This window comes from Arcobacter thermotolerans, assembly GCF_983172305.1.
In genome coordinates, this window is the sequence record NZ_CFAFZJ010000008.1 from 57,672 (window position 1) to 115,086 (window position 57,415).

At 27.7% G+C, this 57,415-nt stretch carries 52 protein-coding genes and 1 pseudogene (1 of these 53 running past the window's edge); 33 read left to right on the forward strand and 20 right to left on the reverse strand.

The genetic code is table 11. The features are described 5' to 3' along the window. Window positions 1–344, forward strand: partial view of an alpha/beta hydrolase gene (locus tag AC5LG6_RS07485; RefSeq protein ID WP_498586123.1) — the end only. It extends 427 nt beyond the left edge of the window; 344 of the gene's 771 nt are visible here — the last part of the coding sequence; its start codon lies off the left edge, out of view; the stop codon is at window positions 342–344. A gap of 5 nt (window positions 345–349) precedes the next feature. Here the strand turns inward: AC5LG6_RS07485 and AC5LG6_RS07490 are convergent, their stop codons facing one another. Further along, on the reverse strand, window positions 350–1,273 hold the full coding sequence (locus tag AC5LG6_RS07490; RefSeq protein ID WP_260890171.1) for an MBL fold metallo-hydrolase: 924 nt from the start codon (window positions 1,271–1,273) through the stop codon (window positions 350–352). A 77-nt stretch (window positions 1,274–1,350) separates the two neighbouring features. On the opposite strand from AC5LG6_RS07490, the gene AC5LG6_RS07495 reads away from it, so the two are divergent. Next, on the forward strand, window positions 1,351–2,358 hold the full coding sequence (locus tag AC5LG6_RS07495; protein WP_498586124.1) for an HD-GYP domain-containing protein: 1,008 nt from the start codon (window positions 1,351–1,353) through the stop codon (window positions 2,356–2,358). Between the two features lie 45 nt (window positions 2,359–2,403). Here AC5LG6_RS07495 and AC5LG6_RS07500 read toward each other — a convergent pair whose 3' ends face one another. The 4 genes and pseudogenes from AC5LG6_RS07500 to hemL form a co-directional block, all read right to left on the reverse strand. Beyond that, window positions 2,404–3,003 (reverse strand): hypothetical protein, encoded by a 600-nt coding sequence (locus tag AC5LG6_RS07500; RefSeq protein WP_498586125.1) that lies wholly within the window; start codon window positions 3,001–3,003, stop codon window positions 2,404–2,406. Further along, complete coding sequence (locus tag AC5LG6_RS07505; protein ID WP_066166948.1) at window positions 2,936–3,253, reverse strand: AtpZ/AtpI family protein; 318 nt, start codon at window positions 3,251–3,253, stop codon at window positions 2,936–2,938. Before AC5LG6_RS07505 ends, AC5LG6_RS07500 begins: the two co-directional genes overlap by 68 nt. Window positions 3,254–3,264: 11 nt before the next feature. Next, window positions 3,265–3,578 (reverse strand): annotated as a pseudogene (gene ppnP / locus AC5LG6_RS07510) (pyrimidine/purine nucleoside phosphorylase). After that, window positions 3,578–4,861 (reverse strand): glutamate-1-semialdehyde 2,1-aminomutase, encoded by a 1,284-nt coding sequence (gene hemL / locus AC5LG6_RS07515; RefSeq protein ID WP_498586126.1) that lies wholly within the window; start codon window positions 4,859–4,861, stop codon window positions 3,578–3,580. The pseudogene ppnP and the gene hemL overlap by 1 nt, the downstream one beginning before the upstream one ends. A gap of 125 nt (window positions 4,862–4,986) precedes the next feature. Here hemL and AC5LG6_RS07520 point away from each other — a divergent pair, with 125 nt between their 5' ends. Beyond that, window positions 4,987–5,754, forward strand: coding sequence for an energy transducer TonB (locus AC5LG6_RS07520; RefSeq protein WP_498586127.1), 768 nt, complete (start codon window positions 4,987–4,989; stop codon window positions 5,752–5,754). Between the two features lie 6 nt (window positions 5,755–5,760). Here AC5LG6_RS07520 and AC5LG6_RS07525 read toward each other — a convergent pair whose 3' ends face one another. Further along, window positions 5,761–6,870: an FtsW/RodA/SpoVE family cell cycle protein gene (locus tag AC5LG6_RS07525; RefSeq protein WP_066166936.1), complete on the reverse strand. Its 1,110-nt coding sequence runs from the start codon at window positions 6,868–6,870 to the stop codon at window positions 5,761–5,763. A 19-nt stretch (window positions 6,871–6,889) separates the two neighbouring features. Here AC5LG6_RS07525 and AC5LG6_RS07530 point away from each other — a divergent pair, with 19 nt between their 5' ends. The 17 genes from AC5LG6_RS07530 to AC5LG6_RS07610 all read left to right on the forward strand — a co-directional run bounded on the left by AC5LG6_RS07530 (window position 6,890) and on the right by AC5LG6_RS07610 (window position 25,682). Then, complete coding sequence (locus tag AC5LG6_RS07530) at window positions 6,890–7,876, forward strand: RluA family pseudouridine synthase (protein WP_434225292.1); 987 nt, start codon at window positions 6,890–6,892, stop codon at window positions 7,874–7,876. Then, window positions 7,824–9,107 (forward strand): hypothetical protein, encoded by a 1,284-nt coding sequence (locus AC5LG6_RS07535; protein ID WP_141051595.1) that lies wholly within the window; start codon window positions 7,824–7,826, stop codon window positions 9,105–9,107. Before AC5LG6_RS07530 ends, AC5LG6_RS07535 begins: the two co-directional genes overlap by 53 nt. 2 nt (window positions 9,108–9,109) lie before the next feature. Beyond that, complete coding sequence (trmB, locus tag AC5LG6_RS07540) at window positions 9,110–10,303, forward strand: tRNA (guanosine(46)-N7)-methyltransferase TrmB (protein ID WP_260953432.1); 1,194 nt, start codon at window positions 9,110–9,112, stop codon at window positions 10,301–10,303. Then, complete coding sequence (locus tag AC5LG6_RS07545) at window positions 10,300–10,962, forward strand: cell division ATP-binding protein FtsE (protein WP_260935273.1); 663 nt, start codon at window positions 10,300–10,302, stop codon at window positions 10,960–10,962. The genes trmB and AC5LG6_RS07545 overlap by 4 nt, the downstream gene beginning before the upstream one ends. After that, complete coding sequence (locus tag AC5LG6_RS07550; RefSeq protein WP_260890184.1) at window positions 10,949–11,767, forward strand: FtsX-like permease family protein; 819 nt, start codon at window positions 10,949–10,951, stop codon at window positions 11,765–11,767. The genes AC5LG6_RS07545 and AC5LG6_RS07550 overlap by 14 nt, the downstream gene beginning before the upstream one ends. Then, window positions 11,760–12,998 (forward strand): murein hydrolase activator EnvC family protein, encoded by a 1,239-nt coding sequence (locus AC5LG6_RS07555; protein WP_434227952.1) that lies wholly within the window; start codon window positions 11,760–11,762, stop codon window positions 12,996–12,998. The genes AC5LG6_RS07550 and AC5LG6_RS07555 overlap by 8 nt, the downstream gene beginning before the upstream one ends. 8 nt (window positions 12,999–13,006) lie before the next feature. Next, the gene (locus tag AC5LG6_RS07560) at window positions 13,007–13,435 is read left to right on the forward strand and encodes a hypothetical protein (RefSeq protein WP_066155726.1); all 429 of its coding nucleotides are present in this window, start codon (window positions 13,007–13,009) and stop codon (window positions 13,433–13,435) included. Then, the gene (mrdA, locus tag AC5LG6_RS07565) at window positions 13,432–15,210 is read left to right on the forward strand and encodes a penicillin-binding protein 2 (protein WP_148571324.1); all 1,779 of its coding nucleotides are present in this window, start codon (window positions 13,432–13,434) and stop codon (window positions 15,208–15,210) included. The genes AC5LG6_RS07560 and mrdA overlap by 4 nt, the downstream gene beginning before the upstream one ends. A 52-nt stretch (window positions 15,211–15,262) precedes the next feature. Then, the gene (fliP, locus tag AC5LG6_RS07570) at window positions 15,263–15,994 is read left to right on the forward strand and encodes a flagellar type III secretion system pore protein FliP (protein WP_066155722.1); all 732 of its coding nucleotides are present in this window, start codon (window positions 15,263–15,265) and stop codon (window positions 15,992–15,994) included. Between the two features lie 24 nt (window positions 15,995–16,018). Next, window positions 16,019–17,965, forward strand: coding sequence for an HD domain-containing phosphohydrolase (locus AC5LG6_RS07575; protein ID WP_498586128.1), 1,947 nt, complete (start codon window positions 16,019–16,021; stop codon window positions 17,963–17,965). A 111-nt stretch (window positions 17,966–18,076) separates the two neighbouring features. Continuing rightward, window positions 18,077–19,438 carry a TolC family protein gene (locus AC5LG6_RS07580; protein ID WP_498586129.1) on the forward strand — a complete coding sequence of 454 codons (1,362 nt, stop codon included), beginning with the start codon at window positions 18,077–18,079 and terminating at the stop codon, window positions 19,436–19,438. Beyond that, window positions 19,435–20,151: an efflux RND transporter periplasmic adaptor subunit gene (locus AC5LG6_RS07585; protein ID WP_498586130.1), complete on the forward strand. Its 717-nt coding sequence runs from the start codon at window positions 19,435–19,437 to the stop codon at window positions 20,149–20,151. Before AC5LG6_RS07580 ends, AC5LG6_RS07585 begins: the two co-directional genes overlap by 4 nt. Beyond that, a complete protein-coding gene (locus AC5LG6_RS07590; protein WP_498586131.1) occupies window positions 20,148–21,707 on the forward strand; it encodes an efflux RND transporter permease subunit in 1,560 nt (519 codons plus the stop codon). The genes AC5LG6_RS07585 and AC5LG6_RS07590 overlap by 4 nt, the downstream gene beginning before the upstream one ends. After that, complete coding sequence (locus AC5LG6_RS07595) at window positions 21,704–23,362, forward strand: efflux RND transporter permease subunit (protein WP_498586132.1); 1,659 nt, start codon at window positions 21,704–21,706, stop codon at window positions 23,360–23,362. Before AC5LG6_RS07590 ends, AC5LG6_RS07595 begins: the two co-directional genes overlap by 4 nt. A 21-nt stretch (window positions 23,363–23,383) precedes the next feature. Beyond that, window positions 23,384–23,881, forward strand: a complete 498-nt coding sequence (locus AC5LG6_RS07600) for a redoxin domain-containing protein (protein ID WP_105911258.1) — start codon at window positions 23,384–23,386, stop codon at window positions 23,879–23,881. A gap of 62 nt (window positions 23,882–23,943) precedes the next feature. Beyond that, complete coding sequence (locus AC5LG6_RS07605; protein ID WP_081560671.1) at window positions 23,944–25,026, forward strand: PAS domain-containing sensor histidine kinase; 1,083 nt, start codon at window positions 23,944–23,946, stop codon at window positions 25,024–25,026. Next, the gene (locus AC5LG6_RS07610; RefSeq protein WP_066405531.1) at window positions 25,023–25,682 is read left to right on the forward strand and encodes a response regulator transcription factor; all 660 of its coding nucleotides are present in this window, start codon (window positions 25,023–25,025) and stop codon (window positions 25,680–25,682) included. Before AC5LG6_RS07605 ends, AC5LG6_RS07610 begins: the two co-directional genes overlap by 4 nt. 12 nt (window positions 25,683–25,694) lie before the next feature. On the opposite strand, the gene AC5LG6_RS07615 is transcribed toward AC5LG6_RS07610, so the two are convergent. Continuing rightward, window positions 25,695–26,177 carry a MarR family winged helix-turn-helix transcriptional regulator gene (locus AC5LG6_RS07615; protein WP_066221421.1) on the reverse strand — a complete coding sequence of 161 codons (483 nt, stop codon included), beginning with the start codon at window positions 26,175–26,177 and terminating at the stop codon, window positions 25,695–25,697. A 101-nt stretch (window positions 26,178–26,278) separates the two neighbouring features. Here AC5LG6_RS07615 and AC5LG6_RS07620 point away from each other — a divergent pair, with 101 nt between their 5' ends. Genes AC5LG6_RS07620 through AC5LG6_RS07630 form a run of 3 tightly spaced genes read left to right on the forward strand, consistent with a single transcriptional unit; the run spans window position 26,279 to window position 31,700 of the window. Continuing rightward, window positions 26,279–27,511 (forward strand): TolC family protein, encoded by a 1,233-nt coding sequence (locus tag AC5LG6_RS07620; RefSeq protein WP_187473341.1) that lies wholly within the window; start codon window positions 26,279–26,281, stop codon window positions 27,509–27,511. Further along, window positions 27,508–28,545, forward strand: coding sequence for an efflux RND transporter periplasmic adaptor subunit (locus AC5LG6_RS07625; protein WP_066359357.1), 1,038 nt, complete (start codon window positions 27,508–27,510; stop codon window positions 28,543–28,545). Before AC5LG6_RS07620 ends, AC5LG6_RS07625 begins: the two co-directional genes overlap by 4 nt. 2 nt (window positions 28,546–28,547) lie before the next feature. Next, window positions 28,548–31,700: an efflux RND transporter permease subunit gene (locus tag AC5LG6_RS07630; protein ID WP_498586133.1), complete on the forward strand. Its 3,153-nt coding sequence runs from the start codon at window positions 28,548–28,550 to the stop codon at window positions 31,698–31,700. A 49-nt stretch (window positions 31,701–31,749) separates the two neighbouring features. On the opposite strand, the gene AC5LG6_RS07635 is transcribed toward AC5LG6_RS07630, so the two are convergent. Continuing rightward, window positions 31,750–31,941, reverse strand: a complete 192-nt coding sequence (locus AC5LG6_RS07635; RefSeq protein WP_141052280.1) for a hypothetical protein — start codon at window positions 31,939–31,941, stop codon at window positions 31,750–31,752. Between the two features lie 100 nt (window positions 31,942–32,041). Between AC5LG6_RS07635 and uvrC the strand changes: the two genes are divergently transcribed. Then, window positions 32,042–33,883 (forward strand): excinuclease ABC subunit UvrC, encoded by a 1,842-nt coding sequence (gene uvrC / locus AC5LG6_RS07640; RefSeq protein ID WP_498586134.1) that lies wholly within the window; start codon window positions 32,042–32,044, stop codon window positions 33,881–33,883. After that, window positions 33,876–34,907 carry an alanine racemase gene (locus AC5LG6_RS07645; protein WP_498586135.1) on the forward strand — a complete coding sequence of 344 codons (1,032 nt, stop codon included), beginning with the start codon at window positions 33,876–33,878 and terminating at the stop codon, window positions 34,905–34,907. Before uvrC ends, AC5LG6_RS07645 begins: the two co-directional genes overlap by 8 nt. A gap of 34 nt (window positions 34,908–34,941) precedes the next feature. On the opposite strand, the gene AC5LG6_RS07650 is transcribed toward AC5LG6_RS07645, so the two are convergent. Continuing rightward, a complete protein-coding gene (locus AC5LG6_RS07650; protein ID WP_498586136.1) occupies window positions 34,942–36,069 on the reverse strand; it encodes an iron-containing alcohol dehydrogenase in 1,128 nt (375 codons plus the stop codon). Window positions 36,070–36,192: 123 nt separating this feature from the next. Here AC5LG6_RS07650 and AC5LG6_RS07655 point away from each other — a divergent pair, with 123 nt between their 5' ends. Beyond that, window positions 36,193–37,356, forward strand: a complete 1,164-nt coding sequence (locus tag AC5LG6_RS07655) for a MalY/PatB family protein (protein ID WP_498586137.1) — start codon at window positions 36,193–36,195, stop codon at window positions 37,354–37,356. Between the two features lie 5 nt (window positions 37,357–37,361). Here AC5LG6_RS07655 and AC5LG6_RS07660 read toward each other — a convergent pair whose 3' ends face one another. Genes AC5LG6_RS07660 through AC5LG6_RS07670 form a run of 3 tightly spaced genes read right to left on the reverse strand, consistent with a single transcriptional unit; the run spans window position 37,362 to window position 39,342 of the window. Then, window positions 37,362–38,003, reverse strand: a complete 642-nt coding sequence (locus AC5LG6_RS07660; RefSeq protein WP_434273013.1) for a virulence RhuM family protein — start codon at window positions 38,001–38,003, stop codon at window positions 37,362–37,364. After that, a complete protein-coding gene (locus AC5LG6_RS07665; RefSeq protein ID WP_434273014.1) occupies window positions 37,996–38,754 on the reverse strand; it encodes a competence/damage-inducible protein A in 759 nt (252 codons plus the stop codon). The genes AC5LG6_RS07660 and AC5LG6_RS07665 overlap by 8 nt, the downstream gene beginning before the upstream one ends. A gap of 15 nt (window positions 38,755–38,769) precedes the next feature. Further along, window positions 38,770–39,342 (reverse strand): adenylate kinase, encoded by a 573-nt coding sequence (locus tag AC5LG6_RS07670; RefSeq protein WP_498586138.1) that lies wholly within the window; start codon window positions 39,340–39,342, stop codon window positions 38,770–38,772. Window positions 39,343–39,470: 128 nt separating this feature from the next. Between AC5LG6_RS07670 and AC5LG6_RS07675 the strand changes: the two genes are divergently transcribed. From AC5LG6_RS07675 to kcuS, 3 genes are all read left to right on the forward strand, one after another. Next, the gene (locus tag AC5LG6_RS07675; protein WP_066218638.1) at window positions 39,471–40,112 is read left to right on the forward strand and encodes an adenylate kinase; all 642 of its coding nucleotides are present in this window, start codon (window positions 39,471–39,473) and stop codon (window positions 40,110–40,112) included. A gap of 205 nt (window positions 40,113–40,317) precedes the next feature. Further along, on the forward strand, window positions 40,318–42,417 hold the full coding sequence (locus tag AC5LG6_RS07680; RefSeq protein ID WP_260875277.1) for a carbon starvation CstA family protein: 2,100 nt from the start codon (window positions 40,318–40,320) through the stop codon (window positions 42,415–42,417). 2 nt (window positions 42,418–42,419) lie between these two features. Next, window positions 42,420–42,617, forward strand: a complete 198-nt coding sequence (gene kcuS, locus AC5LG6_RS07685) for a KCU-star family selenoprotein (RefSeq protein ID WP_066153041.1) — start codon at window positions 42,420–42,422, stop codon at window positions 42,615–42,617. A gap of 102 nt (window positions 42,618–42,719) precedes the next feature. On the opposite strand, the gene AC5LG6_RS07690 is transcribed toward kcuS, so the two are convergent. The 8 genes from AC5LG6_RS07690 to ispG all read right to left on the reverse strand — a co-directional run bounded on the left by AC5LG6_RS07690 (window position 42,720) and on the right by ispG (window position 52,183). Then, entirely contained in the window at window positions 42,720–43,940 is a 1,221-nt protein-coding gene (locus AC5LG6_RS07690; RefSeq protein ID WP_498586139.1) for a PepSY-associated TM helix domain-containing protein, read from the reverse strand. A 20-nt stretch (window positions 43,941–43,960) separates the two neighbouring features. Next, a complete protein-coding gene (locus AC5LG6_RS07695) occupies window positions 43,961–44,620 on the reverse strand; it encodes a hypothetical protein (RefSeq protein ID WP_498586140.1) in 660 nt (219 codons plus the stop codon). 149 nt (window positions 44,621–44,769) lie between these two features. Beyond that, on the reverse strand, window positions 44,770–46,872 hold the full coding sequence (locus AC5LG6_RS07700) for a TonB-dependent receptor domain-containing protein (protein ID WP_498586141.1): 2,103 nt from the start codon (window positions 46,870–46,872) through the stop codon (window positions 44,770–44,772). A gap of 191 nt (window positions 46,873–47,063) precedes the next feature. Then, window positions 47,064–48,053 carry a Gfo/Idh/MocA family protein gene (locus AC5LG6_RS07705; RefSeq protein WP_498586142.1) on the reverse strand — a complete coding sequence of 330 codons (990 nt, stop codon included), beginning with the start codon at window positions 48,051–48,053 and terminating at the stop codon, window positions 47,064–47,066. Then, window positions 48,047–49,150 carry a DegT/DnrJ/EryC1/StrS family aminotransferase gene (locus AC5LG6_RS07710; RefSeq protein ID WP_498586143.1) on the reverse strand — a complete coding sequence of 368 codons (1,104 nt, stop codon included), beginning with the start codon at window positions 49,148–49,150 and terminating at the stop codon, window positions 48,047–48,049. Before AC5LG6_RS07710 ends, AC5LG6_RS07705 begins: the two co-directional genes overlap by 7 nt. Before the next feature lie 63 nt (window positions 49,151–49,213). After that, window positions 49,214–49,609 (reverse strand): type II secretion system protein, encoded by a 396-nt coding sequence (locus AC5LG6_RS07715; protein WP_066152147.1) that lies wholly within the window; start codon window positions 49,607–49,609, stop codon window positions 49,214–49,216. A 64-nt stretch (window positions 49,610–49,673) separates the two neighbouring features. Next, window positions 49,674–51,122, reverse strand: a complete 1,449-nt coding sequence (locus AC5LG6_RS07720; RefSeq protein ID WP_066357963.1) for a replicative DNA helicase — start codon at window positions 51,120–51,122, stop codon at window positions 49,674–49,676. After that, window positions 51,122–52,183 (reverse strand): flavodoxin-dependent (E)-4-hydroxy-3-methylbut-2-enyl-diphosphate synthase, encoded by a 1,062-nt coding sequence (gene ispG / locus AC5LG6_RS07725; protein WP_066164057.1) that lies wholly within the window; start codon window positions 52,181–52,183, stop codon window positions 51,122–51,124. The genes AC5LG6_RS07720 and ispG overlap by 1 nt, the downstream gene beginning before the upstream one ends. A 109-nt stretch (window positions 52,184–52,292) precedes the next feature. Between ispG and AC5LG6_RS07730 the strand changes: the two genes are divergently transcribed. From AC5LG6_RS07730 to AC5LG6_RS07745, 4 genes are all read left to right on the forward strand, one after another. Beyond that, the gene (locus tag AC5LG6_RS07730) at window positions 52,293–54,356 is read left to right on the forward strand and encodes a PAS domain-containing sensor histidine kinase (protein ID WP_498586144.1); all 2,064 of its coding nucleotides are present in this window, start codon (window positions 52,293–52,295) and stop codon (window positions 54,354–54,356) included. A 58-nt stretch (window positions 54,357–54,414) separates the two neighbouring features. Next, window positions 54,415–55,104 (forward strand): CvpA family protein, encoded by a 690-nt coding sequence (locus tag AC5LG6_RS07735; RefSeq protein WP_187472193.1) that lies wholly within the window; start codon window positions 54,415–54,417, stop codon window positions 55,102–55,104. Window positions 55,105–55,115: 11 nt separating this feature from the next. Continuing rightward, window positions 55,116–56,642, forward strand: coding sequence for a lysine--tRNA ligase (gene lysS, locus AC5LG6_RS07740; RefSeq protein ID WP_422167481.1), 1,527 nt, complete (start codon window positions 55,116–55,118; stop codon window positions 56,640–56,642). A gap of 15 nt (window positions 56,643–56,657) precedes the next feature. Beyond that, window positions 56,658–57,415, forward strand: a 758-nt coding sequence (locus AC5LG6_RS07745) for a serine hydroxymethyltransferase (RefSeq protein WP_498586145.1), incomplete at its 3' end; no start/stop codon positions are given.

Consider the following 57,415-nt stretch of genomic DNA (forward strand, 5'->3'; position numbering starts at 1 on the left):
GTGCTGGTTGTATGATGAGTGCTACTCTTCTTGGAGTAAAGCCAGATTTAGTTGATAATTTAGTTTGTGCTGGTGGAGTTTATGATATTCATAAAAAAAGTAATGATAAAAAACTAATATCTGCAGTTGATGTAGTTGATAAAATATCTAAAAAAGCAAAAATTGTACTTATTTATGGAACAGCTGATGAGATTTCAACTCCACAAACAACTATAGATTTTTATAATCTTGCAAAACAAAAAGGTTTAGATGTAAAATTAGTAGAAGTAAAAGATGGTGTTCATATAGATTTAGATATGACAACACAATCGAAAGATTCTATTATTGAACTTATTGAAGAGTAGATTTTCTACTCTTCATCATAAAATTCTAACTCTCTAAAAGCATCAAAAACATTTCTACTGTTTAACTCATCAAACATAGCAACATCTTTAAAATCATCCATAGTGACAACTTTTGAAATCTCATCTGCTGTAATTCCAGCTTCAATAGCTTCTAAAACTCTTGTTTTTAAAAGTGTGAAATATTTTGTTGTAAAATCTGTAGCTTTTTTATCAGTAATTGTTCCATGTCCTGCTATTAAAGTATTCCAATCATAAGAATTTATTAAATCAATAGCCTTTAAAGTTCCTATTACAGAACCATCTCTATTTGATGTAACTCTTTGATTCATAATAATATCACCTGTAAAAATAACTTTTTCATCAGGAAGATATACAATTAAATCATCTTTTGTATGAGCTGTTAGTTTTGTAGGGATTATCTTTATAGTTTTATCTGATATATTTATAACTTTTTCATCACTTACAACAACATCAGCTTTTATAACTTTTGTATTTTCCATCTCATTTTTATCTAATATCTCAAAAATTCGAGGCTTAGAGTTTTCATTATAGTTTTCATTTATAGATTTTGGAGCATAAATTGTGCTATTAAATCTATCTTTATAAAAACTATTTCCCATCCAGTGATCATCATGTTCATGAGTTATAATAATTGTACTAACTTTTAAATCTTCAATTTTTTGCATAGCTTCATAAGCTTGTTTTGCAAAGTTGTAGTTTGCACCTGTATCTATTAAAATATAACTATCTTTTGCTTTTATATAACAAGAATTTGCCATAAATCCGCCATTCTCTTTTGATGGAACTTCAGTTTTTCCAAAAAAACACCAAATATTTTCACTTACTTTTTGTGGTTTTAACTTATAATCAAAATTTGATGCAAAACCAAAAGAACAAAAAAGTGTAAAAAAAACAATCTTTTTAAACATAAATAAACTCTCCTTTAGATTTATAAGTGAAAATTATATTATAATATCACTTTTAAATATGTAAATAAGGGTTTTCTATGGACAAAAAACGACAAATGGTATTTAACTTAAACAATTTTTTACTAGCTTTTAGTGAAGTTTTAAATAGTAAAAAAGTGGCATATATAGCTTTAAATTTAGGTATTAAATTTGGATTTGATAATAAAAAATTAGCTGATTTATGCTCTTGTGCTTTGATTTTTTGTTTAGAAAAAAATAGTTTAAAAGAGTTTGATTTTTTAGATAGTTCACATTTAGAAGATAAAACTTTTCAAGAGATTATAAATTTTTCAACTTTAATATGTGAAAATTTTGATTTTTCAAAAAATAGTATAAATCAAAGAGTCGATGCTCTTGAGTTTGTCAAAAACAATCAAAAAAATTTTAGTAAAGAGTTGATAGAAAACTTTTTTGAAATATCAAAAAATCTTACTTTTTGGCTCGATTTAGAAAATGAGAGTGAAATTGTTATATTTATATACTCAAATTTAGAAGATTTTACAAAAGCTCTTGATTTTGAAGATATATTCAAGATGACAAAAGTATTTCACAAACTCCAAAATCCAAAATCAAATATCTTGGATAGCGCTTTAAAAGTAACAGATTTTTTTGAGTTTGAACACAAAGACAAACAAATTTTTCTAATAGCAACATCTTTACAAAATATTGGAAAACTATACATTTCAAAAGATATTTTAGATAAAAAAGAGCCTTTAACTTTGGAAGAAAAGGAGATAATAAAATCATATCCATACTATACAAAAAAAGTTATAAACTCTATTATGGGTTTTTCTGATATTTCTTCTCTTAGCTTTAAAGCTCAAGAAAGATTAGACGGAAGTGGAATTTTTAATCTATCTTCAAAAGATTTGAGCTTTAAAGATAGGTTGATTGTTTGTTTAATTATTTATAGTGCGCTAAGAGAACAAAAAGCTTACAGAGAGGCTTTTTCTCACCAAAAAGCTATAGAGATAATGCAAGATATGGCAAATAATAAGAAAATAGATGAAAGTATAGTAGATATTTTTGATAAAATTTTAGCTTAAATACTTTATAAAATATTTATTTACAAAGGTTAATAAAACTATATTTTATTTTTTTATTAACTTCGTAAATAAAACTCCAATTGGTACAATACTAAGACCAATTATAAAAGCAAGAGGAATAAGAATTTTATTATTATTTAATGCAAAAAATGCAAAAATTAAAAATCCATAACCAAAAATCCTATAAATAGATAAAAAACCTGTTGCACTAAACAGTGTATTTTTTAGTGAATTTTGCTTTACCCTACTTTTTTCTTCATCTATAATCTCTTTTATTTTTTCTGGTGTTAGTTCACTTTCAGGAACCTCTTTATACTCACTGTACAAATCAAAAGGGTCATCTATTTCATCAATTTTATCTCTCTCTTCACTACTTGAAATATGATTTTTATCAAGATTTTCTAATCTATTTTGAATATTTTTTTTATAAGATAAAAATGAAGCAAGAGTCACAAGAAGCGAAGCAAAAAATGCTATTTGAAGATTTAAAAGCCAAATTGCATTTTCAAAAAATATTGCATATAAACTAAGACAAAGATTTAAAAATAAAAAAACCTTTGCAAAGTTTAAAATTTCACTATTTATCTTCATCATCGTCAAATGATTTATCACCATGTTTTGCTCTATATGAATATCTTGGATCATTTTCCATACCCTCATACACTTTTTGAGCTCTTTTATAAGCTTTATAAACATTTAAACCAGCTGCTGCAATACCCCAAAAAATACCAAGCCAAAGTGTCCATGTATATCCTGTAAAGTGTTTTAGGGCTAAACCTATTCCAACTCCAATTGCAATAGCAGCAACCATAGAAATACCAACAGATAAACTATCAAGTGCTTCTATCTTATCTCTATGTTTTGGTTTTTGCTCTTTCTCTTTTATATCTTCCATTTATTTCCAATCTATTTTATGTAACTACAACAATAATCACTTATTGTTAATACTTTTATATCAAAACTTGAGTTTGCTGGAACTTCAAAAGAACTACCACTTTTATAACTTTTCCACTCACTTTCACCTTTTAATCTTACTTCAACATGACCATCTATAATCTCCATAATTTCAGCTTCAGCAGTACCAAAAAGATACTCTCCTATCATCATAATTCCTAAAGATTTTTACTTCCATCTATATCTATAAAAGTTCTACTTGTTACATTTCCATCAAAATAGATATTTGCTTTTTTGATAAGCTCTACATTTTTAAAACTTTCCATTATTTTAAACCTTTCATAACTTCATCTGCTGCTTTTATACAATCATCAATCATCTTATTTGTAATTTTTGTACAAATAAATCCAGCTTCATATTGACTACAAGCAAAATAAAAACCTCTTTTTAACATCTCACGGTGAAAAGTCGCGAATCTTTCAAAATTGCAAAGCCCTACTTCTTTAAAGTTTTTTGGCTCTTTTTCACAAAAGAAAAATCCAAACATACTTCCTCTTGTATTTACTTGAAGAGGTATTTCATTTTCAATAGCAACTCTTTTAAGTCCATCAACTAATCTTTTTGCTTTTTTTCCTAAAATATCATAAATTTCTGGAGCTTTTTTTAACTTTTTAAGACTTACTAAACCAGCTGCCATAGCAACTGGATTACCACTTAAAGTTCCAGCTTGATAAATTTTACCTTCAGGTGATAAATGTCCCATAATCTCTTTTGAAGCTGCAAAAGCACCTACTGGCATTCCAGCACCAATAACTTTTCCAAAAGTAAGAATATCAGCTTGTACATCTAAAATTCCACTTGCACCTTTTAAACTAGCTCTAAATCCACTCATAACTTCATCGAAAATCAGTAAAGCTCCATGTTTATCACAAAGCTCTCTACAAGTAGCTAAAAATTCATTTGTTGCAGGAACTAATCCCATATTTCCAGCAATTGGCTCAATAATAATACAAGCTATATCTGAACTTTCTTCAAAACAAATTTTGAGTTGTTCTATGTTGTTGTATTCGCAAAGTAGTGTATGTTTTGTTAAATCCTCTGGAACTCCTGGACTACTTGGGCTTCCAAAAGTTGCCATACCTGAACCTGCTTGTACTAGTAAAGAATCAGAGTGTCCATGATAACAACCCTCAAATTTTATAATATCATTTTTATTTGTAACACCTCGTGCCAATCTTATTGCACTCATAGTAGCTTCTGTTCCAGAGCTTACAAATCTTACTTTATCAATATTTTCATACATTTCAACAATCTCAGAAGCAAGTTTTGTTTCAAGATTCGTTGGAGCTCCAAAACTCAAACCTAACTTTGCAGTTTTTATAACTGCTTTTTCAATATCTTTATCACAATGTCCAAAAATAAGTGGTCCCCAACTTTGTACAAAATCTAAATATTTGTTACCATCAATATCATATAAATAGGCACCTTTACCTTTTTTAATAAATGGTGGTGTTCCACCTACGCTTTTAAATGCTCGAACAGGAGAATCAACACCTCCTGGAATTACTTCACAAGCTTCTTTGTAGGCTTTTATAGATTTTTTAAACATATTTTTTTCCTAAATTATAATTAAGTTTTTATTCTACTATAATATTTATAAGCAAAAGGTTATTTATATATTTATCAAATTTAAAAATAAATACAATTTTTAAATTTTTTTACTATAATTCGCGCATGAAAAAAATAGTACTTGCATTTGTCGTTTCCTTATTGATTCATATTTTACTTTTTTTAAATTATAGTTTTAAAGAGTCTGCTAAAGAAGAGACAAAAAAAGATAATGAAAAAAGTGAAGTAAAATTTGTAAAATTAGTACAAGAAAAAGTATTGCAAGAACAAACAGCAAAAAGTGTCGAGCCTAAAATAGATAAACCAAAAATTGTTGAACAAAAACAACAAAATATAAAAACTCCAAAAATAGTTGAAAAAGAGCAAAAAGCAAGTAGTGAATTAAAAGCTAATAATAGTAAAAAACAACTAGATATAAAAGAGGCTAAAAAAGTCCAAAAAGAGATTTTAAAAGAGAGTAGTAATCTTCAAGATAATACTTTAGAAAAATTCTTATCTCAAAAAACTCCTATAAATCAAGAAGTTTTAAATGAACTTCAAAAATTATATGGAAAAGAGTATGATAATTTTACAAATGTACAAAAAGCATATTTAGAAAAAAATCTAAATAATTTTCAAGTAATTACTCAAAAAGTTTTAAATCGTATGGGTTATCCAAAACTAGCTGCAAAGCTTGGAATTGGTGGAATAAATACTATAGAGTTTATGTTTCATCCAAATGGTGATATTAGTGGACTTAAAATAATAGGTTCTAGTGGTTATACTATTTTAGATGACTACTCTTTAGAACTAATCCAAATTGCGTACAAAGAGTATCCAAAACCAACTGAGCCAACAAAACTTAGATTTAAAGTTTTTTATAGAAACTATTAAAAAACTTTACATTTTTCTTTCATAATTATACATATCCATATATCTAAATGCTAGTAGATTTTCTAAAATCGCAAAAGTTACAATAAAATTTATAAAAGAACTTCCACCATAAGAAAATAGAGGTAAAGGAATACCAACAACTGGTGCAAAACCTATTACCATCAAAATATTTACACTCATATTTAAAAAAATAAGTAAAGCTAAGCCTGAGGAAAATGCTTTTACTATAAAATCTGTTTTGAAAAAATAGTTTATTGTAAACAGATGCAAAATTATAATCACATATAAAACTATCAAACCAAAAGCACCTAAAAATCCATGTCTTTCAACTAAATAAGCAAAAATGAAATCACTTGTAGCAATTGGTAAAAATTTAAGTTGAGTTTGAGTTGCTTCATCACTATCTTTTCCAGTAAGCCCACCTGATCCAATTGCTATAATACTTTGCTGGACATGATAACTAGGTTTTTCTGCAACAATAAAATCATGGACCCTCTTCTTTTGGTAATCTTTCATAATATAATTATATGAAAATGGTAAAAATATGGATAAAAACAATACAATTCCTAACCATATTTTCCAATTTACACCAATTATAAAAAGTATCCCATATCCAACCAAAAGCAACACAAGAGCTGTTCCCAAATCTGGCTCTTTGGCTATTAGAAAAAATGGTATAAAAATATAAATCGAAAAGTATCCAAAATCTTTTAATCCATATCCACCAATAGGTGGTGGTTTTCTTTGTATTAAATATCCTAACATCAATATATATATAGGCTTTATAATCTCAGAGGGTTGAATAGTTGTATCAAGAAGTGGAATATGTATCCATCTTTTTGCACCTAGTTTTGTTACCCCTATAAATTCTACTGCTAGTAAAAGCAAAATTCCTATCCAATATAAAAAAGGAACTAATCTTAGATTTTTTCTAAGAGGAAACATAAAAACTAAAATAAATATAAATAAGGATATAGTATAATAAAATACTTGTTTACTTGCCAATGCATCATTTGCCTCTGCTATTAATACATAAGATAGTATTATCAAAGGGGCTATAAAGATTAATATTAAATAATCAAAATGTGACATAATTCTTTTATCAAGTAAACGCATAGCGAAAGAGTAGCATAATATGTATAAAAATTTTATTGTAGATGTAGAAATTAGATTAGATAAATTTTTAAGTTTAAAAATTGATGCTTCAAGAAATCAAATTGAACAACTAATTCAAAAAGAGTTTGTAAAAGTAGATGGTAAAACAACAGATAAAAATGGTTTAAAACTAAAATTAAATCAAGAAATAGAGGTATTTTTTCCAGAACCAAAAACATTTGATAAAAAAAATAGTGAATTTATAAAAGAGTCATTAAAAGATATAAATATAGAGATAATCTATGAAGATAGTGATATTTTAATTATAAATAAACCTCGTGGTCTTACCGTTCATGATGCTCCTAGCGTAAAAGATGCAACTTTAGTTGATTGGCTAAAGCTTCAAAATATAAGTTTATCGACTATAAGTGGTGATGAAAGACATGGAATTGTACATAGACTTGATAAAGGAACTAGTGGGATTTTAATAGTTGCAAAAAATAATGAAGCTCATATTGAACTATCTAAACAGCTAGAAAAAAGAGAAGCTGGAAGATACTATTTAGCTTTAATTGATTTACCTTTAAAAGATAATATTGTTGTAGAAGAACCAATAGGAAGAAACCCAAATAATAGACTTAAAATGTCTATACAAAAAGATGGAAGATATGCAAAAACATCATTTTGTAAGCTAGAAGTTAGTAATAACTCAAAATATGAACTAATAGCTTGTAAACTTTCAACAGGAAGAACACATCAAATAAGAGTTCACCTAAATAGATTGAATAGGCACATTTTAGGGGATATTTTATATGGATTTAAGGGCGATTTTAGTATTATAAACGGATTTTTTTTGCATGGATTTTGCTTAGTATTTACTCACCCTAGAACTAAAGAGAAGATGAGTTTTACTGCAAAACTTCCCAAAGATATGCAAGATTTTATAGATACCAATTTTGACAAGGAGAGAATATATGAAAAAATTGAGACTTCTAGCCTCTTTAGCTTTTTTAATTTTAATAATTAGTGGTTGTGCAAATGTTTTAGATAACCTTACTACAACAACTTCACCAAAGGTTAATCAAAATTTTCAATCAATAGATTACTCTTCGATTAAATCAATTCCAGATATGAATTCAATTGGTTTTGAGTGGCAAAGAATAGATGACCATAGAGTTGTTGGTTATAATTTTTATAGAACAGAGTTATCAAAAGGTCAAAATACTCTGAAATTAATAAAAGCAACAGATAGTAGATATATAACACACTATGTTGATAAAGGTCTAGAACCAAAAACAAAGTATGCTTATCAAATATCTGCTAGATTAAATGATGGTACAGAGTCACCTACAACTCAAGCTTATATAGTAGAAACTCTTCCAAGAATTGCGCCTGTTGGTTTTGCACAAGCAGTATCAAATCTTCCAAAAAAAGTAAAAATTGTATGGCAACCACATCCTGATCCTAGAGTTGGTTATTATAGAGTTGAAAGATATAATACTTTTCTTAAAGAGTGGGTTTGGGCATCTGCTTCTAAGATAGAAAATAGACTAAGTGCTGAATTTATTGATACAGGATTAGATGATAATACTACATATAAATATAGAATAAAGGCTTTCTCTTTTGGAGATGTTGAATCAGCTCCTACGAAAGTATTGGAGGCAAAAACAAAAGCTCTTCCTCTACCAGCTACAAATATAAAAGTTTCAAATAATATTCCAAAAAAAATCTATATAACTTGGAGTGCATCTCAAAGTCCTGATGTAGTTCAGTATAGAATATATAGAAGTAGCTATAAATCTTTAGGTTACAGTAATATAGCAGCTGTAAACTCAAATACTTTAGAATATACAGATGAAGTAAATGCAGATAAAAAAGAGTACTACTACAAAGTTATAGCAGTTGATAAAGATAATCTTGAAAGTAGCTCTGATATTGAAGCTATAAAAGGTATATCTCTAGCACCACCAGCAAAACCAATATTAACTTTAGCTCAAATCCAAGGAAATAAAGCTATTTTAAACTGGCAAGCAGGAGATAATAGAGCGACATCTTATAATGTTCATAAAAGAGTAAAAAAGAACTGGTTTTTATCAGATACAGTAAAATTTAAAAATATAACTTCTCTTAGATTTGAAGACCATGATATTTTAAAAGGTGTTGATTATTACTACTCAGTACAAGCAGTAGATGAGTTTGGTATACTTTCTTCAAAAAGCGATGAGGCAAAATTGGCTCTACCTGAAACAAGTATATAAATATGCCTCACATAGTTTTTGAAAGAAATAATCTACTTGAAACTCCTTTAAAAAAAGGAGATATTGAGTTTTTATTTACAGCCCAATCTTATCACCCAAAAGATAGTAATAGAAAAATTGAATATAAAATTGCTACAAAAAACAAAGATTTAGAGTTTTTATTAGCAATAAAAGAGAAAGATGAAAACTATCTTATAAAATCAGATAAAACAACAAGAGTATCACCAGTTTCTTACATAAAAGATGCTCTAAACTCTTATGTTTTAGAGAATAAATCAAAGATTTTATTTAAAAATACTACAAACTTAAAAGAGAAAAAAGAGCAAGAACATAAATATCTAAAAGATATTGATTTTTTTGTAGAAGATTTTAAAAGCGATAAAGAGATTCAAATAGAGATTGGTTTTGGAAGTGGAAGACATCTTCTTTATCAAGCAAAACAAAATCCGAATATACAATTTATTGGTCTTGAAATTCACTATCCTTCAATCGAGCAACTTTTAAAACAATTAGAACTTCAAAATATTACAAATGTTTTAGTTGTAAACTACGATGCTAGGCTTTTTATGGAGTTTATAGAGTCAAATCAAGTAGGTAAAATATTTGTTCATTTTCCAGTTCCTTGGGATAAAAAAGCACATAGAAGAATTTATTCAAAAGAGTTTGTAAATGAAGCTTTAAGGGTTTTAAAAGTTTCTGGAACTTTGGAGCTTAGAACTGATAGTAGAAACTATTTTGATTTTTGTGTAGATTTACTTACAAACTTAAACAAAGCCTCAATAAAAATCGATGTAAATAGAGATTTAGAGGTTGTAAGTAAATATGAAGATAGATGGAAAAAACAGGGTAAAAACATATATGATGTAGTTTTAACTTCACAAAATATTGATGAAAAGTTAAATATTAATTATAGCTTCGAATTTGATTTTGATATACATTTTGATAACTTTATAAAAAATGTTTTTACAAAAGCTATAATAATTAAAAATTATTTTGTACACATTGAAGAGCTTTATAAGATATTAAATAAAGATAATTCTGGTTTAATCAAAGTTACTATGGGTAATTTTGATAGACCTGTGACTAAATATCTTTTAGTAATGGATGGTAAAATATCTTATTATCAAGGAAACCCTCTTCCAACTAGCTCAAATATAGAAGCTGATAAAAAATTAAAAGAGATTTTGTCTAAATGATTACAGCAAAAGATTTATATCTTACTTATGATAATAATAAATATATTATAAAAAGAGGAAATTTTTCTATAAAAGAGAAGGAGTTTGTCTTTATTGGAGGAAATTCAGGAAGTGGAAAATCAACACTTTTGAAATCTTTTTATGGTGATATTCCAATAAAGCATGGTAGTTTAAAAATCTCAAATCAAGAAGTTTTTAAAATCAAAGGGAATAATCTAAGACATCTTAGAAAAGATATTGGTGTTATTTTTCAAGATTATAAACTGATAAATGATTATACTATCGAAGAGAACATTATGGTGCCTCTTAAGATAAATAACTACTCAGATGAAGTTTCAAAGCTTCAAGCTGATAATCTTTTAAAACATGTAAAATTAAGCCATAGAAAAGGTTTTTATCCAAATCAATTAAGTGGAGGAGAGCAACAAAGAGTTGCAGTTGCACGTGCTTTAGCACATAATCCAAAAATTATAATAGCAGATGAGCCAACTGGAAATTTAGATGATTTTAATGCAGATGTTGTTTGGAACTTATTAAAAGGAGCAAATGAACAACTAGGAATTACAGTAGTTGTTGTAACACATAGAGTTCCAAAAAATCTAGGAATTAATTTTAGACAATTATCAATAGAAGATGGGATAATTTATGAAGTCTCTTAAAGCTATATTTGCATTTTTTGTACCACTTTTAGCAATGCTTATTACATTTTGTATTTTTTTACTTATTGATAATATTGTAGATAATTACAAAAATAAAATATCAAGAGATTATAGTATTGTTTTGGTTGCAACAAATCCTATTAAAAAAGAGTCATTAAATGAACTAGCTGGAATTAAAGTTGAAAATATTCAACTATTGCCAAATGAAAAGATAATTGAAAATATTAAATCAAATTTATCTGATAACTCTATTGAACTTTTAAAACAAAAACTACCATACTTTTATCAAATATATCTTGAAATATTTCCAACAAGTAGTGAATTAGAAGTTATTAAAAAAACCCTACTTTCAAATAAAGATGTAAAAAATGTAGAGGTTTTTTATAAAAACCATAATCAAATATATCTGTTGCTACTTATTTTAAATAGTGTTTCATTTATACTATTTTTTATTATTACTATTTTTGCAATAATAATTATTGCAAAACAGATAAAACTTTGGTTTCATGAACATAGTGTGAGAATTTCTATTTTAAGACTTCATGGAGCTTCTATTATTTATAGTGCATCTTCTGTTTTAAAATATGCTCTAATAAGCTCTTTTCTTGCTTTTTTAATATCTTCACTTTTTTTGATATATGTATCAAGCAATATTGAAGTCCTTTTCCCATTTGAATTACAAGAGATAGTTAATGTAAATATAAATATTGAAAGAGATATTTTAAAAATTTTTATTTTATCTTTTTGTATCTCTGTATTTACAATATTTGGTGTATTATTTAAGTATAAGATAAGTAATGATTAGATTAATTTTTTCACTATTTTTAATACCAATTTTTATATTTGCATCAGCAATAGATACAAAAATTGCACAAAATCAGAAAATCCTAGATAGTAGTAAAAAAAGTAAAGATAATACAACTGTTAAAATAAAAGAGATAGCTGATAAAATAGAAGCTTCAAACACAAATTTATCAAAACTTGAAGAAGATATTATAAAAATAAATGAAGATATAGAACAACATCAAAAACTTCTGGAGAGTTCTCAATCAAAACTAAATGACCTTCAAGCAAAATCTAGTGATTTAATAAAAGAGAAGAATAGTAGTGAAGAGGAGATAATAAATACAATCGTAGAACAATTTTCTACATCTTTAGCACTTCAACTAGCTTCAAAAGAGTCTTTGCAAGAGCTAATAGACAATGAAATGTTCAATCTTCTATCAACAAATGCAAAACAAAAAGTTTTAAAACTAAATGAAAATTACAATAGACTAACAGAAAATACAAAAGCAAATCAACAAGAGATAAATAAACTAAATAGCTATATCAAAGATAGATTAAAAACTAAAGAGAACTATAAAGCTCTACAAATAAAGCATACAAAATCTTTAGAGAACTTAGAAAAAGAGCATAAACTTTATCAAGCTGAACTTAAAAAAGTTATTGAACAACAAGAGTCTTTGAGTAAAATATTATCTGACTTAAAAATTGTTAAACAACAAGAGTTAAAAAAAGCACAAGAAGAGAAAGAAGATAATCAACAAGTACAAACAACAAATGTACGAAATCAAAAATATGCAAAAGATTTAGATCTTGATGTTAAAAAAATTGGTTCTTCAACAGATGGTGTTCAAATAGTAAAATACAAAGGTGCAAAAACTATAGCTCCTTTAAAATCATTTAAAATTGTTAAAAATTTTGGAACATATTATGACCCTGTTTATAAAATAAAATTATTTAATGAATCTGTTGTTTTACAATCAAATGAAAAAGGTTCAAAAGTAGTAGCTGTTCTAAATGGAAAAGTTGTATATGCAAAAAAGAATGCTGGAATGCTAGAAAATGTTGTAATTATTCAACATGAAGGTGGAATTCATACTGTTTACTCTCACTTAGATGATATTGCACCAACTTTAGTTGTAGGAAAATGGGTTCAAAAAGGCTCAGTTGTAGGAAGAGTAAATGAGAACTTAACTTTTCAAGTTACAAAAGATAGCTCTCATATAGATCCAAAAGATCTCTTTAATATTTAGGTAATGTTATGGTAAAAAATAGCATAGACAATCCAGTTTTTTTAATATTTTTACTAATTTTTGCAGTGAGTATAAATTTTTTAGCTTCTACTCATTTTTTAGTTATTTTATTTGCAGGAGTTATTTCAACTGCATTTTATAGAACTTTGAAGCAAAAATATTACTACTCTTTTGCGTTTGTTATAATTGCTTTTTTACTTATTGAGTTAAATATGGGACTTAAGCCATTTTCCTTATCATTGCTATCATATTTTGTATATCTTTTTATAATTCCAAGATATGAACAAAATCAGATAAATACATTTTTATATGTAATCTTTTTTTACATAGGTTTAGGTATTATTTGGTATATCTTCTTTAATTTTGACTCATTTTTTAGTTATATTTTAATAATAAATCTTATTATAGATTTAATCTTAGTTGGGATATTTTTATGAATTTTAGATTAACTCTTATATATATTTTTATTGGAATTATTGCTATTACACTACTTTCAAGAGTATATTTTTTATCTATCAAATCAAACACTTACTATGAAGAGTTATCAAAAAACAATTATATAAAAAAGACATATTTAGCACCTACAAGAGGTGTAATAGAAGATAGAAATGGAGAGCCTTTGGCTCTAAATCAAATAGGATTTTCTATTCTTATAAAACCTCATTTAAGAGCTCCTAAATATAGAGAAAAACTAGAAAAACTTATAGATATTGTAGTAGAACAATTTCCACAATATGATAAAAATAAATTAATAAAAGATTATTTAAGAGAAGATTCTCCTTACAATCATGAATTTATAAAAGTTATTGATTATGTTCCTTATGAAGAGATTTTTTCAAGATATACATTTTTAGCAACTCAAGAGGATATTAGAATTGAATCATCTTCAAAACGACACTATCCGCATAAAGAGCTAGCTGCACATATTATAGGTTATGTAAGTAGAGCTTCAAAACTTGATATTGCAAACAATGAAATAGCAAAATATAGTGGTGTTGTGGGTAAAAGTGGAATTGAGAGATACTATAATGAGAAACTTCAAGGAACACTAGGATTTAAAGATACAAAAGTAAATGCTTTAAATAAAGAGATTGAAGTAATAGAACAAAAAGATCCTTCAAATGACAATAATGTAAGAATTACAATTGATGTTAATCTTCAAAAATATATTCAAGAACTGTTTGTAGATAGAGCTGGTTCTGTTATAGTTATGGATGCAAATAATGGTGAAATATTAGCAGCAGGTTCATTTCCTGAGTATGATAGTAATCTTTTTGCAAGAGGAATTACTCAAGAAGAGTGGAATATTATGAGAAATGATTTTAATCATCCTTTTACAAATAAGATTATAAATGGATTATATCCTCCTGGTTCTGTTATAAAAATGGGAGTTGCACTATCATTTTTAGAAAATGGAATAAGTGATAAATTTACAGTTCAATGTAGTGGTTCTTTACCAATTGGAAATAGAAATTTTAGGTGTTGGAAAACAACAGGTCATGGACATATTGGATTTAGAAGTTCAATTGAACAAAGTTGTGATGATTTTTATTATAAAGGTAGTTTAAAAATAGGAATTGGAAAGATGTCTGCAACTTTGGCAAAATTAGGAATTGGAGAAAAAACTGGTATAGATTTACACAATGAATTTATAGGTATTAATCCTAATAAAGAGTGGAAAGAACAAAAATTAAAAAAACCTTGGTATATTGGTGAAACTGTTATTAGCTCTATTGGTCAAGGAAATATGCTAACAACTCCTTTACAAATAGCAAGATTTACAGCATTTTTTGCAAGTGGAAAACTTCCAAAACCACACTTAACAAAAGATGCTTATGAAGAACCAAAAGAGTTAGATTTTAAAAAAGAGCATATAAAACTTATGCAAGAAGGAATGTTTGATGTTGCAAACTCTCCATCAGGAACTGCAAAAAGATATATAAACTCAAAAGTAAAAATAGCAGCAAAAACAGGAACTGCTCAAGTTGTATCTATTCCACAAAGTGAAAAAGTGAGAATGAAAGAGAGCGAAATGGAGTATTTTCAAAGATCTCATGCTTGGATTACATCTTATGGACCATATAAAAATCCAAAATATGTAGTAACAATAATACAAGAACACGGTGGTGGTGGTGGAAGTGCAACAGGTGGAATTGCTAGTAAAATTTTTGATAAATTATATGAATTGGGATATATAACAGAATTAGAGTAATATTTAATCATATGTTAGATAGAATATTATCCATTTAATTTAGGATTTATATTTGAAGATAATTTTTTCACTAGTTTTTTCATCACTATTTTTATTTGCTGCACAAGATCCATTACCAATGATAAATCTTTCAGTTGCAGCGGTAGATCAACCAATACAATTTGTAAAAACTATAAATATAGCTGTTATTCTAGCTCTTATGGTTCTTGCACCGTCCTTATTACTTATGGTTACATCTTTTACAAGAATTATAATTGTTTTAGCACTTTTAAGACAAGCTTTGGGTTTACAACAATCTCCACCTACACAAATAATAATTTCTCTTGCACTTATTATGACAATTTTTATTATGGAACCTTATGGGAAAAAAGCTTGGGATGAGAGTATTGTGCCTTATATGGATGAAAAAATATCATATCAAGAAGCTTTTACAAAAGGTGTGGCTCCTTTTAAAGATTTTATGATAAAAAATACTAGAGAATCAGATTTAGCACTATTTTATAGAATAAAAAAAGAACCTAATCCAAAAAATATAGAAGATGTTTCACTTATTTTACTTATGCCTGCATTTATTGTAAGTGAACTAAGAACTGCATTTGAGATAGGATTTTTGATATTCTTACCATTTTTAATTATAGATATTATAGTTGCTTCAATTTTGATGAGTTTGGGTATGATGATGTTGCCACCTGTTATGATATCTCTGCCCATAAAAATTATCTTCTTTATTATAGTTGACGGTTGGTTACTTATAATTGGAAATCTAGCACAATCCTTTAAATAAATAATTTATAATCAGGTTTTATATATGAAAAAAATTTTATATTTTGTTATAGGTTTTTTAGTACTTCTATCTATATCATACTATTTTTACTACTCTTCAAAAAAAGAGGAGATAACAAAAGAGATATTTTTAGAAAAAAGTATTCAAATGAGAAAACTTTTTACAGATGAAATAAAAAGAAAACAGGATAATACGCTTAATATGGCATTTATCTTAAGTCAAGATGAGAATCTTATAAATGCTTTAAAAACAAAAAATAAAAGCTTACTAAATTATAATAATACTCTATTATTTTTACATGATAACAGTGATTACAAAAATCTTTGGCTACAAATTGTTGATAAAGAGGGTAAAAGTTTTTATAGATCTTGGAAAAATATGTCAGGTGATGACTTATCAAATGTTAGAACAGATTTAGATGAACTTATAAAAAATCCAAAACCAATTACAAATATAAGCTCAGGATTATTTGACTTAACTTTAAAAGCTATAAATCCAATTTATGATACAAATGGTCAATTTTTAGGTTTTGTAGAGTTTATTTCAAAATTTAACTCTATATCAAAAAACTTAAAATTTGAAAAAATAGAGCCCATTTTTATTTTAAGTCGTGAAAAAAGTAAAAAACTAATTGACCCATTTAGTAAAATATTCATACGTGATAATTATATAGCAAATATAGATGCAAACCAATCTATTTTAAAATATATTGAAAGAATAGGTGTTGATAAATTTTTAAATATTGAAAACTATCTTTTATTCGATAAATACATTGTTACAAATTTACAAATAAAAGATACAAATGGTCAAGATATGGGTCTATTTTTACTATTTTTTGAAAAAAATAGATTAGATTATTCATCTTTAATAAATTTTAAAAATCAATATTTATATATTGTTATAATATTCTCAATTTTATATCTTATAGTATTTTTATATCTTCTAAAAACTATGTATGCAAAAGAGCTTGATAATGATGTAAAAATTAAGACAAAAATGATTCAAGAACAACAAAAAAAGCTTGAAAGACTACTTGATATTTATGATAAAAATGTAATATTCTCAAGAACTGATTTAAGAGGAATAATAACTCATGCAAGTAGTGCTTTTTGTAAAATTAGTGGATATACAAAAGAGGAACTTTTGGGGCAACCACACAGTATTGTAAGGCATCCAGATATGCCAAAATCTACATTTAAAAAGATTTGGGATAGTTTAAAAGCTGAAAGAAAGATAACTATTGAGATAAAAAACTTAAGAAAAGATGGTTCATACTATTGGGTAGTTGCTGATTTTGAACCTGAATATGATGAACTGGGGAATCATATAGGCTACTTTGCTGTTAGAGAAGATATTACTGCAAATAAAGAGATAGAAGAACTCCAAAAAGAGGTTATCTTTACTATGGGCTCTATTGCTGAGTTTAGATCCAAAGAAACTGGAGAACACATTAAAAGAGTTGCAAAATACTCAAGAGTTTTAGCAGCTGCTTATGGTTTATGTGAAGATGATATTGATATGTTAGAGCTTGCAAGTCCTATGCATGATATTGGTAAAATTGCAATTGCTGATGCTATTTTAAACAAACCAGGAAAATTAACTAATGAAGAGTTTGAAGTTATTAAAACTCATGCACAAAAAGGTCATGATATGCTTGAAATATCAAATAGACCTCTTTTTAAAGTTGCTTCTCAAATAGCTTTAACTCATCATGAAAAATATGATGGGACAGGATATCCAAATAGTTTAAAAGGTGAAGATATACCTATTTTTGGAAGAATAACAGCTTTAGCAGATGTTTTTGATGCTATTGGAAGCGATAGATGCTACAAAAAAGCTTGGGAGATGGAAAAAGTTTTAGAGTTTATTAAAGAGCAAAGAGGAAAACACTTTGACCCTAAACTTGTAGATATATTCTTTGATAATTTAGATGATATATTAAAAATAAAAGAAGAGTACCAAGATATATAAATAATTTTTATATATCTATAGATATTTTTTATAATTTTTATTTATAATTATACTTTGAATTATCTATTTTTTTGGATATAATTTTTTCACTAAATTTTGCTTAGGATTTATATGAAAAAATTATCTCTATTTTTAATAATCTCAAAACTAGCTTTTGCGCAAACTATAAGTTTTGAGGAGGCTTTAAACCAAACTATAGAAAATAGTAAAGATTTACAAAAGCAAAAAATCAATATAGATATTGCAAAAACAAATAGTGATTTTATTGATGGTTTAAACTTTGGAAAAGTATCATTAAATAGTGATATTAGCCGTACAAATCATTCTGGATATGTTTTTATGGGAAAACTATCTAATAGAGAGGCAACATTTAAAGATTTTGGAGCAGGAGAATTTAACCCTTCAAATCCAAACGTTTTAGATGTAAAACCTAAAGATTTAAACTATCCAGATTCATATACAAGCATCAACTCTTATATCTCATATGATTTACCTCTGTTTACAGGATTTGCACTTTATCATCAAAAAGGTATTTTAAAACTTCAAGAAAAAGCAAATGAAATTTTATATAATCTTGATAAAAAAAATCTAGAATTTGAAGTTTTAAAAGCTTACAATAGTGCTGTTTTAGCAAAAGATTTTGTAAAAACTATGCAAAAAGCAAAAGATACTATAGGGTTTATTAAAAATGGAGCAAAAGAGTTTCATAAAAATGGACTTGTTACAAAAATAGATGTAAACGAAGCTGAACTATATTTTTTAAATACAAACTCAAACTTAATTGAAGCCGAAAACAACTTTAAACTCTCACTTGCTTACCTTAAGTTTTTAACTTCAAATGAGAATATTAGCGATGTAGAAAATCTACAAAACACATATTTAGAAATAAAAGAGTTTGAAGATTTGTATAAAATTGCTTTAAAAAACAGAGATGAGATAACTTTACAAAATATATCTATTGAAGCAAATAATAAAAATATAAAAGCAAACCAAGGTTCATATTACCCATCTGTTTTTACTCATTTAGAGTATGGATACAATGATGATAAATTTTCTACTTCAAAAGACAAAGACTACTACATGGCACTTTTAGGTATTAGTTTAACTCTTTTTGATGGAACTAGAAGTGCAAATCTTGAAAAAAGTCGTCTTGAATACCTAAAAGCAAAATTAGATTTTGAAAAACTTCAAGATGGAATAAAACTTGAAGTACAAAAAGCTATTTTAGACTACAAAGCAAAACAAGAGATTTTAAAAGAGAAAATTCTTGCAAGTGAATTAGCAAGTAGTGTTTTAAATCAAGCAAAACTTCAATATAAAAATAGATTAATCTCTATGACAACACTTTTATCTCAAGAGACAAATTATAGACAGAGCCAAACTATGCTTCTAAATGCTAAATATGAGAACTCTTTAGCACTTGCTAGATTAAATTTAGTTTTAGGACAAAACCTACAAAAGGATTATAAATGAGATTTTTAATTTTAATATTTTTAACTTTTTCAACTATTTTTGCAAATAGTTTAGAGTTGGACGGTATTGTTGAATCACAAAATGAGAAGATAATCTCAAGTAAAATGATGGGATATATTACAAAAATATATGTAAATGAAGGTGATAGTGTAAAAAAGGGTGAAATTTTATACGAAATTGACTCAACAGATATTTTGTACAATAGTGATATTTTAAAAAATCAAGTAAAAAATCTTGAGTTAAATTTAAAAAGATACAAAGATCTACTAGACCAAGATTTAGTTTCAAAATTTGATTATGAACAACTTGAATTAAATTTAATTACAGCAAAAGCAAAATTGAGTGAATTAAATGCAAACTTTAACTATCTAAAAGTAAAAGCCCCAAATAACGCTCTTGTAGTAAAAAAATCTATAAAAGAGGGAGAGATGGCTATGCCTGCAATGCCACATTTAATCCTAACAGATTTGGATGATTTAATAATAAAATCAAATATTGCAGAATCTAGTTTAAAGTACATAAAAATAGGACAAACTGTAGATATAAAAATTCCGTCTCAAGAGTTTGAAACAAAGGGGAAAATCATAGCAATTTATCCAAACTATATTGCAAATGCTCACTCATTTTCAATAAAAATCTCATTTGATAAAAAAGATTTTCAAATCTATCCAGCAATGTATTCAAAAATAACTATAGATTTGGATGAAAAATGAGCCAAAATTTAAACAGTGCAGGAAAAATTGCAAAAATATTTATAAATCATCCATTAACAGGAATTTTGGGTATTTTTATTTTAATTTTAGGATATTTTGCACTCTCTTTTATGCCAAAAGAGGAAAATCCTCAAATAAAAGTTAGTGGTGCAGTTGTAATAGTTGCTTTACCAGATGCAAAAGCTAGTGAAATTCAAAAAGTTATAATTGAACCATTGGAGAAAAAAATAAGAGAGATAAAAGGTGTTGAACATATTTTTTCTTTTGCTTATGATAGCTATGGTGTTGTACAAGTACAATTTTTTATTGGGGAAGATAAAGAGGAATCAAACTTAAAACTATATGACCAAGTTATGAGAAATATGGATTTAATGCCCAAAAATGCAATGCAACCAATAATAAAAACTATGGATATAGACACAGGTATTCCAATAGCAACTGTAGCATTTTATAGTGCAAAAAAAGATGGAATTGATTTAATTTCAAAAAGTGAGCTTTTTACTCAAGTAAGCCTTATTTCAAAAGAGATAAATAAAATAAAAAATGTAGCCTTGGTAGATTTAAAAGGAGAAAAAAAGGAGCAGTTTAATATTCTTCTTGATATAAACAAAATCAACTCTTATAATCTTGCCATTGCACAAGTTATGAAACAAATTGAGAGTTTAAACTTTAATATTCCAAATATTAGCACAAATACAAACAATAACTCTTTGGTAGTTTTAGAGATAAAAAAAGCTATAGAAAATGTAAAAGATTTGGAAAATCTAATAATCTCTTACAACTTTCAAACTCCAATATATCTAAAAGATATAGCACAAATAGAGAAATCTTATGATATACAGAATAAAAAAGATGCCTATATTTATCTAAAAGATGAAAATGGGAATTTTGAAGAGAGTAATCAAATTACTCTAATGGCTTCAAAATTAAAAGGGGCAAATAGTGTTGTCATAAATGAACAAATTTTTGAATATTTAGATAGTATAAAACAATCTTTACAAGAGAAAAATATACTCTTTACAATCACAAGAGATGATGGATATACAGCAAATAATGCAGTAAATGCTTTAATAAAAGATCTATTAATTTCTATTATCATCATCTTTATTTTACTTATTTTTACTTTGGGGTTTAAAGAGGCGATTATTGTATCTTTAACTGTTCCTATGATTTTATCTTTAACTTTGTTTATTGGATTTATGTTAGGCGAGAGTGTAAATCGTATAACACTTTTTGCACTTATTGTTGCTTTAGGAATGCTAGTTGATGCTGCAATAATTGTAATAGAAAATATACATAGACATAAAATTGAACATCCAAATATGGATTTAGAAACTCTAGCAATAAATGCAACAAATGAGATAGGAAACCCTACAAATATAGCAACTATTGCAATAATTATGGTATTTATTCCTATGTTTTTTGTAGGTGGAATGATGGGAGAATTTATGCACCCTCTTCCTGTTTTTGTTCCTATATCTTTGGCTGTTTCACTTTTTGTTGCATATGCTTTTACACCTTATTTGGTTAAAAAGATTTTAAAAGGTAAAAAATGAGATTAGAAAAATTTATACTAGACATTTTAAATAGTAAAAGAAAAATAAATTTAATTTATCTTATTACTTTAATACTTTTTATCTTAAGTATTTTAACTTTTCCAACAAAAATAGTAAAAGCAAAAATGCTTCCAAACAAAGATTCAGATAGTTTTTCTATATATATAGATTTAAAAGATGGCTCAAGTAAGTATGAAACAAAAGAGGTTGTAGATTGTATTGTAAAAAATCTACAAGATGAGGAGAATATAACAAATATTTCAGCTTTTATATCTCAAGGTCAACCAATTGATTTTGCAGGACTTGTAAAACAAAGTGCTTTAAAAAATAGTGAAAACCAAGCTGAACTTATGATAAATATTAAAAGATTTAAAGATAGAGAAATTACAAGTTATAATCTTATTTCAAATCTTAGAAGTAAAATTCAAGACTCTTGTCAAAACGCATACAAAGCAACCATAAAATTTATAGAACTTCCTGCTGGTCCTCCAGTACTTGCTTCTTTGGTAGCTGAAATTTATGGTGGAGATAGTTTTTCTAGCAGAAGAGATTTTGCTATAAAAGTAGCAAATATTTTTAAAAATCAAGACACTTTAGTTGATATTGATATTTTAGCTTCAAAAGATTTTTTTACTTACACTTTAGAAATAAATAGCAACAAAGCCATTATGAGTCAAGTTGATTTAGAACATTTAAAAGCCACTTTATATCTTGCATTTGAAGGTATGCCATTAGGAGTTATAAATGATAAAAATGCCCAAAGCCAAATTCCAATATTTTTAAGACTTGATGACTCAAGAAATTTATCAAATAACTCAAAAGATGCTTTAAATCTAAAACTTAATAGCTTAAAAATAATGAATAACATGGGAAAAATGATTAGTATTTCAGAACTTGTAAGCATAAAACAAACTATAAAAGAGCCAACAATAACATCAAAAAATCTAAATCCAATAATAAATGTAATAGCTGAAACTTCAAATGATAGTCAAATATATCCACTTTTGAGTTCAAGAGAAGATATGATAAAAAGCTTTTCAAATGATTATGAAATAATCAAAACCAATATGCTAAATCTATCTTTTATAGATAAAAAAACAAATGAGAGATTTGATTTAGTTTTTGATGGAGAACTAAAAGTTACTATTGATACATTCATAGATTTAGGAACAGCTTTTATCATAGCTTTAATTTTAATATTCTTGCTTATGGTAGTTTATTATAAAAATTTTGCTCTTAGCGGTGCAATAGTTTTAAGCAGTTTTATATCTATTATTGGGGTTATTTTTGCTCATATTATTATGGATATTTTTACAAAAGATACTTTTTATTTAACAGCAACTAGTCTTATAGGATTTATTGCTTTAATTGGTATTAACTCAAGAAACTCAACTTTAATAATAGACTTTGCAAAACAACTTGTTTTGGAGAATAATTTAAGGGTAAATGAAGCTATAGCAAAAGCAGCTGCTACACGATCAAAACCTATTATATTAACTGTTTTAGTTCTTGTTTTTGCAAGCTCTTTAATAGCAAATGATGCTGTATTTGGTGGACTTGGAGTTGCACTTATTGGTGGAACTTTAATATCTTATATTGTTTCTATGTTTTTTGTTCCAGTCGTTATAAGAAATAGTTTGAAGAAAATTGTTTAAAGATATATTTAAAGGTAAACAATGAGTGAAAAAATAAAAAAAATCCTAAAAAACTTAATAAAATATACAATTTTTTTTATAATAGTTTTAAACATAGTAAGCTATTTTAAAGGTCTAGATTTAAACAAAGAAAAATTCTCTATACAAAGTTTTGAATTAATAGATGGTTCAAATTATGAGATAAAAAATGATAAACCTCTTTTAGTTAATTTTTGGGCGACTTGGTGTCCAATATGTGCTTTAGAAGAGCAAAATATTGAAAATTTATCAAAAGATTTTGAAGTAATTACAATAGCTACACAATCAGGAAGTAATGAAGAGATAGAAAAATATTTAAAAGATAAAAATCTTAGCTTCAAAGTCGTAAATGATGAATATGGTCTTTTATCTACTGAATTTAATGTAAAAGCATTCCCTACAACTTTTATTTATGACAAAAACAAAAATCTAAAATTCACTGAAGTTGGTTACACTTCAACTTTTGGATTAAAACTTAGGCTTTGGTGGAGTAGTTTCTAAAATCATTGACAAAAAAAAGCTTCTTTGATAGGATAGAAAAATTTTTATAGGATTTTAAACTTATGAACAACTACCAAAAAGCAATAGAAAATTCAAATATAGTCTCAAAAACAGATATAAATGGAATTATCACTTTTGTAAATGATGAATTTTGTAATCTTTTTGGTTTTACAAAAGATGAATTAATTGGAAAAAATCACAATATTATAAGACATCCTGATACTCCAAAAGAGAATTTTGAACTGCTTTGGAATACTATTTTAGATAAAAAAGTCTATAAATCTACTGTAAAAAATATATCAAAAAATGGAGAAGATATTTATTTAAATACAACTATTATTCCTATTTTAGATGAAAAAGAGGAAAATATTGTTGAGTTTGTAGCCATAAGATATGATATTACAAATGAAGTACTACTTCAAAAAGAGCTAGAAGAGAAACAAAAAATTATATTTCTACAATCAAGAATGGCAAGTTTAGGTCAAATGTTAGGAAATATTGCTCATCAGTGGAGGCAACCTTTAACAGAGTTAAACTTAAGCTTATTTAATCTAAAAAAAGCTTTTGAAAATGAGAACAAAAAAGAGATTGAAAATCTTTATTCAAACTCAAAAAATCTAATACTAGGAATGTCAAGTACTATTGATGATTTTACAAATTTCTTTGCTCCAAAAAAACAAAAAGAAGCTTTTTTAATAAATCAAAGTATAAATGAAGCTTTGAAGATTTTAAATAGAGTTTTAGAAGATGAAAATATTAATATAAAGTTTGATATTTTAAAAGATTTAGAGATTTTTGGATTAAAAAATGAGCTAACTCAAGTGCTATTAAATCTTATAAATAACTCAAAAGATGCTTTTGTACAAAAAAATATCACAAATAAAGAGATAACTATAAAAACTTATACAAATACAAAAGATGATTTTGTATATTTAGAATATATTGATAATGCTCAAGGATTAAGCAAGGAGCTATTTGATAAGATTTATGAACCATATTTTACAACAAAACATCAATCAATTGGAACAGGTCTTGGTCTTTTTATTTGTAAAATAGTTATTGAAAATAGTTTTAAAGGTGAAATTATGCATGAAAATATTTCAAATGGTTTAAAATTCACTCTAAAGTTTCCAAAAATAGTATGAAAAATCTAAAAGTTTTAATAGTAGAAGATGAGCAAAAATTAGCAAATTTAATAAGAAACTCTATAAAAGAGCTTTTTTTTAAAGTAGCAATTGCAAAAGATGGTATTGATGGAATTAAAAAGTTTAAAAGTTTTAAACCTGATATTGTAATTAGTGATATTTCTATGCCCAATTTAAGTGGTCTTGAAATGTGCAAAATAATAAAAAGTAATAACCAAACTCCTATTATAATTTTAAGTGCCTACAGCCAAAAAGAGATGCTTTTAGAAGCTATTGATTTGGGAATTTCAAAATATTTTATAAAACCATTTGATATTGAAAGCTTTATTGAGTACTTAAAAGAGCTTTCAAATAAGATAAATAAGGAGAAAGACTATACCTTAAAAGGTGGTTTTGTATTTGTAAAAAACTCTTGTAGTTTATACAAAGATAGTGAACTAATAAATCTTACAAAAAGAGAGAAAGAGTTTATAAATCTTCTAATAGAAAATAAAAATTTACTTGTAAAAATGGAAACTATTAAAGAAAATTTATGGGAATTAGAGAATATAAGTGATGAAAGAGTTAGAACTTTTATAAAAAGATTAAGAGCAAAAACATCTAAAGATTTAATTGAAAATGTATCATCTCAAGGATATATGATAACATCTAATTGAATTTTTATTTATTTAAATCATAGAGTAAATTAGTTTTGATAAAATCTTTTTCAAATCATTTTTCTCTTTTTGACTTAATACTTTAAAATGATTTTCTAATCTCTTTGAAGCTTCACAAATACAAGATTCTATTAGAACAATGCCTTTTTTTGTAAGAGTTACAAAAGTTTTTCTTTTATCCTCTTTTGAGACATCTCTTTTTATAAACTCTCTATCTTCAAGTTTTTTTAGAACTTTTGTCATACCGCCACTTGAAAATATTGTTGCATCATAAAGTTCTGTTGGTGAAAGTGAATGATTTTCATTGCTAAAATAAAGTGCTGCTAAAACATCAATATCTGAATGTAACAAATCATAACTAGTTTTATAAAAACTCTCTGATTCGTTATAAATATGCTTATTTGCTAAAAACATTGGTAAAGATAAAGCAAAAATCTCATGCTTCTTATCTTTTGCAACTCTACTATAAAATTCATCTATATATTTTTTATTCATAGCGAAAATTGTATCTAATTTAAAATTAAAATTATCTTTCTAGCAAGACAAAATTAAGTAAAAAACTGATAGAATTTTATTTTATTTCTAAAAGGAGCAAAATGAAAAAAATATATTTTACTTTTTTAGTACCAATATTCTTATATAGTCAAAATTTAGAAGAGTTAGTAAATTTAACAATTGAAAATAGATTGGTTGAATCTTCAAAACAAAATTTAGATGCACTAAAAGATGAGTATAAAAGTGTACAAAGAGGTTATTTACCAAAATTAGATGCTGGTGCTTCATACTCAATAAATGAACATGAATATCCTAATAATCCAAAAAAAAGAGCAAATGCTTATGGTAGTCTGAACTACCTATTATATGATGGTGGGAAAAAATATGATATTTATGATGGATATGAAACAAATATAAAAAGTGGTGAAAAATCACTTGATGCTTTAAAAAATAATCTATCACTAACTGTTATTCAATACTACTTTGATTATCTATCTCTTGAAGCAAAAAAAGATGCAAAACAAAAAGAGATAGAACAATTAACAGCACAAGAAGATAGAATTGGAAGATTTTATAAAGCAGGAACTACAACAGAAGATGAGCTTCAAAAAATAGTTTCAAGACTTCAAAATGCTATTGTTGAGCTTCAAGAAATTGAATTAAATATTATTACAATTACACATAATCTTGAATACATTACAGGCACACAAGTATCGATAACAGATGGTTCAAAACTTGAAGATATTAATAATTTGATACAAAAAAGTCCTAGATTTGATATTCAGGCTTTAGATTTAAGTACTCAATCAAAACAAAGTGTTGCACAAGCACAAAAAAGTGGATATTACCCAACAATTACTTTAGATAATACATTTAATTATTATGATAATAATTACGATAGAAAAATCAACGATACAGATATAAACAATCATCAAAATGTTGCAAGTGCAAATATGAAATGGAATTTATTCTCTTTTGGTCAAACAAAATATCAATATGAATCAAAACAAAAAGAGTATTTAGCTAGTAGATCAAATTTTGAGTATGAAAAGAATAAAGCTGATGTTGATTTACAACTAGCTTTAAAGTCATATAATATTGCAAAAGCAAAAATTAAATCAACAGAAGCAACTCTTAAAGCAGCTCAAAGTGCTTATGAAATAATCAAGTCAAAATTTGAAAATGGACTTATAGATAATGTTGCATTTTTACAAAGTTTAACAGAAAAATATGATGCAATAAGTCAGCATAAAAAAGCTATTAATGATTTAGAAGTAAAAAAAGCAACAATAATTTACCATAGTGGTGAAAAATTACAGGAGTATATAAGATGATAAAAAAATCAATAATGTCACTTTTTGTGGCAAGTATAGCATTTACAAATCTAAATGCAAATGAAGCCCCTGCACTTCCAGTGCAAGTATTTAAAGCAGAGAAAAAAGATATTACCACAAGTAAAACTTATCCTACTATTTTGAAAGCTGTTGAGCAAGTAGATATTATTGCAAGAGTATCTGGGACTTTAAAAGAGAAAAACTATACAGAGGGGCAATTTGTAAAAAAAGGAACTCTTCTTTATAAAATTGAACCTGATACATATTTGGCAAATTTAAACTCGAAAAAAGCAAACTTTATAAAAGCAAAAAAAGATTTTGATAGAGCAAAATCTTTAATAGCTTCAAAATCTATTAGCCCTCAACAATTTGATGATTATACTTATCAATATGAGAGTTCAAAAGCTGCTTTAGATGAAGCACAAATTCAATATAACTACACAAATGTTACTAGCCCAATAGATGGAATTGCTGGAATAAAAAAACAAGATATTGGAGATTTAGTAGGAACAACTGCTACTAATTCTACACTTGTAACTATTACAAACACAAATCCAATTCATGCTGAATTTTCTCTTCCAAAAGAGGATATGAATAAATATATAAGTCAAATTAGAGAAAATAAAGCAAAAATTAATTTACTATTAGGTGATAAATCATTTAATGGAACTATTGATTTTGTTGCTCCTGTAATTGATACAAATACTGATACACTTCTTGTAAGAGCAAAAATAGAAAATCCAAATAATGAATTAATTGTTGGAAATTTTGGACAAATTGAAGTTTCAAACCTTGATTTAGGAGATATTTTTGTAGTTCCTGAAAATGCTATTTTAAAAACAGCACAAGCAACAGTTGTAATTGTTGTAGGAGAAGATAATATTGCAAAACCAACACCTGTTGTTGTTGGAGATTTAATTAAAGAGGGTGTTGTAGTAAAAAGTGGTTTAAAAGGTGGTGAAAAAATTATTGTTAGTAACATTGCAAAAATAAGACCTAACACAAAAGTTCAAATTGTAGATAAAGAGAAATAGTTATGATTTCAGCATTTTTCATACGAAATCCCGTTTTTGCGGGCGTTTTATCAATAATAATTTTTCTTGTTGGACTTGTTTCTATGACAAATCTACCAATAGAACAATATCCAAAAGTTCTTCCTCCTCAAATTGTAGTAAGTACAAATTATCCAGGTGCTAGTGCTAATACTATTGCAAAAACAGTAGCAGCTCCTCTTGAGCAACAAATTAATGGTGCTAAAGATATGATTTATATGAACTCTTTAGCAGATGATAGTGGAAATTTATCAATTAATGTATATTTTGAAGTAGGAACAGATCCTGATAGTGCAAAAATTGATGTAAACAATAGAGTTCAAGCAGCTTTGTCTTCAATGCCTGAGCAAGTGCAAAGAGTTGGAGTTGTTGTAGGTGAAAAATCTCCTAGTATTCTTCTATTTGCTATGCTTCAATCTCCAAATAATACTTATGACTCTATATATCTTTCAAACTATGCATTATTAAATATGGTTGAAACTCTAAAAAGAGTTGAAGGTGTTGGAGATGCTATGATTTTTGGGGCAAAAGATTACTCTATTAGAGTTTGGCTAGACCCTTCAAAACTATCAAAATACTCTCTTGCTACAACTGATGTTATTGCTGTTATCAAAGAGCAAAATAATCAATATGCAGCTGGTAAAATTGCAGCTGAACCAATTGCAAATAAGCAGATGTACACATATACAATTCAAACTCCAGAGAGATTTGATGATCCTGTTCAATTTGCTAATATTGTAATTCGTTCAAACCCTGATGGAAGTAGTTTAAAGCTTAAAGATGTTGCTACAATTGAGCTTGGTGCTAGTAATTATAGTATGCAAACAAGATTAAATAATGCACCTTCTTTACCAATTGGAGTATTTTTACAAAGTGAAGCAAATGCTTTAGAATCAGCAGCTGCTATTAAAAAAGCATTAGAGGAAGCTAGTAAAAATTTCCCTGAAGATATGACATATACTATTCCTTATGATAGTACAGATTTTATTACAGCATCAATTGAAGAGGTTGTAAAAACATTTGTTGAAGCTCTTATTTTAGTTATTTTAATTATTTTTCTATTTTTACAAAATTGGAGAGCTACTATTATTCCTTTAATTGCTGTTCCTGTATCAATTGTTGGAGCATTTGCTGGAATGTATGCTTTAGGATTTAGTATAAATCTTCTTACTCTTTTTGGACTTGTTCTTGCTATTGGTATTGTTGTTGATGATGCTATTATTGTTATTGAAAATATCGAACGGCATATGGATATGGGTAAAACTCCAAAAGAGGCAGCATTTGCTGCTATGAGAGAGGTAACTGGAGCTTTAATTGCTATTATTTTGGTACTTGGAGCTGTGTTTGTACCTGTTGCATTTATGGGTGGATTAAGTGGTGAAATGTATAGACAATTTGCTATTACCATAGTTGTGTCCGTTTTAATCTCTGGATTTGTTGCTTTAACATTAACACCATCGCTATGTGTAAGAATATTAAAAAATAAAAAACATGAACCTAAAGGCTTCTTCAAATGGTTTAATACTATGTTTGATAAAGCAACTGTTGGTTATTCACTTTTAGTTAAAAAAACTATTAGATACTCTTTAATATCTATGTTACTATTTGGTGGATTGATTTTTATATCTTATGATATGTTTAAGGGAATGAAAACAGGATTAGTACCTGATGAAGATCAAGGTACTATATTTATATTTGGGTTTAATCCTCCAGGTTCATCTTTATCAAGAACTATTGAATTATCAGAAGAGATAAATGCAATTATTTCAAAAGACCCAAATGTTAAAAATATTATTACTTTAGCTGGTTATGACTTTACAACATCAGCTCAAAGAACACACACGGTTGCTACTATTGTTAAATTAAAAGATTGGGATGAAAGACCAGAATCAAGTCAATCAGCTCAAGCACTTCTAAAAAAATTTAGTGGACAACTAATGGGAACTAGTGAAGGATTCTCATTTGCTGTTATTCCACCTGCAATTATGGGTATGAGTGTTACAGGTGGATTTGATATGTATGTTCAAGACCGAACTGGTGGAAGTATTGAAGATTTACAAAAAGTTGTAAATCAAGTAATCGAAAAAGCAAAAACAAGACCAGAGTTAATGGGAGTTAGAACCTCTCTATCTGCAACTATTCCACAATATAAGATGGATGTAGATATTGAGAAAGCAAAAGCAAAAGGTGTAAATATAAACGATATTTACAATACTATAAATGCAACTTTTGGAAGTTTTTATGTAAATGATTTCTCACTTTACGGAAGAACTTATAAAGTAAATATGCAAGCTATTGATACATATAGATCAAATGCTGAAGATATGCAATATATTTATGTAAAATCATCAAATGGTGAACTTCTACCTTTAGACTCTTTTGTAACTTTAAAACAGATTGTTGGGGCAGACATTATAGAAAGATTTAATCTTTTCCAAGCTGCAAAAGTTTCAGGACAACCAGCAGCTGGATATAGTTCAGGAGATGCTTTAAAAGCTATAGAAGAAGTTTCAAAAGAGGTTTTACCACAAGGTTATACAATTTCTTGGGTTGGAACTGCTTATCAAGAGAAACAAATAGGTGGAAGTTCTGCACAAGCTTTTATTTTTGGAATTGTTTTTCTATTTTTAATTCTAGCAGCTTTATATGAGAAGTGGTTACTTCCAATAGCAGTTGTATTGGCAGTTCCTTTTGCTATATTTGGAGCTATTTTGGCTACAAATTTAAGAGGGCTTGATAATAATATCTACTTCCAAGTTGGTCTCTTAGTTCTTGCAGGACTTGCTGCCAAAAATGCAATTTTGATTGTAGAGTTTGCTCTTCAAAAAAGAAAAGAGGGATACAATCTAATTGACTCAGCTTTAGAAGCTGCAAAAGTAAGATTAAGACCAATAGTTATGACTTCTTTAGCATTTACTATTGGAGTTATGCCTCTTGCAATTAGTAGTGGAGCAGGAGCTGCTAGTAAACACTCTATTGGAACTGGTGTTGTTGGAGGAATGCTAACTGCAACATTCTTAGCAATTTTATTTATTCCACTCTTTTATGTATTAATCTCAAGATTAAGTAGAGAAAAAGAGGGAAATATTGCAGAGGATTTAAAAAGAGAAGAAGAGGAAAACAATAGTGAAAAATAAGAGGTAGGGTTTAATCCCACCCTCTTTTTAGATATCTTTCGAATTAGGCTTAAAAACTTTCCCACTCATCATTTGAACTACTATCACTAATAACTTCAAATTTAGATTTTGTTTTAATATTTTCAGATTCTTTAGACGATAAATTAGATTTATCTTTCTCTTTTTTTAAAGGTTTTACCTCTTTTTTAGCTATTTCTAAATTAGAAGAAGTTCTTTTTGTATTTATATTTTTTGCCTGCACACTTGTTTTTCAATTAAACTCTTTTTTACGATCATTCCATTTTCTAGCAATAAAATAGCCTATAAACTCTATAAAAACTCTTTTTAGCTACTATTTCAAAATGAATTTAGAAGAGAAATTAAAAGAGTTACCAAATGATTCTGGTGTTTATCAATATTTTGATGAAAACGGTCATTTACTATATATTGGAAAAGCAAAAGTTTTAAAAAATAGAGTAAAATCTTATTTCAAATTTACACCAAAACTACTACCTGCTGATAAACTAAGTCCACGAATATATAAAATGATTAGTGAAACTACTTTTGTAGAGTGGATTGTTGTTCCAAATGAACATGATGCTTTAATACTTGAAAACTCTTTAATAAAACAACTAAAACCAAAATACAATGTACTTTTAAGAGATGATAAAACCTATCCATATATTTATGTTGATTTAAATGAGGATTTTCCAAGACTTGAAATAACAAGAAAAATAGAGAAAGGTAAAAATATAAAATATTTTGGTCCATACTCAAGTGGCGCAAAAGATATGTTAGATAGCATATATGAAATAGTTCCATTGGTACAAAAAAAATCTTGTATAAAAGGAAAGAGTGCTTGTCTATTTTACCAAATAGGAAAATGTAAAGCTCCTTGTGAGCAAAAAATAACAAAAGAAGAGTATAAAAAACTTTTAGATGAAGCTTTAAGCTATATATATAATAAATCAAAACTTTTATCAAAACTAAAAGAGAAGATGAAAATATATTCAGATGATTTTCGTTTTGAGGATGCTTTAAATTTAAGAGATAGAGTAAAAACTATTGAAAAATCTGAAATTAAAACAGGTATAGATTTAGCAACAAATGAAGATTTGGATATATTTGCTATAAAATCTGCTAGTAAAAAAGCTGTGATTGTAAGAATGTTTATAAGAGATGGAAAACTTGCATCTTCAAATTATGATTTTATAAAGATAAATGATGATTTAGAGTTTGATTTAAATGAAGCATATAAAAGAGCAATTGTAAACTACTACTCAAATGAACTTCCAATTATTCCAAAAGAGATTATTGTAGCTGATGAAATTTTGGATTTAGATGACATTGAAGAGTTTTTATATAAAAGATTTAATAAAAAAATAAAAGTAATAAATCCAAAAATAGATAAAAAAGCTAGCATTGTAAAGATTGCATTAAACAATTGTGATGAACTTCTAAGAATTGAAGCTTCAAAAAATCAAACAACTATATATGAAGAGTTAAAAGAACTATTTTGCCTACAAACAACTCCTAGTTTAATAGAAAGTTTTGACAACTCACATTTGATGGGACAAGCAACAGTTGGAGCTATGATTGTTTGGAATGAAAATTTAGGCTCTTTTGATAAAAAAGCTTTTAGACACTATAACCTTGAATCAAAAGATGAATATTCACAAATGAGAGAGATGCTAATAAGAAGAGTTGAAAGCTTTTCAAAAAATCCTGCTCCTGATTTATGGATTATTGATGGTGGAGAAACTTTGCTAAAACTAGCATTTGATATTGTACAAAGTATTGGGGTAAATTTAGATATTATTGCAATTTCAAAACAAAAAGTAGATGCCAAAGCATATAGAGCAAAAGGAAATGCGAAAGATATAGTCCATTTTAGAAAAAATGGTGAATACAAAAGCTTAAATCTTCTTACAAGTGATAAAAGATTACAGTTTATTCAAAGACAAAGAGACGAAGCCCATAGATTTGCTATAAGTTTTCATAAAAAACAAAAAAGAAAAGAGGATAAAGAGATATCCTTTTTACAAATAAATGGAATAGGTGAAGCGAAAATCAAAAAACTTCTTCTATATTTTGGAGAGTTTGAAAAGATAAAAAATGCAAGTTTAGAAGAGCTAAAAGCTGTTTTAAATGAAGTTGATGCAAAAAATATATTTGATTATTTTAGAAAGGAAGAGAATGGCTAGAATATTATTAAACAAGGATAACCTTTTTTATAATCTAGAAGCAATAAGCCAAAAAGCAACAAACAAAGAAAAAGTTGCTGTAGTTTTAAAAGATAATGCCTATGGTCATGGAATAGTTGAAATTGCAAAACTATCATGTGAGTTTGGTATTAAAAAAGCAGTTGTAAGAAGTGTTGAAGATGCGCAAAAAATAAAGGATTATTTTTCTTATATTTTAATCCTAGCTCCTAATGTTTTTCACAACTATTCACATACTTTTCACATAGCATTAAACACACTTGAAAACATAGAAAAAATCCCACAAAATAGTAATGTTCATATCAAAATAGATACGGGAATGCACCGAAATGGAATATCAATAGATGATATAGAAGTGGCTATTTTAGGGCTTTTGAAACAAAAAGCCAATATTACAGGGGTTTTCACACATCATAAAGGAGCGGATGAATTATCAACAAGTTTTTTCTTCCAAAAAGAACTTTTTTCCAAAGCAAAAACTAAGGTAAAAGAGGTATGTGAAAAACTTTTTCTACCACTCCCTGCTTTTCACTCTTGTAACTCATCTGCACTTTTTAGAGAAAAAAATTTCGAAGAACTTAATGAAGATTTTGCAAGAGCAGGAATTGCAACTTATGGATATTTAGAAGATGATTTGCCATTTGATTTTCCAAAACTTAAACCTGTAATGAGTCTTTGGGCTTCAAAAATGGCAACTAGAACTTTGAAAAAGAATCAAAGCGTTGGTTATGGTGGGAAATTCACAGCTACTACTGATATGATAGTTTCAACTTACGATGTAGGTTATGGAGATGGTTTTTTAAGGCTTAATGAAAATCACAACTACACAACACCAAAAGGTTTTCAAGTTTTAGGTCGTGTTTCTATGGATAACTTATCTATAAATAGTGATGAAGAAGAAGTTTGTCTTTTTGATGATGTAAGAGAGTTGGCTAAAATTCACAACACAATAACTTATGAAATAACTTGTAGCTTAAAAGAGAACATAAAAAGAGAGATAGTTTAAAACTATCTAACTCTTTTTTTACTATAAATCTATACTATAAAGCATTACTTAAAATCTTTTCTAAATCATCTTTTCCTATATCATTTTGATATGATAAATTTTCTATAATATCCGAAATATTACTTTTATCTAATCCAAATTGATTTAATCTTGTAGGAGTTCCTATTTTATTAAACCAACTCTCAAGTGCTTCAATTCCTTCAAGAGCTGTGCTTTTTTCAAAAATCTCTTTTGCAAATCTAACAAACTGAGCCTCATTTTGTTTATAATACCACTTTGCCCAAGCTGGAATTATAACACTAAGCCCTGCTCCATGAGGTACATTGTAAAGTGCTGAAAGTGCGTGTTCTATTAAGTGATTTGGAAAAGAAAAACCAGCTGTTCCAACTGTTGTTGTACCATTTAAAGCATTTGTTGCAGCCCAAGCAAACTCTCCTCTTGCACTATAATCATCTGGATTTTTTATTAAAATTTCAGTTGTTTCAATAACTGTTTTTATGATATTTTCAACTTGCCTACTCATATATTTTGGCTGAACTTTTGCTGTAAAATAACCTTCAATAGTGTGTGCGATTACATCAGTAGCTGAATAAACCAAATACTCTTTTGAAACACTTTTTTGAAGTTCTGGATTTATCACTGAAACTTTTGGATAAACCAAAGGTGACCAAATACTAAATTTTTGTTTTGTTTTTTCATTTGTAACAACTGCATATCCATTCATCTCACTTCCAGTTGCAGCAAGAGTAATTATGTCAAAAATAGGTAGAGCCTTTTTTATTTGCTCTTTACCTAAAAAGAAATCCCAAACATCAACATCATATAAAGTTCCAACAGCTATTGCTTTTGAACTATCTAAAACAGAACCTCCTCCAAGACTTAAAACTCCATCTACTTGTTCATCTTTCGCAATTTTTATGGCATTTTGAATAGTTCTTAATATTGGGTTACTTACAACTCCACCAAAAGCTATAAAATCTACACCATTTTCTTTTAAACTATGTATTACTACATCAAAAAGTCCATCTTCTATAACTCTTTTGCTTCCATAAACTAATAAAACTTTTTTTACTCCGTTTTGGCTTATATATTTTCCAATATTTTTCTCTTTATCTTTTCCAAACTCAATTTGTGTTGGATTACAAAAACTAAAATTTTCCATATTTTGCTCCTTTTTTTGAAATTTTATCTATATTTCTCTTTATCTAATAAATTAACAAAACCCTATATAAATCATAATCTTGTATAATAAAAGCTATTTTGAATAATTTTTTAAAGGCAATAGATGAAATACAATTTTGATAAAGTAGTAAATAGAAAAAATACAGACTGCTATAAATGGGATACTACAAAAGATGGAGTGATTCCTATGTGGGTTGCTGATATGGATTTTGAAGTTGCAAAGCCTATTGTGGATTCTATTATAAAAAGAGCAAAGCATCCAGTTTTTGGATATACAATGGTTCCAAATGAGTATTTTGAAGCTGAGATTAGTTGGTGGAAAAAAAGATTTAACTATGAGATAAAAAAAGAGCATATTATTCCAACAGCTGGAGTAATTCCATCTTTAAGTGCAATTATTCAAACTTTTTGTCAAAAAGATGACAAAATCTTAATTCAATCGCCTGTTTATCACTACTTTAATATAGTTATACAAAACAATGATTGCAAAGTTATCACAAACAATTTGATATATAAAGATGCAAAATATGAGATAGATTTTGTTGATTTTGAAGAGAAAATAAAAAATGATAGACCAAAACTATTTATATTATCAAATCCGCACAATCCTGTTGGGAAGGTTTTTTCAAAAGATGAGTTGCAAAAATTGGGCGAGTTGTGTTTAACATATGGTGTTTTGGTAATAAGTGATGAGATTCATAGGGATTTGGTTTTCAAAGATTATATCTTCACACCTTTTGCATCTATAAATAAAGATTTTGAACAAAACTCTATTACTTGTACAAGTGCTAGTAAGACATTTAATATTGCTTCTTTAAAAGCCTCAAATATAGTTGCAGCAAATAAAGATTTAAGAGTAAAATTAGACAAAACTCTTAGCAAAAATGAGATGAAAGGAGTTAATGTTTTTGGAATTTACTCTTTGATTAGTGCTTATGAAGAGTGTGAAGATTGGCTTTTTGAACTACTTATTTATCTTGAAAAAAATAAAAACTTTTTGGAAGATTTTATAGCAAAAAATATCCCAAACCTAAAAGTAGTGAAAGCAGAAGCTACATATCTACTATGGATTGATATAAGCTCTCTTAATATGGACTCAAAAGAGTTTACAAAAAAACTAGAAGAGATTGGAAATGTAAGAGTAATCTCAGGAGTAACTTTTGGAGAAAATGGTGATAATTTTATAAGAGTAAATATAGCAACACCTCTTGAGATTTTAAAAGAGGCTTTAGAGGGTATGAAAAGAGCTGTTGAATCTTCACAATAAGAATTTTAATTTACTTCATTATATGGACAAAAATCATTATCTTCATTACAAGTTTTTGAAGTAATTTCATTACTTTTTCCAGCTAAAGGATGGGTACAATTTTCATAAAAGACTGGAGTTTCATCATCTTTGTTATAATCAACACTTGTAGAGTAAATATCTGTTAGTTTTTGATAAAACACTCTTTCACTAACTCTTATCTCTCTTATTTCTTCAAGTAATCTATCAAAATAGTTTTGACCTAAAAATGAGCCATTTTCTAGTCTTTTTTTATCAAGAACAAATCCTTTTATAGCAAACTCTTTTAATACACTTGTAGCCCACTGTCTAAACTGTGTAGCTTTTTTTGAGTTTACTCTATATCCAACTGAAATAATAAGGTCAAGGTTATAATAATTTGTTGGCTTTTTAGCAAATTCGGAATTTCCGAATTTCTTAATAGTATCAATTTCTGAAAGTTCTTTTTCTTTATAAATATTTTTTATATGTTCATTTATTGTTGATACTGATTTTTCAAAAAGCTGTGCTATCATATTTTGAGTAAGCCAAACCGTTTCATCAAATACTTTTACCTCAATACTATCTTCTTTATTTTGAGAAGTAAAAATTAAAAATTCAGCTGTACTATTTCGTATTTGTTTATCCATTTATATCTTCCAAGACATACTCTTTTTTATTTTCAAGGCAAAAATCCAAAAAGAGTTTAAAAGCAAAATTTACCTCATCTTGATTATATCCAGCAACAGATATTACAACTCTTCTTTCATTTCCAATAATCTTTGGCAAGGATGAAAACTCAAGGTGTGTTGGAATTCTTTTCATAACTTCTATTAAGTCATTTTCACTACTTACAATTGTCACTGTTTTTCTATATTTTTTGATATTTGATTTTGTGTAGTGTCTATCCAAAGCCTCCAAAACCATACTTTGACTCATAGATGGAAATCCTGGTGTAAAAAAGAATCTATCTTCTAAATAAAACCCAGCTACATCATTTACAACATTTTTTAGAAGTTTTGCATTTATTGGCAAATACGCCATATTTACTCTATGAGGATAAGCTTCATCTTTAAATCTATTTTCTATTCTTTTCTTTGCTTCTTCATGAAACTCCATTTGTGAGTTTGTAAAAGCATCTGCAGCTATTTGCCTTGTAAAATCATCTGGAGTTGCTCCAATTCCACCAAAACAAAACATCACACTATGCTCATCAGATTTAATAAGATTAAATATTTTTAGCATCAACTCTTTATCATCTTCAATCACAAAAGATGCTTTATGCTCCCAACCACGCTTTAAAAGCTCTTGATTTAAAAATGCAAAGTGAGCATCTTTTCTTCTGCCATTTAAAAGTTCAGTTCCAATAATTACGCTATAAAAATTTACTCTATTTTTCACTTATTAAAATCTTTTTTAAACTATTTTTGACAAAATGAATTTTTCCATCTCATCTACAATCTCTTCTATAGTTCGCTCTCCATCTATTTTTTTCAAAATATTTTTTGATTCATAAAAATCTTGAATAGCTTTTAAAGGCTCAATATATACACTCATTCTATTGTTAAATACTTCAACCTTATCGTCATCTCCCCTATTTCTTCCAAGCACTCTATCTTTTGCAACTTCTTCGCTTACAACTACCTCTATACAAGATATTAGCTCTAGCTCTTTTTCATTTTTCAAATACTCATCCAAAGCACTCATTTGCTCCAAACTTCTAGGATATCCATCTATTATTATTGTAGGTGTTGGAGCATTTTTTATAGCATTTACTATAGTTTGTATAGCTATTTTAATTGGTACTATATTTCCAGCATTTACATATTTTGCTATCTCTTTTCCTATATCACTATCTTTTACCATCTCAGCTCTTAGCATATCGCCTGTACTATAGTGAGTTATATTTTCGTGTCTTTTTGCTATAAGTTCAGCATCTGTTGTCTTTCCACTTCCAGGTGCCCCAATAATTAAAAATAGTTTTTTCATTCATTTCCTTTTATTTTTAAAGGGATTATTGTATCAAAAATCGATTAAATTCCTAATCTACTATCTATAACTTATCTACTATTAAATCCTTTTTTACTACAATAAGCGAAAAAATTTTAAGGATAAATATGAATTTAATGCTATTTGGAGCACCAGGAGCTGGAAAAGGAACTCAAGCTAAATTTCTAATTGAGAAGTACAATATCCCACAAATCTCAACAGGAGATATCTTAAGAGCTGCAATTGCTGATAAGACAGATATGGGAATGGAAGCAAAAAAATTTATGGATGCTGGGCAATTAGTTCCAGATTCAACAATTATTGGAATTATCAAAGATAGATTAGCTGAATCTGACTGTAAAAATGGATTTATTCTTGATGGCTTCCCAAGAACTTTGGCTCAAGCTGAAGCTTTGAGTGAACTTATGCAAAATATGAAAATTAAACTTGATAAAGTTATCTCTTTAAATGTTCCTGATAGCTTAATTGTAGGAAGAATTACAGGAAGAAGAGTTTGTTCTGGTTGTGGAGCATCTTTTCATGTTGAGTTTAATCCTTCAAAAAAAGATGGTGTTTGTGACTATTGTGGTGGAGAATTAACTATTAGAAAAGATGATAATGCAGAAACTGTAAAAAGCAGACTTGAAGCATACCACTCTCAAACAGCACCTCTAATTGATTTTTATAAAAAAATGGGTGTGTTTATGGAACTTGATGGTACAAAAGATGTATCAGAAGTTACAAAAGATATGATAAACGCTCTTTCATAAATAATTCTTCTATCAAAACTAACTATTTTTAAAAAAGAGCAAATAGCTCTTTTTTAATTTTTATTCCTATTCTAAATTATTGTGTATAAATTGTGTAAATATTTATAAATTAGTCCTAAATAGTATCATTTATTTAAATTATTTAACTAATGTTTTATTTTTTTAAGAGTAAACTTAAAAGATTTTATTTAAAAAAGGATTCGCTATGAATAAACTCTTATGGGGTGTAATAGCAATAATTGGAGCGGCATGCTTTGGTTATTTAGCTTTACAGCAAGGAGAAACTGTTTCAGCTATGTATTTAGTTGTAGCAGCTGTTTGTATCTATATGATTGCATATAGATTTTATGGAAGATTTGTTGCTTATAAAGTTTTAGAACTTGATAAAAACAGAGCAACTCCAGCTATGATAAATGATGATGGAAGAGATTTTGTTCCGACAAATAAATCTGTTTTATTTGGTCATCATTTTGCAGCAATTGCAGGAGCTGGTCCACTTGTAGGTCCAATTTTAGCAGCTCAAATGGGTTATTTACCTTCGATGCTATGGATACTTGTAGGTGGAGTATTTGCAGGTGCTGTTCATGACTTTGTTGTTTTATTTATCTCTTCAAGAAGAAATGGTAAATCACTAGGTGAAATTATAAAAGAAGAGTTAGGAACATTTGTTGGTGGTGTTACTATGATTGCTATATTTGGTATTATGCTAATTATCATAGCGATTCTTTCAATGGTTGTTGTAAAAGCTCTTGCTGAATCTCCTTGGGGACTGTTTACTATTGCTATGACTATTCCAATTGCAATTTTCATGGGTATTTATATGAGATATTTAAGACCTGGAAAAGTTGGAGAAGCTTCAGTTATAGGTTTTATTCTTCTAATTTTAGCTATTCATTATGGAAGTATCATTGCAGCTGACCCTTATTGGAAACAAGTATTTACATTTGATGCTACAACTTTAGCATTTATAATGATGGCTTATGGATTTATAGCTGCTGTTTTACCAGTTTGGTTCTTATTAGCTCCTAGAGATTATTTATCAACTTTCTTAAAAATTGGTGTTATTGTACTTATGGCTATTGCAATTGTTATTGTTGCTCCAGATATTCAAATGCCAAAAATGAATACACAATATTTTGATGGAAGTGGTCCTGTTTTTGCAGGAGCAATATTCCCATTTTTATTTATTACTATTGCTTGTGGTGCTATTAGTGGTTTCCATGCTCTAATTTCAAGTGGAACAAGTCCTAAAATGTTAGAAAATGAGACTCATGCACTTCCTGTTGGATATGGTTCTATGTTAATGGAGAGTGCAGTTGCTATCATGGCTTTAATTTGTGCGACAATTTTACATCCAGGACTTTATTTTGCTATTAACTCTCCTGCTGTATTTATAGGAACAGATGTTGTACAAGTTGCTCAAACAATCTCTACTTGGGGATTTAGTGTAACTCCTGAAGAAATTTTCACACTTACAAAAAATATTGGTGAAGAGACAATTTTATCAAGAACTGGAGGAGCTCCTACTTTTGCTATTGGGGTTGCACTTGTACTTCATGAAATTTTTGGTGGAGTAGATATGATGGGATTCTGGTATCACTTTGCTATTCTTTTTGAAGCTCTGTTTATTTTAACTGCTGTTGATGCAGGAACAAGAGCTTGTAGATTTATGGTTCAAGATATGCTAGGAAATGTTTATAAACCTTTAGGAAATACAAATAACTATGCAGCTGGTATTTTAGCTACATTTTTAAGTGTTGCTGGTTGGGGATATTTTCTGTATCAAGGAACTATTGATCCAAGAGGTGGAATTTATTCATTATGGCCACTATTTGGTGTAAGTAACCAAATGCTAGCTGGTATGGCTTTAATGCTTGCAACTGCAATACTATACAAAATGGGTAAAGCAAAATATACTTGGGTTACAGTATTACCTGCAACATTTGTTTTAATAGCTACTATGTATGGTGGAATTCAAAAAGTATTACCTTTCAAAGAGGGTGATAGAGTTCATAATGCTGTAAGTCACGTTGCTACTGCACAAATTCAAATCAAAAAAATCGCTGATTTAGAAGCAAAAATTCCTACTTTAACAGTAGAAGCTGATATAAATAAAGCAAAAGCTGATATAGCTATTGCAAATAAACTAAAAAATTCAAATATAGTTAATGCTGTTTTAGCAGTGTTCTTTATGTTTGCAACTACTTTAGTAATTATTGCAACTTTAGGGATTTGTTTTGGAAGAATAAAAATACCTTTAAAAGAGACTCCTTATGTAAGACTTGATTCTCTTCAAAAGGCTTAAATGTGTTTGGAAAAATCAAAGAATTCTATGAAAAATCTGAAAAGTTTTTTCACCCTCTTGTGGGGCTTTCTAGCTATGAGAAATATCTTGAGCATATGAAAAGAGTTCATCCAGATAAGAAAGTTTTAACTAGAGGCGAGTTTTTTAATGAGTCTTTAGATAGAAAATACAATACTGGTGGTTTTAAAAAGTGTTGTTAAACTTTTAAGAGTAGAGTTTCTACTAAACATAAAAAGGCTTAGAACTTTTGTTCTAAGCCTTTTTTTTATCTTTAAAATAGTTAATTTATTTATTCTAATAAACTATAAAATAGTTTGTTTTTCTTTTAAAGCTTTTGCTCTTTTTTTCTTCCATCTATCAAAATATAGGATATATCCAGTTATTACAAACAAAGCCATAAGACTTGAAGCAATAAACATAAGCAGTTGTCCAATCCAGCCAAAATATTCTCCACTATGAAGTGGTAACATACTACTCATAAGCTGTTCATTTAATTTTTTATCTTCAAATTTTGCTTCTTTTACAACTATAGATTTATTTGGATCAATTTCCATAGAGTTTGACTCTCTAAAATGTGTTGCATCTGCATACAAATATGAAATTGTATATATACCATCTTTTGAAGGAGTAAGTCTCAAATTTGCATTTTTATAATCCCTTGAAACATTTTGATTAAAAATATCTGCTACTTTTTGAGCATTTTCATAAGATATACTTTCTATCTTATTTTGTCTATTTAAATTAGATTTATCATTATTTTGAGTTTTATTTTGTTCTTTTTCTTTATTATCTTCTTGTGTTTGTGCTAATTGTTCAGCTCTTTTTGGTTGTTCAACTTGCATAACAGTAAACATTGCACTTCTATACCAATCATACGACCAATAAAGACCAGTTAAACATAAAAGTAAGAAAAATGGAACAATCCACATACCAATAGCACTGTGCATTGTTGATAAAAATGCTCTATTTTTAGATTTGAAACTAAAAGTAAAACTTTTTAAAAAATTATTTTTAACTCTTGGCAAATAAACTATAACTCCACCAATAGTTAAAATTATACAAGCAATAGTTGCAAGGGCAACTGCATTTTTCCCAATCCACTGAGTATCTCCTTCAAATGTTAGCCATCTATGAAGTTTAAAGAAAAACATAAAAAAATCTTTTCCTTCAATTTGAGGTAAAACCTCAGCTGTATAAGGATTTAAATATATACTCTCCCCTTTTCTTTGCTTAGGATCTTTTGAAGCGATATTTAAAACTACACTAGAACTTTTATCACTTGAAAAAGAGACACTATTTATCTTTGAATCTGGATTTTCTGTTTGATATTTTTCTAAAATCTCTTTTGTAGATAATATTTGTTTATCTTGTGGAATATTTACAAAATATGTATCCTTATTTATAGCTTGTAAAATCTCTTTTTCATAAGATAATATAGCTCCTGAAACTCCAATAATAAATAAAGTAAGTCCAAAAACTATTCCAACAAACCAATGAAGTTGAAACCAAAATGTTTTATGCATAATTTACCTCTATATTTTTATTATTTAGTTTCCCAAGGTAAACCTTGTTCTACTTTTATAGTGTAAGTAATTGCATGTATTGTTTTATCAAAAGGCTTTCCATCCACTTCACCTTTTGAATTATCTTCAAAACTAGTTTCTAAAAGATATGTTCCAATCCAAGGTGTAGAAATTGTAACTTCTCCTTGTTCATTTGTATAAAAACTTTTTTCCCATTTTGTAGGAGATACAACTGTCACTTTTGTTTTTGACATTGGTTTTTTATCAAATAATAGCTTGAAAGTATTACTATTTTTTTCTACTGGAACTAAATCAAGATTAGTCAAAGTATCTGTATTTGTTCTGCCTGTTTTTGCATAACTTATTTTTCTAGCTGTTACTTGTGTATTTTTATTTAATCTAGGTTCTCCAGTTTCTACCAAAATCAAATCGCTATCTTTTGACAAACCTACAACTATACTATTCTCTTTTCTAGTGATATTTTTTACTATATCTTTTGGATAAAAAGTATCTACTTTTAATCTATCTAAAAATTTATCCCCCTCTTTTTGACCATCTGCAAACTCTCCAAAAAAAATATTTGCTTCATTTTTTTTATCTTTTTCTATCCAAATTTCATGCGAATTTGCATTTGATAATAATATTGCTGATGTTAAAACACCATAAACTAATTTTTTCATTTTTTAACTCCTATTTTTAAGTTTTTATAGTAACAAACTAATTTTAACACCACTTTAACAAAACTGATAATTGGTATTAAAATATAAGTGTAAATAAAAAAAGATAAGTAGAAATCTACTTATCTTTTAAATATTTTTAGTTGTTTGTATTAAAAAGCTAAATTCATTGCTAACCAAAGTCTTCTACCTTCTAAGTTTGCATGTGTATCTGCATATGATGTTTTAGATACTCCTTTGTCCATATAAGTATATGGCTCATGTTTATATAAGTTTTTATCAAATAGATTATATATTGTTGCACTAAAAGTTAAATCTTTATTCCATTTATAGTTTGTACCTAAATGAAATAGCTCATAAGCTTTTATCTCTGTTCCAACTTGATCATATCTAGCTTTATCTGCAGCATCTAGATTTTCATATTTTTCTGTAAATACTTGTCTAGCACTTTTATATTCACCTTTTAGCCAAGTAGATAGTTTTGCATTTATGTCCCAATTTAAAGTTGCATTTAAAGAGTGTTTTGGAGTATTGGCAAAAGGTTCTCCCTTATTTTTTCCATTTTTTTGTTCACTTTCCATATATGTGTAACTAGCCTTTAAATTTAAGCTTTCAATTATAGGAATATTTGTTCCAAACTCTAAACCTTTTGTCTCAGCTTTTCCAATATTTATTGGTCTAGTAGAACTAACCCCTCCTGCATCAACAAAGCTTTCACTCTCTATTTTATCTTTATAGTCATTATAAAAAATTGTAGCATTTACAGCAAACCCATTATCTGCATTATAATAAACTCCTGTTTCATAGTTTGTTGATTCTTCAGGAGTTAAATTTGGATTACCATATGTTAAATTTTTACCTTGACGTGTAACACCATTTATACCATCATAAAGTTGATCTACTCTTGGAGCTTTATAACCTGTACTCACTCCTCCTTTTATAGTCCAATTATCTGTAGTATCCCAAACTAAATATCCTCTAGGACTAAAATGTCCACCAAATTTATCATGATGGTCATATCTTCCACCTAGTGTAAGTCTTAAAGAGTCCAAAATAGATATTTCATCTTCTATAAACAATCCCCATAAATCTTGCTTAAGTTTACCTTCTATTAATCCATCTTTTAATTCAGAATTCCAATATTGTCCACCAACAGTTATAATATTTTTATTTAAAATATCTGTTGTAAATTTTGTATCCAAAACAATATCTTCATTTTTTAACTCTCTATTATCTCCTGCTACTAAATTTGTTAATTTAAGAGTCGCTTCTGTTGGAATAGTTCTACCTAATGTTTCTGTTTTACTTTTCATGATACTTGACTCTAAAGTACCAATACTAAATCTTGAATTATGACCTAACGTAATTTCTTCTTTTTCAAATCTTAAATCTTCTTTATAGCCATAATCTTTTGTAGCATCAGGTAATGTTCCTAATTGAGATTTATCATTATTATATTTTTGTTTTGATGTAAAAGTATCAAGATAAATATCATTACTATCATTTGGAGTTAAAGTAAATTTTCCTCCAAGAGACCAGTTTGTACCTTCAACTGGGGATGGTCCTCTAGTACTAACAACTTCTCCATCACCATATTTAATATTTGAAGCTTCTCTATTATAGTAGTTTCCTCTTAAAGCCAAACCTAATAAATCTTTTACAACTGGTCCACTAGCATACATATTTAGATTGTTACTATTTCCAAATTGTGAACTCTCTTGTAGTGTTTGATCTACATTTATATTTCCAGTCCACTCATTTGATACTTTTTTTGTAATAATATTTACAACTCCTCCCATTGCATCAGCTCCATAAAGTGTGCTCATAGGTCCTTTTATAACTTCAATTCTTTCAATAGAAGCAAGTGGTGGCAAAAAGTTGCCAGATGTTTCTCCAAATCCATTTGGAGTATTATTTCCAGAAGAGTTTTGTCTTCTTCCATCTATAAGAATCAAAGTATTAGAAGATCCCATACCACGAATACTAATATTTAAACCACCTGTTTTTCCAACACCATCTCTTACATCAACCCCTTCTACATCTTCAATAGCTTCAGCCAAATTAGAATATTTTTTCTTTTTTAACTCTTCTTGAGTTATAACTGAAATTGATGCTGGTGCATCTGTAATTTTTTGCTCATATCCTGAAGCAGAAGTTACAACTTGTACATCATCAAGTTTTGTAGTCTCATTTGCCAAAAGTAAATTTTGTGTAACTAAAATAGAAGCTACACTTAGTGCCATTTTTATTCTCATTTCATTCCTTTTCCATATTTTCTTTTTCGACTTTAATTTAGTAAAATAGATTTTAGGAGAAATCTATTTTATTTTTGATAATTATTATTATAATTAACAAAAAGGAAATAAAATATTAATGGTTTTTTCTTAAATTAAGATAAAATTGATAGTGATTATTAAAATGTTTTTTAAATATGCAAGATTAAATCTTACATATTCATATTATTATCTGCAATTTCTAGAATTTTATGAACTCTTATTGCTTGAGATGGATTTGATAAAGATTGTGTTTGATTTATAATTGAAGTTCTAAAATGTTCGATACTATTATATAAAGCATCCTCTGGTTTTATATATGGAGAATAAGTTCCAAGCTCATTTGTTTTTACCAAATAATTTTCATCTGTAATATTTTCTCCACTTACAACTTCTACATTTTTCTCATAAACTGTAAGTTTGTTTTCTAATTTTAAATCCTCATAAACAAGCATTTTTTTAGAGCCAACAATAGTAATATTTCTCTCTTTTATTGGACTTAACCAGTTTGATTCAAGATGCACAGAAAAGTTTTCATATTTTAGATTTACAAATGTAATGCTCTCTTTTGGATTATAAAATTTATCACCGCTTGCTTTTATACTTGTTGGATTTTTACCATCCATCAAATAGTCTATTATAGATAAATCATGAACAGCTAAATCCCACATAGAGCTTACATCTTTTCTAAATTGTCCTAAACTCTTTCTAGTTGAATTTATAAATAAAACTTCTCCTATTTCACCACTAGAAATTATCTCTTTTATTTTTTTTATTGCTGGATGAAAAATCATAATATGATCTATATGTATAATTTTATTCTGCTTTTTTGCTAAATCTTCAAGCTCTTGTGCCTCTTGTAAAGTAGCAGTAAAAGGTTTTTCAACATATACATTTTTAAAAGCCAATAGTGCTTGTTTTATTAAATAATAGTGGCTACTAGTTTGTGTAGCAATAGCAACTATATCTATAGTTTTATCTTCTAAAACTTTATTAAAATCTTTTTCATAGTTTGTTGAAGATGCATATATTTTGTGTGCTTTTCCCAGATTTTCATCTATCATATCGCAAATTGTATGAAGATTTAAATTTGGATTATTATTTATATTTCTTGCAATATTTGGTCCCCAATAACCAAATCCTACAAGTGCAACATTTAGCATCTTAGCTCTTTTGCTAAATTTTCCACAATAAACTCAATCTCTTCATCACTTACATATGGATTCATTGGCAAGCTCATTATCTCTTTTGACACTTTTTCTGAGATTGGAAAATCTCCTTCTTTTAGATTTAGGTATTTAAAGCATTCTTGTACATGAAGAGGCATTGGGTAGTGTACTGCTGTTGGAATTCCTAGGTTTTGAAGTTTTGTTTGTAGTTCAGTTCTATTTTGTACTCTTATTGAGTATTGTGCCCAAGCTGATGTTCTATCACTTTTTACGAAAGGTGTTTCTATATTTTTTTCATTTAGTGCTTTTGTATATTTTTCTGCTACATCTTGTCTTAGTTTTAAATCTTTTTCATAGTATTTTAGTTTTACATTAAGAACTGCTGCTTGAATAGTATCAAGTCTTCCACCCATACCAATATATTGATGATGGTATCTTATACTTTGTCCATGAAGTCTAAGAGATTTTATTTTATCTGCAAGTTTTTCATCATTAGTAAAGAGTGCTCCACCATCACCATAGCAACCTAATGGTTTAGCAGGGAAAAAAGAGGTACAAGATATATCACCAAGGTTTGAGTCGCTTATACCTTTATAAGTAGATCCAAAGCTTTGAGCTCCATCAACAATTACTTTAAGGTTATGTTTTTTAGCTATTTCATTTATTTCATCCATATCAGCAGGTTGTCCATAAAGAGATACTGGGATAATAGCTTTAGTTTTAGAACTGATTTTCTCTTCTATTCTTTTTGGGTCTATATTATATGTTTTTTCATCAATATCAACGAAAACTGGTTTAGCTTTAAGAAAAGCTATTGTTTCTGCTGTTGCAAAGAAGGTAAAAGGAGTTGTAATAATTTCATCATCTGGTTGTATATCTAAAGCCATCATAGCAAGTAAAAGAGCATCTGTTCCACTTGAGCAAGATATTGCGTATTTTGAACCTGTAAACTTTTCTAGGTCTCTTTCTAGTTCATCTATTTGAGAACCCATTATAAAGTTACAATCTCGTGCTACTTTTAAAATAGCCTCTTCTATCTCTTCTTTATAGAGGTTGTGTTGGATTTTTAAGTTGGCAAAATCTATTTGCATTTGTTTCCTTAAGTAAAAAAATAACGCGAATTGTACTTAAAAATCACTTAATATTTGTTATGCTTAGTAAACTTCATAAACCTTTGAAACCAATCCACTATCTCTTATTTTTTTACAAATAGTACTATCTTTTGCACTATCTACTTGAAGATCAATAGAAACAATATTTTGATTTTTTTTAATTTCCAATTTGATACAAGAGTTTTTATCACTCATTTTTAGTTTTTCTATATCCCAATTTGTATCACCAATATTTATAGCATCTTTAATATCTTCAATTTTCTGATTTAATAAATAGTAACTTTGAATAGAGTTTATAGCAGTATTTACATCTCTTTTCAAAGTTGAAACAAGAGCACTATCTTTTGTATCCATAAGTTTTGGAGCAGCAAAAGAGACAATTATCCCTAAAATCACAATTACAAAAATAATCTCTATTAGAGAAAAAGCCCTTTTCATAACATTTTCCTTGTGTAAAAGTTTGTATTGATTTTAAACTTTTATAACTTAAAAAAGTATTATTTTATAAAACTCCATCAGGGAAATCTATTTTTGTCTCTTTTTGTACATCTGCTACTGATTCAAAAACAACTTCTATAGGGGCTTGCCCATAGTGTTCATTATCTTTATCAATAAATTTAGTCAAGGCTTTATGGAAATCTAGTTTTACTGTACCAATTGGTCCATTTCTTTGCTTCCCTATAATTATTTCAGCCTCTTCAATTGGCTTATCTATAAATTTAGATTTATAATCTTCACCTTTGTCTTTAGCCTCTTTCTCTTTTCTTGCTTCATCTCGCTGTTTATAAACATCATCTCTATAAACAAACATTATGATATCAGCATCTTGCTCGATTGCTCCAGATTCTCTTAAATCACTAAGCATTGGTCTTTTATCGGGTCTACTTTCAAGTCCTCGATTAAGTTGAGAAAGTGCAACAATCGGAATTTTAAGCTCACGTGCAAGCATTTTCAAACCTCTAGATATATCTGAAACTTCTTGGTGTCTATCTTTATTTCCAAGTCCTTGCATAAGTTGAAGATAATCAATAATTACAAGACTAATATTATTTTCTTGAATTTGTGCTAATTTTCTCACTCTTGCTCGAAGCTGATTAATATTTATACTTCCACCATCATCAACGAAGAGTTTTTTTGAGTTTAAATCATCAAAAGCAGCACTTAAAATAGACCACTCTTTATCATCCATATCACCTTTTCTAAGATTTTGAAGAGGAATAGATGTTTTTGCTGCAAGCATTCTTAACATCAACTGTTCAGCTGGCATTTCAAGCGAAAAGAATATAACTCCTTTTTTTTGTTCTACATTTTTTAAAGCCATATTTAAAACAAGTGCCGTTTTACCCATTGCTGGACGTGCTGCAATTATTACTAAATCCCCTTCATTAAAACCTGTTGTTTTTTTGTCAAGTGCTTCAAAACCAGTTGTTTGTCCAATTAAATATCTATTTCCTAGTTTTTTCATCTTTTCGATATATGCTAAAGTATCACTTGTAACTGTTTGCATATCTTTTAGCTCACTTGTAGCACTATTTGTAGATATTTTGTAAAGCTCACCTTGAATAGTATCTAAAGCTTCATTTGCACTAATTTCATCTTCAATAGCAACTTTTTTTATAGTTGTTGCAAGTGTTGCTAACTCTCTTTTTACAGAAGCATCTTTTATCTCTTTTACGTAAGCGGCTGTATTTGTAATAGGATTTGCACTCAAAATTTCAAGTAAAACTCCATCATTTACATCTTTTTTATCTACCCTATTTCTTACAAAATCCTCATCAATTGGCATATCTTCACTATGAAGTTTAACTATTGCCTCAAATATAGCTTTATGGGCAGGAAGATAAAAATCTTTTGGTTTTAAAACTCCTAAAACATCTTCAAGCTCTTCAGGGTTAAAGAAGATTGAACTTAAAACTGCTCTTTCAATGTTTATACTATAAATGCTATCCATTATATTTTTCTTTTTGCTTCAAATTCAACTTCTTCAACGAACTTGTTTATTAAAGCATCTCCACTTAATTTGGCTATTATTTCGCCTTTTTTCATAACAAGCCCACTTCCTTTTCCAAAAGCAATAGCGACATCAGCACTTTTTGCTTCTCCAATAGCATTTACAACACATCCCATAACAGAAACATCAAGAGGAGTTTTTATATGTGCTGTTCTTTTTTCTATCTCTGATACTGCACTTACTAAATCAGCCTCAATTCTTCCACAAGTAGGACAAGATATAATATTTAAACCCTCTTTTGAAATACCTAAATCTTTTAAAATAGCACGTCCTACTTTTATCTCTTCTTCAAGCTCTCCTGTCATTGAAACTCTTAATGTATCACCTATTCCATCAAGAAGTAAACTCCCTAGTGCAATTGATGATTTAATTGTAGAGTGAAACTGTGTTCCAGCCTCTGTTACTCCCAAATGAAATGGATAGTTATTCATAGGTCTTAAAAGTCTATAAGCTTCAACTGTTCTTTGAACATCACTAGCTTTTAAAGATACTTTTATATCTGTAAAACCCAAATCTTCAAGATATTTTATATTGTACTCAGCACTTGCAACCATACCTCGTGCTGTTTGTCCATATTTATCTTCAAACTCTTTTTCTAAACTTCCACAGTTTACTCCAATTCGTATTGGAATATTTCTAGCCTGACAAGCTTTTACAACTTCTGCTACTCTCTTTTTATCTCCAATATTTCCTGGATTTATTCTTATACAATCAACCACTTCAGCTGCAATTAAAGCTAACTTATAGTGAAAGTGAATATCAGCAACGATTGGTAAATCAACTTGTTTTTTTATCTCTTTTAAAGCTTGAGCATCCTCAAGATGAGGAACAGCAACTCTTACAATATCAGCTCCTGCAAAATGAAGTTTTTTTATTTGCTCAACTGTTGCTTCTACATCTGATGTTTTTGTAAATGTCATTGACTGAACACTAATTGGTGCATCACCACCAATAGGAACATTTCCTACATATATTTGTTTTGTTGGGTATCTTTTTATCATTTTGGGATTTTATCTAAAATAGTTTAAATAAAAGTGAAGTTTAATTTATAAATAAGAAATTATTTTATATCCTTGTAACTTAGATTTAAAAGAGAAGAAGAAAATAGTTTTGAACAAAAAAAGAAATATATTTTTAATTATCCTTGCATTTATTGTTTCAACTTTTTTTGCAATAATATTAACAAATTATTATATAAATAAAAAACAAAAAGAACTACTAAACTCAATATATGAAACTACACATAAAAATATTTTTGAAAAAACACAAAACTTAATAAATGACAAACAAAACACATCTTTGTCTATTGCAATATCATTATCTAAAGATGAAACTTTATATACACACTTAAAAAATAAAGATTTTGAAAAATTAAATTATATAAAAATTGCAAAACTTATAGAGACAAATTCAAAGTATAAAAACATCTGGATTCAAATTTTTGATAGTAACTTAAATAGTGTATATAGGTCGTGGACAAATATAAGAGGTAGTCTTAACTTTAGACCTGACTTAAAAAAAGTAGAAACTTTGAAAAATATTTCAACTTCTATTAGTGCTGGACTTTTTAACATAGGAATAAAAGCAAGAACTCCTATTTTTGATGAAAACAATAATTTTTATGGAGCATTAGAGGTTGTTACACATTTTGATTCGATCACTGAAGATTTAGTAAAAAACAATATTTCTCCTGTTGTAATAGGAGATAAAAGTATTAGAAAAAATTTGACAAATCCTCTTTTATCTAAACTTTTCATAGATGATTACTATATTGCAAATGAAAATGTTGATATGAATTTATACAACTATATAAAAGAAAATGGCGTTGAAAAATATATAAATATAGATAAATTTATAATAGAAAATGGTTATTTAATCTCAAAATATCCACTTTTTGATGAAAATAAAAAAAATTTAGCATATATAATAAATTTTATGGAGTTAAAAAGTATAAATCTTGAAAATATAAAACATATAAAAATTCAAACTACCCTAGGAACAGTTATCGCACTTATTATACTATTTACGGCTATTTTAGTATATTATTTAAGAGATATTAAATATCAAAATAGTAAAAACAAAATTCTTTTAAACTCGCAACCAAATATTGTAATAATTACAAATGGAAAAGAGATAATAGATGCAAACAAACAACTATTAAAATTTTTTCCTTCGGTTAAAGACCTTGAAGATTTTAAAAAAAAATATATTTGTATTTGTTATACTTTTGAAGATTTAGAAAAAGATGATTATATTATAAATAAAGATTATAATGGTAAAAATTGGGTTGAATATATATTTGAAAATCAAGATAAAAACTTCAAAGTTGCTATAAAAAATTCAAAAGAAGAACTAAGACATTTTAGTGTAAAAACTTCTAATGAAAAAATTGATTTATCAGTTATTGTTACTTTTATTGATGTCACAAATGAAATTTTACAACTTGAAAAAGAGCAAAATGAACAAAGAATTCTATTTCAACAATCAAAAATAAATGCTATTGAAAATACCCTAAATAGTATAGCTCATCACTGGAGACAACCTTTAAGCGTAATTAGCACAATAGCAAGTGGAATGAAATTAAAAGAAGAGATAAAAGAGCTAAACACAAAAGATATTTTACTATCTTGTGATAAAATTATTTTTAATACAAAAAAACTATCAAAAACAATAGAAAATTTCTCAAACTTTTTTGAAAAAGATGAAACAGTTTCAAGCAACTCTTTGGTTGAAATGGTAAACAATGTGATACTATTTTGTGAAACTATATTTGAAGAAAACTCTATTGTTTGTGAATTTACACACAATGAAGATTTTATTTTAAGCTGTAGTCAAAGTGATTTTTCTGACTCTATTTTAAATATTATTGAAAACTCAATTCATGCTTTAGTTAATAACAAAAATAAAGAAGATAGATATATTCTAATCAACTTTTCAAATAAAGTTTTATCAATAAAAGATAGTGCAGATGGAGTTGAAGAAGATATATTATCAAAAATATATGAACCATATTTTACTACAAAACACCAATCTTTTGGTGTAGGATTAGGTCTTTTTACGGTAAATGAATTTTTTACAAGAAATCTTGAATTTGAAATAGAGTTCAAAAATGAAGAGTTTAAGCACAAAAATAAAAAACTCAAAGGTTTAAGTATTAATATAAATTTTAATTAAACTTTTATTTTATCTTTTTTGGGTAAAATGCACGGATTATTGAAGAAGGATTGTTTATATGCAAGATATTGAAGTTTTTGATTTAGTTATTATACTTATTACACTATTACTTGGTTTAAAAGGACTTTTTAGAGGTTTAATAAAAGAAGTTTTCGGAATAGTTGGTATTGTTGGTGCTATTTTTGTGGCATCAAGAATTTCAACAGAAGTTGGTGGACTTTTAGCTCCTATTCTTGTAATAGAAAATCAATCAACAATAAAACTAATAGGTTTTGTAGTTTCTTTAGTTGCAGTTTGGCTTATTGTTTATAGTGCTGGTGTTGTTGTTAGTAAAATATTTAGTGCAAGTGGTTTAGGAATTGTTGATAGAATATTTGGACTTATATTTGGAATGTTAAAAATTTTCCTTATTTTCTCTGTTATTGCTTATTCACTAAATCAAGTAGGATCATTTAAAAAAGTAATAGATGAAAAGTTTAGTAAATCTTTTATGATGCCTCATTTACTTAGTGTTGGTTCTTACATAATAAAATTTGATACAACAGCAGTTGTAAATAGTATTGATAAAACTATTCAAAATGCAACAGATAGTTCAATTTCAATACAAAATAGCATTGAAGAGACAAAACAGAGTGTAGAACCTGCTTTAAATGATATAAAAGAGAGTGTAGAGCAACTTGATAATTTAAAAGAAGATTTTGATAGTACAAAAGAGAAGTTGCAAGATATTAGAAATAAAGATGAATAAGGATTTAAAAATTGTTTGAAAATAAATATATACAACAAAGAATAGAAAAAGCTCAAAATTTAAGGGATTTAGGAATAAATCCGTATGCAAATGAGACAAAAAGAGAGTTAAGTATACAAGATTATTTAATAAAAAATGAAGATATTTTTAATCTTGAAACAAAAAGAGATGAGAATAGAAGTTTTACGATAGCTGGAAGAATTAAGTTTTTTAGACTTATGGGAAAAGCTAGTTTTCTTAAAATTGAAGATGAAAGTGGAATGCTTCAAGTTTATGTTGCTAGAGATAATTTAGAAGAGAATTTTTATAATGATATTTTCAAAAAATATATTGAAGTTGGAGATATTATTGAAGTTAGTGGTTACCCATTTGTAACAGGACAAGGTGAGCTTTCGCTTCATGTTGATAATTTAACAATTCTTACAAAAGCTATCTCGCCACTTCCTGAGAAATTTCATGGAATACAAGATAAAGAGCTAAGATATAGACAAAGATACTTAGATTTAATTATGAATAGTAGTGTTAGAGATACTTTTCACACAAGAAGTAAAGTTATAAGTTTAACACGAAGATTTTTTGAAGACAAAGGTTTTTTAGAAGTTGAAACTCCTATGATGCATCCAATTGCAGGTGGAGCAAATGCAAAACCATTTGTAACTCATCACAATGCTTTAGGAATTGATAGATTTTTAAGAATTGCACCTGAATTATATTTAAAAAGATTAATTGTTGGTGGATTTGAAGCAGTTTTCGAAATAAATAGAAACTTCAGAAATGAAGGAATGGATGCAACTCACAATCCTGAATTTACATCTATTGAATTTTATTGGGCATATAAAACTTATAAAGATTTAATAGTTCTTACAAAAGAGTATTTTGAATATCTATTTAAAAACTTAAATCTTCCTACGACTTTACCTTATGGAGAATTTGAAGTAGATTTTACAAATTTTAGTGAAATACCTCTTATTCAATCTTTATACGAAATTGGTGGTGTTCCAAAAAATATTGTTGAAGATAAAGAGAAAATTTTAGAGTTTTTAAGAGAAAATAAACTTGAAGCAAATCCTAAATTAAATTTAGGACAACTTCAAGGTGAACTTTTTGATGAATTTGTTGAAGCAAAACTTATTAATCCTACATTTATAACAGAGTATCCAGTTGAGATTTCACCTCTTGCTAGAAGAAATGATGAAAAACCACATTTGACAGATAGATTTGAACTATTTATTGCTGGACGTGAAATTGCAAACGCATTTAGTGAGTTAAATGATCCAATTGACCAGCTTAAAAGATTTGAAGGACAAATGGCAGCAAAAGATAGTGGAGATGATGAAGCTCATGAGATGGATGAGGATTTTGTAAATGCTTTATCATATGGTATGGCTCCAACAGCAGGACAAGGAATAGGAATTGATAGACTTGTAATGATGCTTACAAATCAACACTCTATAAGAGATGTTTTACTTTTTCCTGCAATGAAACCAGTAAAACAAGATTTTGATCTATTATTAGATGAAAATGAAGAAAAAAAATAAAAATTGGAGAAAGAGATGAACTACATAACAAACGATAATTTAGAAGTAGCTGATAAAGAAGTATTTGAAATAGTTGAAGCAGAACTAAAAAGACAAACAAACCATCTTGAGATGATTGCAAGTGAGAACTTTACATCTCCTGCTGTTATGCAAGCAATGGGTTCTGTATTTACAAATAAATATGCTGAAGGTTATCCATATAAAAGATATTATGGTGGATGTGAACAAGCTGATAAAGTAGAACAACTAGCAATTGATAGAGCTTGTAAAATATTTGGTTGTAAATATGCAAATGTTCAACCTCATAGTGGATCTCAAGCAAATGGTGCAGTTTATGCAGCACTACTTAAAGCTGGTGATAAAATATTAGGTATGGATCTATCTCATGGTGGACATTTAACTCATGGAAGTAAACCAAGCTTTTCAGGGCAAAACTACTCTGCATTTTACTATGGTGTTGAACTTGATGGAAGAATAAATTATGATAAAGTAGAAGATATTGCAAAAGCTGTTATGCCAAAGATTATTGTTTGTGGAGCTAGTGCATATGCTAGAGAGATTGACTTTAAAAGATTTAGAGAGATAGCTGATAAAGTTGGAGCTATTTTATTTGCTGATATTGCTCATATTGCAGGACTTGTTGCTGCTGGAGAACATCAATCTCCATTCCCTCATGCTCATGTTGTAACAACAACTACTCATAAGACTTTAAGAGGTCCAAGGGGTGGTATGATTATGACAAATGATGAAGAGATTGCTAAAAAAATTAACTC

Excerpts from the sequence above, each read along its gene's own strand:
- AC5LG6_RS07630 (WP_498586133.1), top strand. The coding sequence starts at position 28,548 with ATGATTTCAGCATTTTTCATACGAAATCCCGTTTTTGCGGGCGTTTTA.
- AC5LG6_RS07715 (WP_066152147.1), bottom strand. The coding sequence starts at position 49,609 with ATGAAAAGGGCTTTTTCTCTAATAGAGATTATTTTTGTAATTGTGATT.
- uvrC (WP_498586134.1), top strand. The coding sequence starts at position 32,042 with ATGAATTTAGAAGAGAAATTAAAAGAGTTACCAAATGATTCTGGTGTT.
- AC5LG6_RS07555 (WP_434227952.1), top strand. The coding sequence starts at position 11,760 with ATGATTAGATTAATTTTTTCACTATTTTTAATACCAATTTTTATATTT.
- AC5LG6_RS07660 (WP_434273013.1), bottom strand. The coding sequence starts at position 38,003 with ATGGATAAACAAATACGAAATAGTACAGCTGAATTTTTAATTTTTACT.
- hemL (WP_498586126.1), bottom strand. The coding sequence starts at position 4,861 with ATGTTTAAAAAATCTATAAAAGCCTACAAAGAAGCTTGTGAAGTAATT.
- AC5LG6_RS07560 (WP_066155726.1), top strand. The coding sequence starts at position 13,007 with ATGGTAAAAAATAGCATAGACAATCCAGTTTTTTTAATATTTTTACTA.
- AC5LG6_RS07580 (WP_498586129.1), top strand. The coding sequence starts at position 18,077 with ATGAAAAAATTATCTCTATTTTTAATAATCTCAAAACTAGCTTTTGCG.
- ispG (WP_066164057.1), bottom strand. The coding sequence starts at position 52,183 with ATGATAAAAAGATACCCAACAAAACAAATATATGTAGGAAATGTTCCT.
- AC5LG6_RS07705 (WP_498586142.1), bottom strand. The coding sequence starts at position 48,053 with ATGCTAAATGTTGCACTTGTAGGATTTGGTTATTGGGGACCAAATATT.
- mrdA (WP_148571324.1), top strand. The coding sequence starts at position 13,432 with ATGAATTTTAGATTAACTCTTATATATATTTTTATTGGAATTATTGCT.
- trmB (WP_260953432.1), top strand. The coding sequence starts at position 9,110 with ATGCCTCACATAGTTTTTGAAAGAAATAATCTACTTGAAACTCCTTTA.
- AC5LG6_RS07670 (WP_498586138.1), bottom strand. The coding sequence starts at position 39,342 with ATGAAAAAACTATTTTTAATTATTGGGGCACCTGGAAGTGGAAAGACA.
- AC5LG6_RS07595 (WP_498586132.1), top strand. The coding sequence starts at position 21,704 with ATGAGATTAGAAAAATTTATACTAGACATTTTAAATAGTAAAAGAAAA.
- AC5LG6_RS07530 (WP_434225292.1), top strand. The coding sequence starts at position 6,890 with ATGTATAAAAATTTTATTGTAGATGTAGAAATTAGATTAGATAAATTT.
- AC5LG6_RS07610 (WP_066405531.1), top strand. The coding sequence starts at position 25,023 with ATGAAAAATCTAAAAGTTTTAATAGTAGAAGATGAGCAAAAATTAGCA.
- AC5LG6_RS07655 (WP_498586137.1), top strand. The coding sequence starts at position 36,193 with ATGAAATACAATTTTGATAAAGTAGTAAATAGAAAAAATACAGACTGC.
- AC5LG6_RS07600 (WP_105911258.1), top strand. The coding sequence starts at position 23,384 with ATGAGTGAAAAAATAAAAAAAATCCTAAAAAACTTAATAAAATATACA.
- AC5LG6_RS07495 (WP_498586124.1), top strand. The coding sequence starts at position 1,351 with ATGGACAAAAAACGACAAATGGTATTTAACTTAAACAATTTTTTACTA.
- AC5LG6_RS07735 (WP_187472193.1), top strand. The coding sequence starts at position 54,415 with ATGCAAGATATTGAAGTTTTTGATTTAGTTATTATACTTATTACACTA.
- AC5LG6_RS07520 (WP_498586127.1), top strand. The coding sequence starts at position 4,987 with ATGAAAAAAATAGTACTTGCATTTGTCGTTTCCTTATTGATTCATATT.
- AC5LG6_RS07550 (WP_260890184.1), top strand. The coding sequence starts at position 10,949 with ATGAAGTCTCTTAAAGCTATATTTGCATTTTTTGTACCACTTTTAGCA.
- AC5LG6_RS07585 (WP_498586130.1), top strand. The coding sequence starts at position 19,435 with ATGAGATTTTTAATTTTAATATTTTTAACTTTTTCAACTATTTTTGCA.
- AC5LG6_RS07620 (WP_187473341.1), top strand. The coding sequence starts at position 26,279 with ATGAAAAAAATATATTTTACTTTTTTAGTACCAATATTCTTATATAGT.
- AC5LG6_RS07695 (WP_498586140.1), bottom strand. The coding sequence starts at position 44,620 with ATGAAAAAATTAGTTTATGGTGTTTTAACATCAGCAATATTATTATCA.
- AC5LG6_RS07680 (WP_260875277.1), top strand. The coding sequence starts at position 40,318 with ATGAATAAACTCTTATGGGGTGTAATAGCAATAATTGGAGCGGCATGC.
- AC5LG6_RS07525 (WP_066166936.1), bottom strand. The coding sequence starts at position 6,870 with ATGCGTTTACTTGATAAAAGAATTATGTCACATTTTGATTATTTAATA.
- AC5LG6_RS07645 (WP_498586135.1), top strand. The coding sequence starts at position 33,876 with ATGGCTAGAATATTATTAAACAAGGATAACCTTTTTTATAATCTAGAA.
- AC5LG6_RS07605 (WP_081560671.1), top strand. The coding sequence starts at position 23,944 with ATGAACAACTACCAAAAAGCAATAGAAAATTCAAATATAGTCTCAAAA.
- AC5LG6_RS07700 (WP_498586141.1), bottom strand. The coding sequence starts at position 46,872 with ATGAGAATAAAAATGGCACTAAGTGTAGCTTCTATTTTAGTTACACAA.
- AC5LG6_RS07615 (WP_066221421.1), bottom strand. The coding sequence starts at position 26,177 with ATGAATAAAAAATATATAGATGAATTTTATAGTAGAGTTGCAAAAGAT.
- AC5LG6_RS07535 (WP_141051595.1), top strand. The coding sequence starts at position 7,824 with ATGAAAAAATTGAGACTTCTAGCCTCTTTAGCTTTTTTAATTTTAATA.
- AC5LG6_RS07545 (WP_260935273.1), top strand. The coding sequence starts at position 10,300 with ATGATTACAGCAAAAGATTTATATCTTACTTATGATAATAATAAATAT.
- AC5LG6_RS07490 (WP_260890171.1), bottom strand. The coding sequence starts at position 1,273 with ATGTTTAAAAAGATTGTTTTTTTTACACTTTTTTGTTCTTTTGGTTTT.
- AC5LG6_RS07505 (WP_066166948.1), bottom strand. The coding sequence starts at position 3,253 with ATGGAAGATATAAAAGAGAAAGAGCAAAAACCAAAACATAGAGATAAG.
- AC5LG6_RS07500 (WP_498586125.1), bottom strand. The coding sequence starts at position 3,003 with ATGATCCAAGATATTCATATAGAGCAAAACATGGTGATAAATCATTTG.
- AC5LG6_RS07710 (WP_498586143.1), bottom strand. The coding sequence starts at position 49,150 with ATGCAAATAGATTTTGCCAACTTAAAAATCCAACACAACCTCTATAAA.
- AC5LG6_RS07720 (WP_066357963.1), bottom strand. The coding sequence starts at position 51,122 with ATGGATAGCATTTATAGTATAAACATTGAAAGAGCAGTTTTAAGTTCA.
- AC5LG6_RS07625 (WP_066359357.1), top strand. The coding sequence starts at position 27,508 with ATGATAAAAAAATCAATAATGTCACTTTTTGTGGCAAGTATAGCATTT.
- AC5LG6_RS07675 (WP_066218638.1), top strand. The coding sequence starts at position 39,471 with ATGAATTTAATGCTATTTGGAGCACCAGGAGCTGGAAAAGGAACTCAA.
- AC5LG6_RS07690 (WP_498586139.1), bottom strand. The coding sequence starts at position 43,940 with ATGCATAAAACATTTTGGTTTCAACTTCATTGGTTTGTTGGAATAGTT.
- AC5LG6_RS07650 (WP_498586136.1), bottom strand. The coding sequence starts at position 36,069 with ATGGAAAATTTTAGTTTTTGTAATCCAACACAAATTGAGTTTGGAAAA.
- AC5LG6_RS07590 (WP_498586131.1), top strand. The coding sequence starts at position 20,148 with ATGAGCCAAAATTTAAACAGTGCAGGAAAAATTGCAAAAATATTTATA.
- AC5LG6_RS07575 (WP_498586128.1), top strand. The coding sequence starts at position 16,019 with ATGAAAAAAATTTTATATTTTGTTATAGGTTTTTTAGTACTTCTATCT.